This is a genomic window from Polyangiaceae bacterium (genome assembly GCA_020633205.1).
Taxonomy (GTDB): Bacteria; Myxococcota_A; Polyangia; order Polyangiales; family Polyangiaceae; genus JAHBVY01.
In genome coordinates this window covers 229,279-286,061 of sequence record JACKEB010000018.1, presented here as the reverse complement: position 1 = coordinate 286,061, position 56,783 = coordinate 229,279, and the positions used below count along the sequence as shown (strand labels likewise).

53 protein-coding genes and 1 pseudogene (2 of these 54 only partly in view) are annotated in these 56,783 nt (G+C 64.8%); 26 read left to right on the top strand and 28 right to left on the bottom strand.

From position 1 onward, the window contains the following. Positions 1–917 carry the 3' portion of a metal-dependent hydrolase gene (locus H6718_29495; GenBank protein ID MCB9589585.1) on the top strand. The gene continues 247 nt to the left of window position 1, outside the view, so the window shows 917 of its 1,164 coding nt (coding positions 248–1,164); the start codon falls outside the window, past its left edge; its stop codon occupies positions 915–917. Between the two features lie 18 nt (positions 918–935). Here H6718_29495 and H6718_29490 read toward each other — a convergent pair whose 3' ends face one another. Further along, the gene (locus tag H6718_29490; protein MCB9589584.1) at positions 936–1,757 is read right to left on the bottom strand and encodes a hypothetical protein; all 822 of its coding nucleotides are present in this window, start codon (positions 1,755–1,757) and stop codon (positions 936–938) included. Between the two features lie 517 nt (positions 1,758–2,274). On the opposite strand from H6718_29490, the gene H6718_29485 reads away from it, so the two are divergent. Together H6718_29485 and H6718_29480 are read left to right on the top strand one after the other, a co-directional pair. Continuing rightward, a complete protein-coding gene (locus H6718_29485) occupies positions 2,275–3,261 on the top strand; it encodes a hypothetical protein (protein MCB9589583.1) in 987 nt (328 codons plus the stop codon). A 27-nt stretch (positions 3,262–3,288) separates the two neighbouring features. Continuing rightward, positions 3,289–3,933, top strand: coding sequence for a hypothetical protein (locus tag H6718_29480; GenBank protein MCB9589582.1), 645 nt, complete (start codon positions 3,289–3,291; stop codon positions 3,931–3,933). Here the strand turns inward: H6718_29480 and H6718_29475 are convergent. Continuing rightward, positions 3,882–4,697, bottom strand: a complete 816-nt coding sequence (locus H6718_29475; protein MCB9589581.1) for an ion transporter — start codon at positions 4,695–4,697, stop codon at positions 3,882–3,884. The two genes, H6718_29480 and H6718_29475, sit on opposite strands and share 52 nt — an antisense overlap. Before the next feature lie 263 nt (positions 4,698–4,960). On the opposite strand from H6718_29475, the gene H6718_29470 reads away from it, so the two are divergent. After that, on the top strand, positions 4,961–5,893 hold the full coding sequence (locus H6718_29470) for a hypothetical protein (protein ID MCB9589580.1): 933 nt from the start codon (positions 4,961–4,963) through the stop codon (positions 5,891–5,893). Between the two features lie 44 nt (positions 5,894–5,937). On the opposite strand, the gene H6718_29465 is transcribed toward H6718_29470, so the two are convergent. The 3 genes from H6718_29465 to H6718_29455 all read right to left on the bottom strand — a co-directional run bounded on the left by H6718_29465 (position 5,938) and on the right by H6718_29455 (position 8,964). After that, positions 5,938–7,161: a hypothetical protein gene (locus H6718_29465; GenBank protein MCB9589579.1), complete on the bottom strand. Its 1,224-nt coding sequence runs from the start codon at positions 7,159–7,161 to the stop codon at positions 5,938–5,940. A gap of 285 nt (positions 7,162–7,446) precedes the next feature. Next, complete coding sequence (gene gpmA / locus H6718_29460) at positions 7,447–8,190, bottom strand: 2,3-diphosphoglycerate-dependent phosphoglycerate mutase (protein MCB9589578.1); 744 nt, start codon at positions 8,188–8,190, stop codon at positions 7,447–7,449. A 99-nt stretch (positions 8,191–8,289) separates the two neighbouring features. Beyond that, positions 8,290–8,964: an outer membrane beta-barrel domain-containing protein gene (locus H6718_29455; protein ID MCB9589577.1), complete on the bottom strand. Its 675-nt coding sequence runs from the start codon at positions 8,962–8,964 to the stop codon at positions 8,290–8,292. Between the two features lie 215 nt (positions 8,965–9,179). Here H6718_29455 and H6718_29450 point away from each other — a divergent pair, with 215 nt between their 5' ends. Both H6718_29450 and H6718_29445 read left to right on the top strand, forming a co-directional pair. After that, positions 9,180–10,523: a hypothetical protein gene (locus tag H6718_29450; GenBank protein ID MCB9589576.1), complete on the top strand. Its 1,344-nt coding sequence runs from the start codon at positions 9,180–9,182 to the stop codon at positions 10,521–10,523. After that, positions 10,520–11,821 carry a hypothetical protein gene (locus H6718_29445; protein ID MCB9589575.1) on the top strand — a complete coding sequence of 434 codons (1,302 nt, stop codon included), beginning with the start codon at positions 10,520–10,522 and terminating at the stop codon, positions 11,819–11,821. The genes H6718_29450 and H6718_29445 overlap by 4 nt, the downstream gene beginning before the upstream one ends. Before the next feature lie 3 nt (positions 11,822–11,824). Here the strand turns inward: H6718_29445 and H6718_29440 are convergent, their stop codons facing one another. The 12 genes from H6718_29440 to folK form a co-directional block, all read right to left on the bottom strand. Then, positions 11,825–12,244 (bottom strand): hypothetical protein, encoded by a 420-nt coding sequence (locus tag H6718_29440; protein ID MCB9589574.1) that lies wholly within the window; start codon positions 12,242–12,244, stop codon positions 11,825–11,827. Positions 12,245–12,353: 109 nt separating this feature from the next. After that, positions 12,354–13,349: a diguanylate cyclase gene (locus tag H6718_29435; GenBank protein MCB9589573.1), complete on the bottom strand. Its 996-nt coding sequence runs from the start codon at positions 13,347–13,349 to the stop codon at positions 12,354–12,356. A gap of 58 nt (positions 13,350–13,407) precedes the next feature. Then, positions 13,408–14,175 (bottom strand): 3-hydroxyacyl-CoA dehydrogenase, encoded by a 768-nt coding sequence (locus tag H6718_29430; GenBank protein MCB9589572.1) that lies wholly within the window; start codon positions 14,173–14,175, stop codon positions 13,408–13,410. A 215-nt stretch (positions 14,176–14,390) separates the two neighbouring features. Next, a complete protein-coding gene (locus tag H6718_29425) occupies positions 14,391–15,158 on the bottom strand; it encodes a hypothetical protein (protein MCB9589571.1) in 768 nt (255 codons plus the stop codon). 93 nt (positions 15,159–15,251) lie between these two features. Further along, the gene (gene glmS / locus H6718_29420) at positions 15,252–17,084 is read right to left on the bottom strand and encodes a glutamine--fructose-6-phosphate transaminase (isomerizing) (GenBank protein ID MCB9589570.1); all 1,833 of its coding nucleotides are present in this window, start codon (positions 17,082–17,084) and stop codon (positions 15,252–15,254) included. Between the two features lie 145 nt (positions 17,085–17,229). Then, positions 17,230–17,928 (bottom strand): hypothetical protein, encoded by a 699-nt coding sequence (locus tag H6718_29415; GenBank protein MCB9589569.1) that lies wholly within the window; start codon positions 17,926–17,928, stop codon positions 17,230–17,232. A gap of 5 nt (positions 17,929–17,933) precedes the next feature. Continuing rightward, entirely contained in the window at positions 17,934–18,821 is an 888-nt protein-coding gene (gene atpG, locus H6718_29410) for an ATP synthase F1 subunit gamma (GenBank protein MCB9589568.1), read from the bottom strand. Positions 18,822–18,825: 4 nt separating this feature from the next. Further along, complete coding sequence (locus tag H6718_29405) at positions 18,826–20,505, bottom strand: F0F1 ATP synthase subunit alpha (protein MCB9589567.1); 1,680 nt, start codon at positions 20,503–20,505, stop codon at positions 18,826–18,828. 146 nt (positions 20,506–20,651) lie between these two features. Further along, positions 20,652–21,194: an ATP synthase F1 subunit delta gene (atpH, locus tag H6718_29400; GenBank protein MCB9589566.1), complete on the bottom strand. Its 543-nt coding sequence runs from the start codon at positions 21,192–21,194 to the stop codon at positions 20,652–20,654. After that, positions 21,191–21,889 carry an ATP synthase F0 subunit B gene (locus tag H6718_29395; GenBank protein MCB9589565.1) on the bottom strand — a complete coding sequence of 233 codons (699 nt, stop codon included), beginning with the start codon at positions 21,887–21,889 and terminating at the stop codon, positions 21,191–21,193. Before H6718_29395 ends, atpH begins: the two co-directional genes overlap by 4 nt. Then, a complete protein-coding gene (locus H6718_29390) occupies positions 21,889–22,329 on the bottom strand; it encodes an ATP synthase F0 subunit B (GenBank protein MCB9589564.1) in 441 nt (146 codons plus the stop codon). The genes H6718_29395 and H6718_29390 overlap by 1 nt, the downstream gene beginning before the upstream one ends. Before the next feature lie 239 nt (positions 22,330–22,568). Then, complete coding sequence (gene folK / locus H6718_29385) at positions 22,569–23,141, bottom strand: 2-amino-4-hydroxy-6-hydroxymethyldihydropteridine diphosphokinase (GenBank protein MCB9589563.1); 573 nt, start codon at positions 23,139–23,141, stop codon at positions 22,569–22,571. A gap of 70 nt (positions 23,142–23,211) precedes the next feature. On the opposite strand from folK, the gene H6718_29380 reads away from it, so the two are divergent. The 6 genes from H6718_29380 (at position 23,212) to H6718_29355 (ending at position 31,833) form a co-directional block, all read left to right on the top strand. Then, a complete protein-coding gene (locus H6718_29380; GenBank protein MCB9589562.1) occupies positions 23,212–23,349 on the top strand; it encodes a hypothetical protein in 138 nt (45 codons plus the stop codon). Positions 23,350–23,502: 153 nt separating this feature from the next. Beyond that, on the top strand, positions 23,503–26,376 hold the full coding sequence (locus tag H6718_29375; GenBank protein ID MCB9589561.1) for a hypothetical protein: 2,874 nt from the start codon (positions 23,503–23,505) through the stop codon (positions 26,374–26,376). 369 nt (positions 26,377–26,745) lie between these two features. Then, positions 26,746–28,227 (top strand): choice-of-anchor D domain-containing protein, encoded by a 1,482-nt coding sequence (locus H6718_29370; protein MCB9589560.1) that lies wholly within the window; start codon positions 26,746–26,748, stop codon positions 28,225–28,227. 55 nt (positions 28,228–28,282) lie between these two features. After that, entirely contained in the window at positions 28,283–29,821 is a 1,539-nt protein-coding gene (locus H6718_29365) for a choice-of-anchor D domain-containing protein (GenBank protein MCB9589559.1), read from the top strand. Between the two features lie 146 nt (positions 29,822–29,967). Next, on the top strand, positions 29,968–30,921 hold the full coding sequence (locus tag H6718_29360; GenBank protein ID MCB9589558.1) for a hypothetical protein: 954 nt from the start codon (positions 29,968–29,970) through the stop codon (positions 30,919–30,921). Between the two features lie 123 nt (positions 30,922–31,044). Beyond that, a complete protein-coding gene (locus H6718_29355) occupies positions 31,045–31,833 on the top strand; it encodes a hypothetical protein (protein MCB9589557.1) in 789 nt (262 codons plus the stop codon). Between the two features lie 24 nt (positions 31,834–31,857). On the opposite strand, the gene H6718_29350 is transcribed toward H6718_29355, so the two are convergent. Together H6718_29350 and H6718_29345 are read right to left on the bottom strand one after the other, a co-directional pair. Then, the gene (locus H6718_29350; GenBank protein ID MCB9589556.1) at positions 31,858–32,052 is read right to left on the bottom strand and encodes a hypothetical protein; all 195 of its coding nucleotides are present in this window, start codon (positions 32,050–32,052) and stop codon (positions 31,858–31,860) included. Positions 32,053–32,183: 131 nt separating this feature from the next. After that, a pseudogene (locus tag H6718_29345) lies at positions 32,184–32,299 on the bottom strand (peptidase C1). 546 nt (positions 32,300–32,845) lie between these two features. Between H6718_29345 and H6718_29340 the strand changes: the two are divergent. Next, positions 32,846–33,847: a hypothetical protein gene (locus tag H6718_29340; protein MCB9589555.1), complete on the top strand. Its 1,002-nt coding sequence runs from the start codon at positions 32,846–32,848 to the stop codon at positions 33,845–33,847. An 8-nt stretch (positions 33,848–33,855) separates the two neighbouring features. On the opposite strand, the gene H6718_29335 is transcribed toward H6718_29340, so the two are convergent. Continuing rightward, positions 33,856–36,441 (bottom strand): ATP-dependent Clp protease ATP-binding subunit, encoded by a 2,586-nt coding sequence (locus tag H6718_29335; protein ID MCB9589554.1) that lies wholly within the window; start codon positions 36,439–36,441, stop codon positions 33,856–33,858. A 205-nt stretch (positions 36,442–36,646) separates the two neighbouring features. Between H6718_29335 and H6718_29330 the strand changes: the two genes are divergently transcribed. Beyond that, positions 36,647–38,404, top strand: a complete 1,758-nt coding sequence (locus tag H6718_29330; GenBank protein MCB9589553.1) for a L,D-transpeptidase — start codon at positions 36,647–36,649, stop codon at positions 38,402–38,404. Between the two features lie 38 nt (positions 38,405–38,442). On the opposite strand, the gene H6718_29325 is transcribed toward H6718_29330, so the two are convergent. Both H6718_29325 and H6718_29320 read right to left on the bottom strand, forming a co-directional pair. After that, complete coding sequence (locus H6718_29325; protein ID MCB9589552.1) at positions 38,443–39,015, bottom strand: NAD(P)H-dependent oxidoreductase; 573 nt, start codon at positions 39,013–39,015, stop codon at positions 38,443–38,445. Next, positions 39,003–39,734: a pirin family protein gene (locus tag H6718_29320; GenBank protein MCB9589551.1), complete on the bottom strand. Its 732-nt coding sequence runs from the start codon at positions 39,732–39,734 to the stop codon at positions 39,003–39,005. Before H6718_29320 ends, H6718_29325 begins: the two co-directional genes overlap by 13 nt. 123 nt (positions 39,735–39,857) lie before the next feature. Here H6718_29320 and H6718_29315 point away from each other — a divergent pair, with 123 nt between their 5' ends. Further along, the gene (locus H6718_29315; GenBank protein MCB9589550.1) at positions 39,858–40,775 is read left to right on the top strand and encodes a LysR family transcriptional regulator; all 918 of its coding nucleotides are present in this window, start codon (positions 39,858–39,860) and stop codon (positions 40,773–40,775) included. On the opposite strand, the gene H6718_29310 is transcribed toward H6718_29315, so the two are convergent. Next, positions 40,745–41,932 carry a hypothetical protein gene (locus H6718_29310; GenBank protein ID MCB9589549.1) on the bottom strand — a complete coding sequence of 396 codons (1,188 nt, stop codon included), beginning with the start codon at positions 41,930–41,932 and terminating at the stop codon, positions 40,745–40,747. The genes H6718_29315 and H6718_29310 overlap by 31 nt on opposite strands. Positions 41,933–42,087: 155 nt before the next feature. On the opposite strand from H6718_29310, the gene H6718_29305 reads away from it, so the two are divergent. Further along, positions 42,088–42,555: a hypothetical protein gene (locus tag H6718_29305; protein ID MCB9589548.1), complete on the top strand. Its 468-nt coding sequence runs from the start codon at positions 42,088–42,090 to the stop codon at positions 42,553–42,555. Here the strand turns inward: H6718_29305 and H6718_29300 are convergent. The 4 genes from H6718_29300 to H6718_29285 form a co-directional block, all read right to left on the bottom strand. Continuing rightward, positions 42,552–43,811 (bottom strand): formylglycine-generating enzyme family protein, encoded by a 1,260-nt coding sequence (locus H6718_29300; protein MCB9589547.1) that lies wholly within the window; start codon positions 43,809–43,811, stop codon positions 42,552–42,554. The two genes, H6718_29305 and H6718_29300, sit on opposite strands and share 4 nt — an antisense overlap. After that, positions 43,786–45,228, bottom strand: coding sequence for a sigma-54-dependent Fis family transcriptional regulator (locus H6718_29295; protein ID MCB9589546.1), 1,443 nt, complete (start codon positions 45,226–45,228; stop codon positions 43,786–43,788). Before H6718_29295 ends, H6718_29300 begins: the two co-directional genes overlap by 26 nt. 83 nt (positions 45,229–45,311) lie before the next feature. After that, positions 45,312–46,718: an FG-GAP repeat protein gene (locus tag H6718_29290; protein ID MCB9589545.1), complete on the bottom strand. Its 1,407-nt coding sequence runs from the start codon at positions 46,716–46,718 to the stop codon at positions 45,312–45,314. Further along, a complete protein-coding gene (locus H6718_29285; GenBank protein ID MCB9589544.1) occupies positions 46,718–48,391 on the bottom strand; it encodes a PEGA domain-containing protein in 1,674 nt (557 codons plus the stop codon). The genes H6718_29290 and H6718_29285 overlap by 1 nt, the downstream gene beginning before the upstream one ends. A gap of 460 nt (positions 48,392–48,851) precedes the next feature. On the opposite strand from H6718_29285, the gene H6718_29280 reads away from it, so the two are divergent. After that, on the top strand, positions 48,852–49,733 hold the full coding sequence (locus H6718_29280; GenBank protein MCB9589543.1) for a hypothetical protein: 882 nt from the start codon (positions 48,852–48,854) through the stop codon (positions 49,731–49,733). 67 nt (positions 49,734–49,800) lie between these two features. Here the strand turns inward: H6718_29280 and H6718_29275 are convergent, their stop codons facing one another. Then, positions 49,801–50,145, bottom strand: coding sequence for a hypothetical protein (locus H6718_29275; protein MCB9589542.1), 345 nt, complete (start codon positions 50,143–50,145; stop codon positions 49,801–49,803). Positions 50,146–50,530: 385 nt separating this feature from the next. Between H6718_29275 and H6718_29270 the strand changes: the two genes are divergently transcribed. The 9 genes from H6718_29270 to H6718_29230 form a co-directional block, all read left to right on the top strand. Further along, positions 50,531–51,070: a hypothetical protein gene (locus H6718_29270; GenBank protein MCB9589541.1), complete on the top strand. Its 540-nt coding sequence runs from the start codon at positions 50,531–50,533 to the stop codon at positions 51,068–51,070. Beyond that, positions 51,071–51,607, top strand: a complete 537-nt coding sequence (locus tag H6718_29265; GenBank protein MCB9589540.1) for a hypothetical protein — start codon at positions 51,071–51,073, stop codon at positions 51,605–51,607. A gap of 163 nt (positions 51,608–51,770) precedes the next feature. Beyond that, entirely contained in the window at positions 51,771–52,370 is a 600-nt protein-coding gene (ruvA, locus tag H6718_29260; protein ID MCB9589539.1) for a Holliday junction branch migration protein RuvA, read from the top strand. 331 nt (positions 52,371–52,701) lie between these two features. After that, on the top strand, positions 52,702–53,805 hold the full coding sequence (locus H6718_29255; protein ID MCB9589538.1) for an FHA domain-containing protein: 1,104 nt from the start codon (positions 52,702–52,704) through the stop codon (positions 53,803–53,805). A gap of 95 nt (positions 53,806–53,900) precedes the next feature. Further along, a complete protein-coding gene (locus H6718_29250) occupies positions 53,901–54,299 on the top strand; it encodes a (deoxy)nucleoside triphosphate pyrophosphohydrolase (protein ID MCB9589537.1) in 399 nt (132 codons plus the stop codon). 45 nt (positions 54,300–54,344) lie between these two features. Further along, positions 54,345–54,752, top strand: a complete 408-nt coding sequence (locus H6718_29245) for a hypothetical protein (protein MCB9589536.1) — start codon at positions 54,345–54,347, stop codon at positions 54,750–54,752. After that, on the top strand, positions 54,742–55,329 hold the full coding sequence (locus tag H6718_29240; protein ID MCB9589535.1) for a GNAT family N-acetyltransferase: 588 nt from the start codon (positions 54,742–54,744) through the stop codon (positions 55,327–55,329). The genes H6718_29245 and H6718_29240 overlap by 11 nt, the downstream gene beginning before the upstream one ends. A 214-nt stretch (positions 55,330–55,543) precedes the next feature. Beyond that, complete coding sequence (locus H6718_29235) at positions 55,544–56,197, top strand: ComF family protein (GenBank protein MCB9589534.1); 654 nt, start codon at positions 55,544–55,546, stop codon at positions 56,195–56,197. Between the two features lie 142 nt (positions 56,198–56,339). Next, positions 56,340–56,783, top strand: the beginning of a protein-coding gene (locus H6718_29230) for a DUF4339 domain-containing protein (protein ID MCB9589533.1). The gene runs 1,728 nt beyond the window's last position; only the first 444 of its 2,172 coding nucleotides appear in the window; its start codon is at positions 56,340–56,342; its stop codon lies beyond the right edge, outside the window.

The window sequence follows — 56,783 nt, the reverse complement described above, 5'->3', positions numbered from 1 at the left end:
GCTGGAGAGCGCGCCGACGCCACCCAGACTTGCCTCTTGACGCGCCAGTTCCCGGTCAGCCTGAAGGCGTGAACTGGACCGACGCGGGGGCGAAGCGGGCGTGGATGTGGCTCTTCGTGCTGTCGATCATCACCCACCCGATGCTCGACGTGTTCACCACCTACGGCACGCAGCTGTTCGCCCCCTTCTGGCGCGAACGCTTCGCCTTCGACGCCGTGGGTATCGTAGACCTAGCGTACAGCTTGCCGTTGGTCCTTGCGTTGGCGATTGGCAGCGCGAAGAAGCAGCGCCCAAAGAGCGCTAGCAAGGTCGCGCGCTGGGTCTTGGCGATAACCACCGGCTACCTGTTTTGGGGTTTGGGCATGACGTTCAGGGTTCAGCAGCAAGCCCGCGCTGAGCTGGCCGCCTCAGGTTTCCCCGTGGATACCGTTCACAGCTACACCTTTGTCATGCAGAACGGCCTCAAGCGCGTCGTGGCCCACAGCGGAAACCACGTGTTCGTGGGCTACGCCTCCGGCTGGGTGCGACGTCCCATCGCCTGGCAAACCTTCGAGCTCACGCCAAACAGCGACGTGAAGCGCGTGCTGGAGACACCGGAAGGCGAGCTATTCCGCTGGTTTTCCAAGGGTGAGTTGGCGTGGCAGGTGCACCCGCTGAAAGACGGCAAGCGCCGCGTGGAGCTGGACGACTTGCGCTACGGCATGCCAAGCGAACCCCGACGCGGCTTCTGGGGCATCGACGCCATCGTCGCCGCAGATGGTCGGGTCGAGAGCGTCCATCGCAGCAGGCGTAAGCGTGGCGCGAGCCGCACACGCAACGTTGGAGATATTTTCCGCGCGGCATTCGGCTACGACCCTAGAACCTACAAGGTCGGGGTCGGTGCGCAGCTTGAACCTGCCCCACCCGCGACGCCGTAGCAATCCAATCGGGAGAAGCTATGGGAAGAGGAAACACGCCTCAGGACGTGGGTCCAGGCAGAGGCCTTCACACACCCCAAAGCACTCCTCATCCACTTCGCAGATGCTGCCTGCTGGCTTCTTCGTGGCACACACTCCCTCGACGCACCCCATGCCGTCACCGCACGTGTACGGCTCGCAGGCCTCGCCCAGTGCACCGGGGATAACGCAGACATCAGCCGACTGCAGCCGAACACAGTTCAATCCCGCCGCGCACTCGAAAGAGTCGTTGCAGCTCTCCCCAGCGCCCGGCAGCGGGGCACACTCGGCACTCCCGCTCGAGTCGTCGCACCAGAGTCCAGCGGCGCAGCTCCCGAACTCACACGACTCACCAAGCTGCGGTTTGCCAGCGTCCCCGCACAAGGCGACGCAGGTGCCGCCAGCACAACGGAGTCCCGGACCGCAATCGTCCAGCGTATCCGATGGGGTGCAGCTCTCACCGACCCGCTTGGGGCCGTAGTACACCCTGCAGCAGGTCGGTTGCGCCGACTCGCCGAAACCGCGGCAGGAGTTCAGCGCGTCGTAGTAGGCGACCACTTTCCCCGCACACTGCGCATCGTAGGAGAGCGCCTCTCCCCCTTCTGGACGCCCAAAGAACCTGGCAATGTTGGTTTCGCAAGACGCCGGCACGTCGCAGCTGCATTTCCTCCCGGCACGGCAAGCGGCGTCTGCGATGCGTGAGGGGAGGTCCGCCTCGGCGACGCTCGAGACACCGGAGTCGTCACTACTGCAGCCGACGGCAGAGAGGAGCGCTAGAGGACCGGTGACGACGAGGGCAAACAGCAGCGGCCTGTGGTTCATGCTCACGCTGCTAGCAAGCGCGTCTCGAAAAGTACAAGCTAAACGCGAGATGCGAAGGGTCTTCGCGACCGCGCGGCTTCACCGATGCGAAGAGAGCCGACTTCGGGTCCGCGATACCGCCCGAATCGAAGCTCGCCAGTAGCCCGGGCCAACCTTGAGTCGCAGCATTGGAGCGCCGATCAAGTGCACCTCATCGAGGTGGTAGCGCGACGAAGACGAACGCTAGAATGAGTGTAAGGCACACACACCACCGCAGCGAACCGCACGTCCGCCGATGCTCGCCGCGCAGCCCCGATCGTCAAGCGTGGCATGACCCCAGCCGCGAGGTGCGAGCCGCTGAATCGCGACCGGAGGATCATACCGCAACTGTGCCAAAGCTTGCCGCGTGGCTCGGCGGCCGCTTTTCGTGCTGTGCGGCGCTGACGTTGGGTTGAATTATCCATGCGGTTTGCCTCCCCCCCAACCCAGGCTTGGGATTCACCCGCGGACTGGTACACGGCTTGCTATCCTGATGCCCATGACGCGGCGGCTGAGGTTTGGGTGGTTGTGTGGGGTTCTCAGTGTGCTGGCCGTCGGCTGCTCAGACGAGGCCCCGAGCGAGAAGAACCTGGAGAACGTCACGCTGCCCGATCCCGGCCCCGACGGCTGGCAGATCACCACGGGGACGTTCGAAGTCGCGCAGGGCAAGGAAGTGCAGAATTGCTACTTCTTCGAGGTCCCCGGGGACAAGCCGTTCTTCGTCAAGCGCATGACCGTCGCGCAGAACGAGGGCTCTCACCATATGAATGTTTTCCGTGTGAAAACAATTCAGAACCTGGATGGTGCGCCTGGTGAGGTGGTGGAAGACGGCGAATGCTGGAAGAGCCCGAACTGGGCTGACTGGCCGCTGATCATGAACACGCAGCAAGGCGGACTCACCGACTTCGAGCTGCCGGACGGTGTCGTGGAGCGCTTCGAGCCCGGTGAGAAGATCATGATCCAGACTCACTTCGTGAACGCGACCACGCAGCAGACGCCGCTGGGTGGCAAAGTGGTGATGAACTTCGAGCGCGCGCCTGAAGGCGGCACCTACGACGAGCTCGGCACCATCTTCGCAACCAACCAGAGCATCCGCGTGTGCCCTGGCGACAACAAGAAGAAGTACGAAGCGACCTGTCGCTTCGGCCTCGATCACGAGGTGACAATCATCGGTGCGAACGGTCACTTCCACAGCCGTGGCGATCGCTTCACCATCAGCCCCTTCGATCAATTCGATGGCGCGGGGGATCCGTTCTACGTCAGCAACACCTGGGATGACCCGCCGATGGAGCGCGATCTCAACGTGAAGATCCCCGCCGGGGGCGGCATCTCCTACAGCTGTGAGTTCTCCGCACCACCCGATGACTGCGGAGACCCCAACGAAGACTGCTGCTACACCTTTGGCGGGTTTGTCGAGTTCCAAGAGCACTGCAACGCCTTCGCGTACTTCTATCCGCGCGGAGACACCGACGTAAACTGCTTCTGAGTTTTTCTCGGGGGAGAGGGTACCAAGTTGAGCCGATTCTCGGTTGCGTCACTGTGCCTGGCGCTGAGCATCACCGCGTGCGGCCCCAGCCAAGGCCCCGAGTCCACGGGCGGCGCTGGGGGAGGCGGCACCACGGGTGAGGCCCTCGAGGTGATCCCGATGATGTACAGGCCCATCGATCAGCCCGCTTTGGTGCTCGAGGAAGACGGAGCCGAGTTCGAGCTGTGGCGTGCGCCTCAAGGCGGACACGTATTGGTCGTCGGCGCGCGCATCCGGGGTCTCGATAGCGACACCATCGAGTTGCGCGCGCGGCTGCGCGACGAAGAGACTGGCGCCATCATCCAGGAGGAAGCCCGCACGGTCGTCACCGCCGAGGTACCCAACCACCCTGGTTGGGTCGAGACCGACCGTCGCACCGAGAGCCAAAGCACTCACATTCCGGTGTGCCCGGACTACGACAAGAACGACGACATCGAAGGGCGCTCGTACCTGCTCGAAGTCGAAGTGCGCGAGCTGTACGCCGACGAAAGCGAAGGCAAAGCGAGCCTGCACATCGTGCCGACCTGCATGCAGACCGACCCCACGGAGCTGGCGCTCTGCCACTGCGAGTGTCAGGCGGGCTACAAGCTCGGAGACTGCGGCTCGAGCGTGGAGCCGCAGCGCCGGCAATAGCGCGCATCCGCACGGGATTCCGCTGCTCCGCACGCGTCACACTGGATGGCTTCCTGCTGGGTGGCGCGGCTCATCTCTGCGGAAACGATGCCTGTAGGGACGGCGATGATCGCATACCCGAGGATCATCAAGGTCGACGCGAGCACTTGCCCTGTCGCGGTCTGCGGCGCGATGTCCCCGTAGCCCACGGTCGTCAGCGTGACGATGGCCCAGTACATGCTCCGAGGGATGTTCGTGAACCCGTGTTTCGGTCCCTCGATGACGTACATCGCGGAGCCCACGATCACGACGATGCTCAGCACAGCTCCCAGAAACACCACGATCTTCGGGCCGCTCGCCCGGAGCGCACGCAAGAGCGCGTCCCCTTCGCCGTGGAAACTCGCGAGCTTAAGCACGCGAAACACGCGAAGCAGGCGCAACACGCGGACGACGACCAGCGACAACGCGCCAGGCGCCAGTAACGCGACGAACGTCGGTGTGACGGCGAGGAAGTCCACCAGACCGAAGAAAGACAGAGCGTATCCAAATCGATTCCTCGCGGAATAAATCCGCAGCAGGTACTCGATGCTGAATACAACGGTGAAGAACCACTCGACGCCCCGGAGCACCGGCCCGTACCCCTCGCGAACGCCGTCCACACTCTCTGCGATGACCACAACGACCGAGAGCAGCACCCCCCAGAGCAAGGCTAGGTCGAATGCCTTTCCGGCGCGGGTGTCGTGCTCGAAGATGACTACGTAGAGCTTCTCCCTCAGCGAATGCATGAAATGAACCTAACGGGAAGCCGTCTGGGAGCCCAACCTCGCAACGATCCGGCATGGAAGTAGCGCGAACTCGCGCCAGCGAGGGTTGCCTGACCAGACCAGCGGCGGGCAGTGACGCGCGGGGCGAGTCCCTTGAAGCTGCCAGCGCCAAGCGATGCGCGCCCAGCTTTGAACGAGCGCAGAGCGATCCCCGGCAAGTCGTTGCCGTGCGGTCACCCCATCTCACTGATTGACAGCGTGGCTGAGTCTGGTAGCTGCGCGCTATGACCCTCAAACCCCTCGCAGCACTAGTTGCTGTGCTTGCGCTCGGCGGAGCCGCTTGTGTGAAGAAGCAAGGCACCTTCGACGCTCAAGGCTACACGAACCACCTTTACGACTACCACGTCCGCTCCTCGGGCGGTGGTGAGCTGATGAGCGACGCGTGGTTGCTCGACAACTACTACGGCGACAACCATAAGGCGAAGCGCGCCCCCGACTACGTCACCGAGTACCAGCTAGACACCAGCGGGAACGGCAAGGTCGACACGACGCCGGAGGAGCTCCGCTACGACCTACGCTACGAGAATCGCTTCGACTCCGGCGTGATTTGGCTACGCACGCTGCCGCTCTCGACGACGCGCAAAGACACGGAGCCTCGCGTCCTCATGCGTGAGTACGTCGATGCCCTCGCGAGCTCTGGGTACACTGCCGTCACCCTGACCCCTGGCAAGCTCTTCATCGAGAGTGAGCACCTCACCGCGCGCGTGCTGGACGCCCGCGAGAGCCGCGTAGGTGGAGCCACAGCGTTCGAGGCGATCGTCGAGATCGCGGACGTCGATGCGCTCCAGCTAGACCCCAACGCGCGCCGCAAGTTGGCTAAGATCGTCGTGGTACGGCCGAACTTCGTCTACAACAAAGGCCGCGTCGACTTCCCGGTGCTAATGGTGGCCGGCTACGTCAATTTCCCGGAGGATTTTACCAAATCACTTCCGGATTTCGATTCGATGCTCTCGCGAATCGACTTGGGTAGCGGCCCTGGGTACCAACCGCAGGCGCAACTCTTGCTGACGCCACCCGTGCCGCCAGCGGCGGGACCGCCGATGGGAGGCGGTGCGCCGCCCGCAGTAGCGCCGCCTCCGGTGGTCGCGCCGCCGCCTCCGGTGGTCGCACCGCCGCAGCCAGAGGCGCCAGCCGCCCCCTCTGAGCCAGTCGAGTAGCCCAGAGGGAATACGTCAAGCGTGCGCTGACTGATTCGCCGAGCTCAGCGCACGACGGTGTCGCAACCGATGACGACGTCGACAACCACGCTGTCGCTGAACTCGACGATGTCACAGGAAGCGGGGCAGAGCAGGATCTGAGTCGGGTTGCTGGGGTTGTCGTAGTACCACCCTGGCTGCCCAACGCACGCCCCAGGGCCGCTTACCTGCGGAACCACTTCCTGTTCTCCGCCGTCCTGGGTGATGCCGACGTTGACCTTGTCTGGATTCGGATCACCCTCGGTAGGCGTCGGGATCTTGTACTGGCACTTCACGGCGCCACGGATCTCGTTCATGGCGTCGAGGAAGCCTTGGCCGGCATTGCCGCTCGATACGATGTAGGCTGAGTTGGTCCCGCCTTGTTGCGCGATCTGATTGAGCACGCCCAGGTCGCCGATGCCGATCACGAAGGTCTTGACCGACGGGTTCGCGGCCAGCCCGGCGGCGGCATACCCCGCGGAAGTGCTCACGCTGTTGTCCGTGCAGTTGTTGGGCTCACCGTCCGTCGCCAACACCACCACGACTTGGCGATCCGTGTGCGCCTCTGCCCAGACCTTTGCGTAGTCATGCACGCCCTTGAGCGCGGGAGCGATGGGCGTGGTGTCTCCCCCCGGGTTCTCGGAGGCCATGGCCTGTTGGATCTGCGACGCTGCGCCGGGCAGTGCGGTGATTGGCACGCGCGGCTGGGTGTAGTCGACGGAGACGCACGAGTCCTGGATGCCGAGGAGTCCACCGTTGCACTTCGCGAGGCCGGGCAGACAGGGACCGTACGCCCCGCAGTCCGCGTTTGAAGCACAGGACGCCGGCAGATTCGGGTTCGTGGACCACTTCACGGGGAAGAACGTGATCCCCACGCCAACGCCATCTCCCGTCACGCTGGTCAGGAACGAGTTGATCGAACTCGTAACCGCACCCCACTTGCCCGACTCATCCATCGACCCTGAACGGTCCAGTAGAATCAAGATGTCGAGGGGCACTGGCTCGCCGTCGTAGCGATCTCCAGCGCAGCCGTTGGGCAAACCGCCACCGCTGCCTCCGTTTGCGTCGATCCCCGTGGTACCGCCGAACGAGTCGCCAGCCGTCCCGCCGTTGTTCCCCGAGCCACCGTTACCCCCGGAGCTCACTTTGCTGCCGTCCGAGGACGCGCTGCACGAGATTGCGGAGATGGGCAGCGAGCAAACCGCGGCTGCCAAGGCCAGACGAAGTCCAAGTCGGGTGTTGCGTTTCACGTCGATACTCCAAGCCCGCGGTGGTTCTGCCCCGACGCCTCAACTCAGCGAAAAAGCGACACAAGGGGCAACCGCGCGAACACCAGTTTAGCGGCAAACGGTCGTTTGGACTAGAAGGACTTCGGGCCGGCCAGTCGGTTCACACACTGACTTCAAAGTTGCGGAGCGCCGCGACAACCCACCCGTCAAACGCGCAGCATACTTCAGGTCTAAAGTATCGAGCGGCGCTTTAGACCCAAACTACTTGGAGCAAGCAGGTCAGAGGCCCGCGTCCAGTGGCTCAGCCTACTGCTTGGCTTGGTTGGCGACGGCGGCCGCGGCGGCCGCGGCGGCTTCGGCATCACCTAGATAGCGGCTCGAGATGGGCTTCAAATCCGCGTCCAGCTGGTACACGCGCGGGATCCCGGTTGGAATGTTCAGCTCCACGATTTCGTCGTCGCTGATCCCCTCGAGGTGCTTCACCAGTGCCCGCAACGAATTGCCGTGCGCAGCGATCAACACGCGCTTTCCCGCACGGATTTGTGGGGCGATGGTGCTCTCCCAATACGGCAGGAAGCGCTCGACGGTGTCCTTGAGGCACTCCGTCGCTGGGATCTCCTTGGGATCGACTTCGGCGTAACGCGGGTCCTTCCCCGGCCAATTCGCATCGCTCTGCTCCATGGCCGGAGGCGGCGTGTCGTAGCTGCGCCGCCACACCTTCACTTGTTCGGCCCCATGACGCTCGGCAGTCTCGGCCTTGTTCAAGCCTTGGAGGGCGCCGTACATCCGCTCATTGATGCGCCAGCTGCGGTGCACAGGGATCCACATCTGGTCGAGCTCCTCGAGCGCCAACCACAGTGTCTTGATCGCGCGCTTGAGCACAGAGGTGTAGGCAACGTCGAAGCGTAGACCTTCAGCCTTGAGCAGCTCGCCCGCACGCTTGGCCTCGCCGACTCCCTTTTCGCTCAGGGGCACATCCACCCAACCGGTGAAGCGGTTCTCTTTGTTCCATTGGCTCTCGCCGTGTCGCAGCAATACCAGCGTGTACATGGGGTCCTCGCACTTGCAGATGACACCGTCCGGCGCGCCGAGCGTCGGCCAAGCGACCGCGCCGAGCACCCGCCTGACGGCGGAGAGAGCCGAGATAGCTCAGCTCGAGAAGGGAATGAACAGGCTGAGGCCGCCGAGCGCAGCGATGTCGTTGACGACCTTGTCTTCGCCGAGTGGAGCGCGCTGAGCGTGCACCAGGTCGCGCACGTCGAGACGCAGTGCCATCCACTCGGTGAGGAAGAACTTCAGTCCGAAGCCACCCGAACCCGTGACACCCACGCTGCCCGGAGTGTCCGTCGCGCCGGCGCCCAGGGAGACGTAGAAGTCGAAGCGACTGATGCCGCCTCCCATCCAGCGCACCTTGCCGTAGGCGAGGGACCACACGAGGTGCCCCATGAACAAGTTCACGGGCGCCTCCTCTTCCCTCACGAAGTCGACCAAGCTGGGGTTGCTTTGAGAGATCGAGTCGAGAAACTCGAAGCTGCGCTTGGTGCGGAAGTACGAGGCCTCGAGTCCGAGTTCCTCACTGAAGTGGAAGGTGTACGCGCCGCCGTACATGGGAGCACCGTCTGACAGGTCCCCCGCGTACCAGCCACCCATTGGAGATAGCTCGTGACGCAACGCTTTGCGAAACAAGCGGGGGACGACGCCGCGATACGCGCGCCGCCCAACGAGCTGTTGCTTCAACGCTTCGTCTACGCACTGCGCACGGGCGGGTGTCGTGCTCATCAGCCCAAAGCCGAGCACCGTGACGATCAACAACCAACGGACCACGAAGCGAACGTGCTGCGTCAAACCAAGAGCTGGGATAACACAGGATGACGCAAGCTCGGGGTCCATTATCCTTCCGGGTGGTGGACTGGCGTAGAAACAGGCGTACCCAAGCGCGGAACTGGACCCTTGACGCCCCAAGTTTTTTTGGGGGTGGAGCGTTTTCCGTCCGCGAAAGCAGCCATGGACTTCCGAGGCTCAGCGCGCTGGCGCTGCTCGTGGCAGCCACGATGATGAGCCCGCCGGCGTCATCCCAGCCCGCTGCCGAGGCCCCGGTGAAGAGCGATGAAGGGGGAGCACCTCTTCGGGCCTGCTCCGCGAACCTCAGCGCGTTGAGCGGGATCGCGTGCGAGTTACAAGCCCAGCTAGGCGACGCGCTGGGCAAGCCAGACTCCGGCGCGCTCGTGATCTCCGGCCCCCTCGATAGCGATACGCCGCTCGAGCGGAGCAGCGAGCTCGTCCAACGCATCACGCGTGTCGTCGCCGGTAAAGTCGGAGGCAAAGCCCATGAGACACAGACGACTCGTGGAGCCGCCCAACTCGCCGCGCGCTCGCGGGCCTTCCTGTACTTGGAGGTGCGGATCGCCCACGGCAGGCTCGAGGTCACGGCTGACGTCTACCGTCCGGTGAAGGGCTTCTGGGCGCGGGTGCGGAACCCCACGCCTGAGCCCTTGAAGCACGCGTTCGCCAGCCGTGCGTTGGACGCCGAGGTCAGGAGCTTTTTCCCTACGGTTCCGCTGGTGGCCGGGAAGGTGTTGAAGGTCAAGGCGCCGGAGGCCCAAGTGCTTGCCCTGGGTTGCGGGGACATAGATGGAGATTCGGCGCTGGAACTCGTGCTGGTGGGGCGAGGCGCCGTTCATGTCGGGCGCATTCGCGGAGGAAAATTCGTGGCTTCGGCGCGGCGCAACTGGAGTGGCCTCTCCCCGGTCGCACCAGTACCTCTACGTGAGCCCATCGCGAGCGTGAGTATCGGTCCCGGTCACGTCGACGTTGGACTCACCGACCGAGCCAAAGGCTTCCGCTTCGACGTCACCCTCGATCCTATCGGCACCCTCGCCGCTCCGATCCCTTGGCCCGGAAACGGATGCATCGAAACCTACCAAACCCTGCTCGGCCGCAAGGAACGCCCATGCCGTGACAAGGATGCTCCATCCACGGCGCCGGGCTACGAGCACCGCGGTGACGCCGTGGCGGGCACCTCCTTGATCGATACCTCCGGGAAACGCCACCAGTATCGCGCCCTGCGCGCTGCCAAGGAGCAACGCGTGGACCTGCGGAGCGACCGCGGCGGCCGTGCCTCCCTGGCGAACCTAGGAGCTCAACTCGCGATGGGCGACCTGGACGGTGACGGCGCGCCGGAGCTCGTCGCATCGACCCCCACGATGCAACCCGCAGATGACGCACTGATCGTCTACTCCTGGAAGGAGCCCGCGGCGCCCGCGGAGCGCCTACGCATCGCGGCTCCGGGCGGCGTGAGCGCCATCACCACTTGCCCCGCGGAAGATGCGGCGCGTTCCTATCTCGTCGCTGCCGTCGCGGACGAACTGTGGCTGATTCGATGAGCCGGCTCGGCCGCAGAGACTGGCTGCTCGGCACCGGACTGAGTGTGCTGCTCAGCAGCCAGCGCGCCACGGCGATGGGGCGCACGCCTCTCGGCGGGCACCTGAGGTTCGACTTGCCGTGGCCAGTGAGCAAGCTGGATCCTCACGAACTCGACGATGCCTGCGCAGCTTTCTTCAGCGGCGCGATCTGCGATCCACTGTTCGACGTCGACCAGGCAGGGCGAAGCTACCCCGCCCTCGCCGACGGCCCCGCCGTCGCGAACGGCAAGGGCTGGCTCGTGAAGCTGCGCCCTGGGCTCGTCACCGGTCTCGGGCGCGCGATCGGGCCCGCTGACGTTCACTGGTCCCTGGTGCGCGCGAAGGCGCGCGCCGCTCGCGGTCTATTGGCGGAGTTTGGAGCAATCCGCGCGACAACGGATGGCGTGCTGTTCGAGCGGGGGAGCTCCGCCAACCTGACGCGCGCCCTCGCGAGCAGTTGCTGCGCCATATTACCTCGGGGATTCGACGCAAGGCGGCCGGACGGCACCGGCGCGTTTACTGCCAAGGCATCTGGCGGAGGCCTGGTGCTGCGCCGCAACCCGCGCGCGGCGCGGGGCGCCGCGTATCTGGAACAGATCACGCTCAAGCCAGCTGGGTCGATCGCCGACGCGCTGCGGGCATTCGAGACCGGAGAGGTGGACATTGGCTGGCTGGGTGACGGACTGCATCGCCGGCGTCCAGGCGCCCTGCCCTTCAAGGGACCGCAAGTGGGCTGGATTGTGCTGCGCACCGGCAGTCAGGCGGGCGCCTGGGCGGCGCCTGGTGTCGCCCAGAGCTTGGTCGATGGTTTGCCGCGCGGAAGCTTGACGCGTTTCGGCCTGAGCCCGACGGGCGGCGGCTCTACACGCTGGGGAGGCGGCGACGCGGAGCTCTCCGTCGACACCTCGGCGCCCTTCTTGGTGGAGGTGGCGGAGGCCATCGCCAGCACGCTGAGCCACAGCGGGAGCCAGATCCGCGTGGCGCGAGTCAGCGCTCAAGAGATCCAGCGGCGACGCCGCGCTGGAGCCTTTGCGCTGATGCTCGATGTCGTGAGGAACTTCGGTCTCGACACGGGCTTGAACAACTTGGCGCTGCTCACCGCTGCGAACCCCGCGTTGGCGAACCGCCCCCCGAAGCTCAGCGGCAGCACACCGGCCCAGCTAGCCCGTTCATTGCCGCTCGGAATCGTCGGTGAGCTACGCCCTGAGGGCTACGTAGCAGGGACCTGGCGGGCGCTGACGGCGTGGGACTTCGGTCGCGTCTACGTTCCGCGCAGCTGAGGCTCAGCGATCGGGCTCCACCAAGACGATGCTCGAGCCACCCGCAGGGCGGGTGTGAACGACGCGTGCGCCATGGGCACGTGCGATCACCTGCAAGGCGTCATAGGGCGTGACCCGCTTGAGCTCTGCGGTGACTTCGCCCGAGACACCTTCACCGATCACCAGGTTGAATCCACCTGCATGCGCCAGGAAGCGCAACGCCTCCTGCAGGTCGGCGCGGCGGAGCTTGACGTCGATGCGGCGCCGAGTGCCGGCGTGGGGCGCTGGGGCCTCCGCGGTGACGATACGCGTGATAGCAAAACGATCCGCGGCAGGTGCTGGCTCACGCAGCGTGCGACTGCTCGCGCCGGACACGCCGCTCGAGTCGGTTGCTTCGTCGCTCCCCGACTCGGGTGCTCCATAGCCCGCCAGTGCCTGGTCCATCTCAGCAGGGCTGGGAGCGCTCGAGGGCGCTGCGGCGGACTCCGACTGAGCTGCGGCGCACCCTCCCCCCAAAGAAGCCAGGAGGAGCAGCCAGCGACTCAACCGCCGCTCATTCCCGCGAGGAAACATCCGGGAGATCCTCCTGCAGGATACGGTCGCGCCCGCCGCGCTTCGCAGCGTAGAGGGCCTGATCGGCGCGCTCCACGAGCTCGCGAGTGACGAAATCCGTTTCGAGATCGGCGGACGCCACGCCACCGCTAAAGGTGATGGTGCGCTCATCTCCGGTGTTGAAGACCGCGGGTTGAGCCCTGAGCGCCTCCTGGATGCGTCGGCCGGCTGCGAGCGCAGCGGCGGCGTCGGTTCCGCGGAGCAACACGGCAAACTCTTCTCCGCCCAGGCGATAGGCATGGTCCGATCGACGCAGCGTCGCTTGAATGCAGTCGGACACCAGCATCAACACCCGATCGCCCTCGGCGTGTCCAAACAAGTCGTTGACGGATTTGAAGTGATCGATGTCGATCAAGAGTAAGCTCAGAGGCTCACGATGGCGCTCAGCAAACGCCGTCTCGCGGCTGAGCGCACGCTCGAAGTCGCGACGATTGGACAAGCCGGTGAGCGGGTCCGTCGTCGCTTGCTGTTCCGCGCGGCGAAGCCGCATGTTGACGTTGAACTCGCGGTGGCGCTTCTCTACCTTCGCCTTCACGCGGGCGACCAACACAGGGCCGCGGTAAGGCTTGGCGAGGTGATCGTAGGCGCCATGCTGGATGCCTCGAATCACATCCTCTTCGTCGTTCGCGTGGGCAGTGAGCAGCACGACAGGGATCCCCGAGGTCTCGGGATCGGAGCTCAGGCGAGCAAGCACCTCGTAGCCGTCCATGACGGGCATCATCACGTCGAGCACGATCACGGAAATGTTCCCAGGCGACTCGCGCACTGCGTCCAACGCCTGCTGGCCATCCTCCGCTTCGACGATGCGCATGCCGGCGCGAGACAGCCAGCGCGACGTCAGCAGGCGGGTTGCTGCATCGTCGTCCACCACCAGCACGGTATCGGGCGGTGGAGGCAGCGAGAGACTGCTGGGCGGCGGTGTGTCGTGGCGGGTCATGTCGGGCGCCGCAGCCGGAGCTAGAGCCCCGGCCGCGAACTAAACCCGGAGTATACAATCAGCGGGGCTGCATCCGCAGCGCCGCATCCAAACGGATGCATTCTCCGTTCAACATGCTGTTTTGCACGATGTGGAGGGCGAGATCCGCGTACTCCGCTGGATTTCCCAGGCGGGGCGGGAACGGCACGTTGGCGGCGAGGGCGGCGCGCGCCTCCTCCGGCAGACCAGCCAGCATGGGCGTGTCGAAGAGCCCCGGCGCGATGGAAACGAGGCGGATCCCCGAGCGCGCGAGTTCACGAGCGATGGGCAGCGTCATGCCGACGACACCGGCTTTCGATGCGCTGTACGCGGCCTGACCGATTTGGCCATCGAAGGCCGCGATGGATGCGGTGGTGACAATCACTCCACGCTCGCCACCAGCGTCGGCTTCGCCCTCGGTCATCGTCTGAGCGCACAGGCGGATCATGTTGAACATGCCCACCAAGTTCACGTTGACCGTCAGCGCGAACAAGTCGAGGGGGAACGGGCCGTGCTTGCCCAGCGTGCGCATGGCGGTGCCGATGCCAGCGCAGCCGACTGCGATGTGCAGCCCGCCAAGCTCCTTGGCGACAGCGATCGCTGCCTGCATCTGCGGCTCGGAAGTGACGTCGGTCTCGACGAAGCGAACCTTGTCACCAAGCTCCTTCGCCAGCGCCTCGCCGACGTCCTTCGCCTTGTCTGCGATCACGACGCCCTTCGCGCCGGCCGCCAAGAGGGCGCGCACCGTCGCCGCGCCGAGTCCTGAAGCACCACCCGTAACCAGAGCAACCTTGTCCTGAACTTTCACACTAACCTCCAACGCGAGGGTCCCTCGCTCGTACTTTCTTAGGCGGCCACCGGTCGTTAGCCGGATGGCGCAAATGCGTTTCCGCGGTGAATCGGCTCCGGCGGGACCGCGGTCGTTGCCGGACCTCAGCTATTGCGCTCGATAGGCGCGCAGCACCTCTTTTTTTTTTGGGGGGGGAGGCGCGATGTTCGCACGCCGTCACAGCGTGAGCGCACTTATTCGGGCAGCTCCTCCGGCATACCCACGTCACCACCATTCTTGACGAACTCGATGATCGCGGTGGCGAGCGCGGCGTCGGCCTTCTCGCACTTCTTGCTCACGGTGCCCATGCTGGCGCCTTTGCACTCCTGGCGGCGCTTTTGATACGCGGCGTCGATCTTCGCGTCGTCGCGCAAGGAGTCCCGCATCTTGCCGCCTAGGTGCTTCCAGTTGAGGGTCGGGTACTTTGCCACCGGAGGCAGCTTGGTGGTCAGCTCCTCGGGAGCGAGCGTGACGCACGAGCCATCCCAGCGCAGGGCGTCGTAGCCGCCCATCCCACTGACTTGCATGCCACCCTTGGGGGGCGTGCGCTTGGCCAGGATGATGACCTCTTCGTCGAACACCAGGTAGTCATCGGAAGCGCTTGCACCGCCCGACGCGTTCCAGGCCTTCGTCTTGCGGGTGAGGTATCCGCGGGTAAACGGCGTTCCCTTGCGGAACAAATTGAGCGCTACCCCCATGTACGTCCCTTTGCACAGGCGCTCGACGAAGCCTTTGGGCGGTACGCAGACTTCAGCCTTGGCATCGGCGCACGCTTTCGGGATCCCGGCAGGTGCCTCCTCTACCTCGGGCTCTGCGGCGGCCTCCGGCTCGGGCGCCGGCTCGGCGTGCTTGGCCTCGGCGACGGGAGCCGGCTCGGGCGGCGGCGCAGGCTCCGGGGCGGACCCGCCGCAACCCGATGCGATCAACGAAAGCGACACGAGACAGGCGAATGTAGTGCGCATCGCCAAAACCAAACCGGATCGCAAGGTGGCGTCAACCGCGAGCCCACGGGCTCCCGGTGACGGGGCTGTATCGATTGGCGGATGCCCGCGAGATCACTCGACCGTGACGGTCTTTGCGAGGTTCCGGGGCTGATCCACGTCGGTGCCCTTGAGGTCGGCGACGTAGTAGGAGAGCAGCTGGAGCGGGAGCACAGTGAGGAGCGGGAGCACCGCCTCGGGCGCGGCGGGGATTGGCAGACAGTAGTCAGCGAGCTCCGCAGCTTCCTCGTGCCCCTCGGTCACGACCGCGATCACCTGGCCGAGGCGCGCCTTCACTTCTTGCACGTTGGAGGCCGTCTTCTCGTACTGGTTGTCCTTCGGCATCACGACCACGACGGGCATGTTCTCGTCGATCAGCGCGATGGGGCCGTGCTTCATCTCGCCGGCCGCGTAGCCCTCGGCGTGGGCGTAGGAGATTTCCTTGAGCTTGAGCGCGCCTTCGAGCGCGATCGGGAAGCCGAGGCCACGGCCGAGGAACAGCATGTGCTCCGCGTGCATGAACTTGCGGGCGACGTCTTGCACCGTGTCCGCATGCTCGAGCACCTGGCGCATGCGCTCGGGGGTCTCCACGAGCGCTTGAATCAACGCGTCGGCGCGGTCTTGAGCGAGCTTTCCGCGCGTCCGCCCGATGTAGATCGCGAGCATGAGCAGGGCGACCAGCTGGGTGGTGAAGCACTTGGTGGACGCGACGCCAATCTCGGGACCGGCGTGGGTGTAGAGCGCGCCGTGGCTCTCGCGCGGAATGGCGCTGTCGAGCACGTTGGCGATGGCCAAGACATGCGCGCCGGCTTCCTTGGCTGTGCGCACCGCGGCGAGCGTATCCGCCGTCTCTCCTGATTGGCTCACGGCGATGACGAGATCGCGGTCTGTGAAGACCGGCTCACGATAGCGCACCTCGCTGGCGAGCTCCGTTTGCGCGGGGATACGCCCGAGAGCTTCGATCCAGTAACGCCCGTTGAGACATGCATGGTAGCTGGTGCCGCAGGCGAGCAGGTACACGCGGTCGACCTTCTGGAGGGTCTCCGGATCGAGGCCGAGCTCCGCAGCGACGAAGGTGCCTTCTTCGCGGATCACACGGCCACGCAGCGTGTCCTCGACAGCGCGAGGCTGCTCGTAGATCTCCTTCAGCATGAAGTGCTTGAAGCCGCCCTTCTCCGCCTGGACCGGGCTCCAGTCGATGCGCTTCGGCTTGCGCTCCACGGGTTTGCCTTCGACGGTTTCAATGCGGTAACCGCCCGCTTTGAGCTCGGCCATCTCGCCGTCTTCCAGAAACAGCATGTGCCGGGTGTGCTCGAGCAGCGCCGGAATGTCCGAGCCGCACAGCATCTCTCCCTCACCCACTCCGATCACCAGCGGCGACGCGCTCTTCGCAACCACCAGCACATCTGGAGACTGCTTCGAGACGACGGCGAGGGCGTATGCACCACGCACACGGCCGAGCGCCTCCCGAACCGCGTCGAAGAGCGACTGCTTGCCTCCTGCAAACGCCTTGTTGACCAGATGCGCTGCAATCTCGGTATCGGTGTCGGAGGAGAACTTCACGCCTTCCGCCTCGAGCTCGCGCTTCAGCTCGACGTGGTTCTCGATGATGCCGTTGTGGACTACGGCAACGTCGCCCGCTTGATGGGGATGCGCGTTGGGCTCGCTGGGGCGCCCGTGCGTCGCCCAGCGGGTGTGCCCGAGGCCCGTTGCACCTTGAAGCGGCCGCGAGTCGAGGGCGCGCGCCAGGTTGTTCAGTTTCCCCACGGCACGAACGATGTGGATGTCGTCGCCGTCGTGCACAGCAAGTCCGGCGGAGTCGTAGCCGCGATACTCCAGCTTACGCAGCCCATCGATCAGAATGGGAGCAGCCTGTTGCGTGCCGACGTAGCCAACGATTCCACACATGCCTTGCCTCTTTCCTTGCGCTCTCGAGCCTGGGGACGCTCGCGCACCTCAGCTCTTGAGGCGCCGCTGCGTAAGCCAAGGTGGTGATACGAACCACCCAGCATGCCGTGTGGTAGCGTCCCGCGCTGGCTGCGGCAATCGGCGATCAGTACGGATTGTCGCCAGACGGCGGCTGCGGCTGAGCAGGTGGCTGCGGCTGAGCTGGCGCAGCTGGAGGCTTTGGCGCAGGGAACGCAGCGGTTGGCTTTGCCGCGGGCTCTGCAGGGGCGGGCGCGGGGGCGGCGGCTGTCGGTTTGGCGGCCGGCTTGCTCGCAGGTTTCGGGGCTGTGACAGCGGGCGCGGTCACCGTGGGCGGAATCACACTCGGCGCTGTCGGCTCTTCAACCTTCGGCTCCTCAACCGGAGCCGACATCTCCTCCGAACCAGCGGTAGCCGCGGGTTCCGCCGCGGAAACTCCGTCGTCTGGCGCGGCAGGTCGGTCGGGCGGAGTCTCAATCGACTGACCAGCGCTTGCGCTGGGCTCCGGCGCCACGCCGGACGTGTGATCGCCCATGAACTTGGTGACGATCACAAACGCAAGGAGCCCTACAGCCGCAACCAGTCCGAGCTTGGCGATGGGCGGCAGGCCCGCCTTCTTCTTCGCGCTGGCCGTTCCGGGAGCGGAGTCACGATCGTCGTCGTCGTCCTCGGACGAAGCCTTCGACTTCGAGCTGACTTGGGGCGCGGCCGCCTTCTTCTTCGGGGCCTCAGGGACCTCGCGGGTGGGCAAGCCGTGCGCCTTGGCGCGCTCGCTCTTGGCCCGCTGCTGCTTGCGCTGTTTCCGCGAGGTTTTCTTTGCTGCCATTTCGCTCAGCCGTTGAGCGCTTCGGCGCCGCCGATGATTTCCATCAGCTCGGTGGTGATGGCCGCCTGACGCGCGCGGTTGTACTGCAACGTCAGCGAGCCGATCATGTCACCGGCGTTCTTCGTCGCCGAGTCCATCGCGGTCATACGGGCGCCGAGCTCCGAAGCCATCGACTCGTAGAGCGCGCGCAGGATGCTGATCTCGATGTACATCGGCACCAAACGGTCCATCAGCGCGGCCTTGTCGGGCTCGAAGATGAACTCGACGTCGTCGGTCTCGTTAGGGATCTCCGACTCCTCGACGCTCGGCAAGCCGAGGGGGAACAACGGCTCCGCCTTGACGATCTGGGTCATGGCGCTCTTGAACTCGTTGTACACGATGTAGATCGCGTCGACCTTTCCCTCGAGGTACGGGCGCAGCAGCGTGCGCGCGATGCCTTGAGCGGCGTCGAGGTTGAGGTTGTCCCAGGTGCCTTCGAAGACGTGGAACAGCGGCGCGCCGCGGCGCTTGAAGTAGTCGCGCCCCTTACGGCCAACGGTCGCGATCTGGACCTCTTGGCCTTCGGCGGTACGGCGCTTCCACTCGCGCTCGGCGAACTTGTTGAGGCTCGAGTTGAATGAGCCGCAGAGACCGCGATCGCTCGTTACCACGAGGAAGAGTACGTTCTTCTCTTCACGCGGCTTGAGCAGCGGATGGTCGAGGCCGGCCTCGCCCGCCGCGGACACCACTTCGCGCAACACGTGGCCCGTGCGCACGGCGTAGGGACGCATCGCAGTGATGCGCTGCTGCGCGCGATTCAAGCGGGCACCCGCGACCATCTTCATGGCGCGGGTGATCTTCTGCGTGGATTTTACGCTCGAGATGCGCTTGCGGATTTCCTTGAGGTTAGCCAAGGCTTCAACCCTTCTTGGAGGCCACGAAGCCCTTGACGAACTTCTTGATCACCTTGTCGAGCTTCTTGGTCAGGTCGTCATCGAGCTTCTTCTTCTCGGTGATGTCCTTCCAGATGCTCGCGTGCTTCTCGTCGATGTGCAGGAACAGCTCCTGCTCGAACGCCTTGAGCGACTCGACGGGCAGGTTGTCCAAGAAGCCCTTGGTACCCGCGTAGATGATCACGATCTGACGCTCGACCTGCTGAGGCACGTACTGACCCTGCTTGAGGATCTCCGTGAGGCGCTTGCCACGCTCGAGCTGAGCGCGGGTCGCGGCGTCGAGGTCGCTCGCGAACTGGCTGAACGCCGCCATCTCGCGGTACTGCGCGAGGTCGAGACGCAGGGTACCGGCGATGCTCTTCATCGCCTTGATCTGCGCGTTGCCACCGACGCGGCTAACGGAGATACCGACGTTGATGGCAGGGCGAACGCCCGAGTAGAACAAGTCGCTCTCGAGGAAGATCTGCCCGTCGGTGATCGAGATCACGTTGGTGGGGATGTACGCCGAGACGTCACCTGCCTGGGTCTCGATGATGGGCAGCGCCGTCAACGAACCGCCAGAGTGCGGGTCACGCTTGATCTCGAGGTCTGCGCTGTTGGCCATGCCCTTCAGGGACTCCTTGGCCGCGTGCTCGCCTTCCTCACCGATGTGAGCCTTGCCGTCTTCCCCGCGGAAATCCCAGTCGCCCGCGGGCACTTCGGTGCCCTTCTTCACGACGAAGTAGCGCTCGCCCATCTTGGCGGCGCGCTCGAGTAGGCGGGAGTGAACGTAGAACACGTCACCGGGGTAAGCTTCACGGCCCGGCGGGCGGCGCAGCAAGAGCGACATCTGACGGTAAGCAACAGCCTGCTTCGACAAGTCGTCGTAGATGCAGAGCGCGTGACGCCCGGTGTCGCGGAAGAACTCGCCGATGGTCACACCGGTGTACGGCGCCAGGAACTGCAACGGCGCGGCCTCGGTCGCAGAAGCGACGACGACGGTCGTGTACTCCATCGCGCCGAACTTCGAGAGGCGGTCCACAACCTGGGCAACCGTCGAAGCCTTCTGGCCGATGGCGACGTACACGCACTGCACGCCCTTGCCCTTTTGGTTGATGATGGTGTCGAGGGCGATCGCCGTCTTGCCCGTCTGACGGTCGCCGATGATCAGCTCACGCTGACCACGGCCGACAGGGATCATCGAGTCGATGGCCTTGAGACCCGTCTGCAGGGGCTCCTTGACGGGCTGACGACCAATGATGCCGGGCGCCTTGAGCTCGATGCGGCGACGATCCTTGGACTCGATGGGGCCCTTGCCGTCGATGGGCTGACCGAGCGCGTTCACCACGCGACCGAGCAGAGCTTCACCGACGGGTACGTCAGCGATACGCCCGGTGCGCTTGACGGTGTCGCCCTCGCGGACCGAGGTCGCGTTGCCAAGGACGGCTACACCGACCGAGTCTTGCTCGAGGTTCAGCACCAGGCCGTACACCTCGCCCGGGAACTCGACCAGCTCACCCGCCATCGCGCCTTCGAGGCCGTAGAGACGCGCGATACCATCGCCCGTGGTGAGAACCGTGCCGGTCTCCATGACCAGGGCTTTGCGGTCGAAGTTTTGGATTTGCTTCTTGATGATCTGGGAGATCTCGTCGGCGCTGAGCTGCATGGTTTTTTTCCGTGAGCGAATGCTCTGGTTGGAGGCTGGGGTCTGGCGTTCAGACGGCTGGTTAGTTGTTTGCCCTGTCAGCCGCGACTGGCGACATCAGGCTTGAGGTTTGGATGTGTGACTCGCGCTAGAGAGCGCGTGCGCCCTCAGGCGTTGAGCAGCTGGCGCTCGAGGTCGTTCAAGCGACCACGCAAGCTGCCATCGATGGTGTTGTCGCCGATACGCGTGATCACGCCAGCGATGAGCGAAGCGTCTTGCTCCTTGGTGATCTGCACCTTCTTGCCGGTGGACTTCTCGAGCTGCGCCTTCAGCTTGCTGTAGTACGCCTCGCCGAGCGGACCGGCGCTGATCACCGTGGCGCGAATGACTCCGGCCTTCTCGTCAGAGAGCGTGGCCAAGCGACGCGCGATGTCCGGCAGTGCGACCAAACGACGCCGCTGCGCGATGTAGCGCACGCTGTTCACCGCGAGCTGGTTCAGGCCGAGCTTGGAAGCGACGTCCTTGAGGATCGACTCGCGCTTCTCTTCCGTGACCAGCGGGTTGTCCAAAACGGCGCGCAGCTCCTGGCTCTCGCTGTAGACGGTCGCGAGCTTGGTTAGCTGGTCGGCGACCTGCGTGAGCTGTCCGGCTTCGTCGGCCAGCTCGTAGATGGCCTTCGCGTAGCGCTCTGCAATGGCTCCGGCGCTCATGCCTGGCCTCCCTTTGCGTTGACTGCCTGCTCCAGGCTGGTCAGGTATTCATCGGCGATGCGCTGCTGATCGCTGCTGGAGAGTTGCTTGGTCAGGAGCTCGCCGGCGGTGCTCACCGCGGCGCGCACCGTCTCGCGCATCAGATCTTCACGCGCTGCCTTGATCTCTTGCTCGATCAAGAGCTTGGCCTCGCGCTCCATGCGGTCACGACGCTCCTTCGCTTCCCGGAGGATTTGCTCGCGTTCGGCGTGGGCTGCTTCGCGCATCTCGCGGCGGACGCGGTCAATTTCCTCGTCCAGGTGCTTGAGCTTGTCTTCGTACTGCTTCAGGGAGGCGGCCGCTTCCTTCTTCATCTTCGCGGCGTCGTCCATGCCCTTCATGATGTCCTGCTTGCGCTTCTTCAGGCCTTCCTTGATGCTCGGGCCGAGCAGCTTGAAGAGGATGAAGTAGAGCAGGATGCTGTTCAGCACGAGCGCCGAAACCGGCGGTGCCATGCCCTTGGGGCGTGCGATCAACGTCGGGTGGTCGATCTCATCGGACTCGTAGACGTTGCCGTAGAACCAGTTGATGCCGTGGTGCTCGCCACCGTGGGCGGCGCCATGGCCACCTTCTTCGTGGCCACCCTCAGCCGCTAACGCCGCGGCGGGAGCCAGGAGCAGCAGCGCAAGCTGTAGGATTGCGAAAAAGCGCTTCATCAGACCTGCCTCCCCAAGACCTTGGTGGCGATCTCGCCGGCCAGCGCGTTGGACGCCTTGCCGAGCTCGAACTGGATCTCCTTGCTCTCCTCTTCGAGGCGCTGGCGTCCGTGCTCGACGATCTTCGTCACAGCGGCCCGTGCTTCAGCGAGGATCTCAGCCTCGAGCTTCGCCGTTTCCGTGCGTACCTTCTCGCGCTCCTCGGCGGCGACGCGGTTCACGCGATCGAGCTCTGCCTCGTACTTGCGCAGTAGCTCACCGGCCTCTTCCTGCATCTTGCGGGCTTCGGCGCGAGCGCCATCCGTGCGCTTCTCTCGCTCTTCAAAGACCTTCAACACGCGGTCGAAGAGCAGGTTCTTCAACAGCACCGCCAAGGAGGCGAAGATCACCATCTGGGGGATGAAGGTGATGAGCAGGTCGACTTCAATACTCGCCAACATGCGCGGACCGGGCAGCAGCGAACTCAAATCGCTGATTCCGGGTAGGGCGGTGGCGGTGATTCCGAGGGAGGGCATCCTAATGAAAACCTTCGACTTTCGGGATTGGCAGGTGGGGTGCCGTTCAAAGCTGGGCTAGGCGGCTCGACACGTCGCAAATGACGTGGCTCCGGGCCCTTGTAGGCGCGCGGCTCCTACCACCTCAGGCCCGGGGAGTCTAGGCGGTGCGACGCCTCGCGTAATCACTGCGTCAATTCGCCACCAAGCGCCTCCGCAGCGTCCTCGAGGGGTTGTGCGAGGGAGTCGGGGTCGTGAAGCTGCCATTCAGGTGTGACTGCAACGCTCCTCACCCCCAACCGATCCAGTCGCTGCAGCTGCGCCTCGAACCGAGGCTTCTCGGGATGAGACGGAAACACATCGAGCAGGGGCATTAGAGCGAACGCCCGCTCCAGTACTCGAGGATGGGGCAACGTGAGCTGAGGGAGTTCGAGCGCCGGTCCGTCACTCCACAAGAGATCGAGATCCAAGGTGCGGGGCCCCCAGCGTTCTCGACGCTCGCGACCGTGGTTGCGCTCAATCTGCAGCGTATTTTCCAGCAATGCCGGCGCGCTTAGGGAGCTCTCGAGGAGCACGGCGGCGTTCAGGAAGTCGGGTTGAGCAGGCCCGATGGGTGCTGTCTCGTACACCCCGGAGCTTGCGACGACGCGTCCCAACACCCCAAGCGCCTCGCGAGCGCTGCGCAGCGTCGCCAGACGATCGCCGAGATTGGTTCCGAGTCCGACGACGAACAGCACGCGCCTCTCATGCGCGCTCATGGCCGGGAGCTCAAGTCAAACATCGGCGGAATGGGCGGTACGGCGCGCATCGCTGTGTTATCGAATCGCCATGTCCTGGCTTGGCCTCACTCACGGGGAGGCGTTCGTCGTCGTGTTCGTGCTGGTCGTCGTGGTTGCCGCTCCGTGGTTCCCGAAGGCCGGTGCCTGGATCGCGGATCGCCTCATGGGCAGCGACCCCGACAAATAGTGCACGAAGCCGACTCGCCTTCGGAAAGGACCGAGGCGTTCCAGGGTGATCGGGGGGTGAGAGCCGCTGCTGCTCCACCCGCGCTGATCCGCGCTGATCCATGTGGCGATTGAGTGGCAACGGGCGCCAGGCCGTGAGTAGTATGCTGCCGTGGTGCGGGAAGAATCGGGAAACGGCGGCCCGCCATCCGAGCCTCCGATGTCCGATCCTCGGGCCTCGTCCGGACCTCCGCTGATCTTCGTCAGCGATGCGTCAGCCGAGGCAGAGCGGCTGACCAAGGCGTTACGCGAGCGCGGCTACCTGGTCGTCGATGTGCCGCTCTCCATGCTGGTCAACCGCGTCGCGGTCCAGCGACCTGCGTTGATCTTGTGCGACGTCGACGCGGACGCGGCGCTCGAAACCACACACCGCTTGCGCGACGTGCCGGGCGGCAGCGGCGTCGATTTGATCTTCTTGGGTGAGTCGGGGCGCACGTTGAACGAGATGGCCGACGCCGTGATCCACGAGTCGAGCGGCATCTTCATTCGCCCAGTCGACACCTATGCGCTGCTCCGCAAGGTCGAGGCGCTGATCGGTCCGCCGCCGGTGCAGATCATCTCCAGTCACCCGCCAGGCAGCCGCAGCGAGACGCCCTCTTCGCCTCCCCTCAGCGCGCCCCCGCTGAGCCCGCCGCACTCGCACCGTCCGCTGATCACGCCAAGCGCACCTCCGCCAAGCACCCCCGAGGTGCTACTCGATCGCCGTTCTTTCGTGCCGCGCGGAAGCAATCCCCCGCTGTCGGAGCGCGACCCCCGTGGCTTCAATCAGGGAGACGTAGCGCTGGTTGAGCCGACCTACGCCGTTCCGAGCTCGAGGCCACCCGCGTCGAGCCAGCACCCGGACTTGGCGATGCCGAGCCTGCCTCCGCCGGTCCCTCTTGGCGTCAGTCTAGACGCCGAGTCCCTTGATAGCTCCGAGCCCGCGATCGCCCACGCTGGGATGAGCCCGGACCTCGAGAGCCTCCTCGCGCGGGCAGAGCAGCGAGTTTCCCAGACGAACAACGGCTCCGCCGGCAGCACGAGCTCACCTCCCCCGCGGCTGTCGCCGGAGGAGGAAGTCGACGCCGTGCTCCCACCCGATGTGCTCGCGGCGCTGGACGACCCTCTCGACGAGGAGGGTGATCTGGATGATGAGTCGTCCGCCGGCTCGCGAGTGTCCCACGGCACGCGCACGGGTTCCGAAGGCGGGCGCGATGGCACCAGCGCCAAAGAAGGCACTGGCGCGCGCGAAGGCAACAACGCCAAAGAACCGAGCACCAATCGCTTTTCCGCAGGGCAACCATCCGGCGAGGAACCCGCTGATTCGAGCGACGCCGCCACTGGAGCGCAGCTCGGCGCGCGTGGGAGTGATCGCCCCGGGCTCTTCGGCGACGCTCCCCGCACCGGCATCACGGGGATGCAGGCCCCGAACTCCACGACCGGAGTTGGGGATGTCACCGGCGCCAGGGGCGTGACCACGACCGGGTTCGTGCCTCCGCCGCCCGTTTCCCCACGGCATAATCCTTACCCAGACGACTCGGCGCGCCGAGCGACCACGCCTCCACCTCCCCGCCCCAAGGACTCCGCCCCGCCGGAAAAGACCGGCCTGGGGCAGCCCCCTGAGCGGGATTTCGAGCGAGCGCTGGACACCGGGCGCGGAGCGCCTGGACTGGCGCCGCCACGTGTCCCCTGGGACGGGCACATCGAAGCGCCCGCCGTCTCTGAAGGCGAGCGCAGCCCCGCGACCACCGCCGAACCCCGATGGTCCCCGCTCAGCGCAGACCAAGCGCCAACCGTACCGCCGCCGGCGATGAGCGATGCAGAGCCCGAGTCGCGGTTGCCGACGCCCCCGCCGCTCCCTGTGATGCCGGTAACACTGGGAGAGCGGCCCCCGGCGACGACGAGGATGGCACGGCCCCTCGAGCGAGAGCGCGCGCCAACCCCACCTCCAGCGGCACCCCCCGCTGCGCTCGAAGTGCCAGAGGTACTTCGGGAGGGCGACGCGGTCCGCGTGCTTTCGCGCGCGGTAAGGGCCCGTTTCAGCGGCGCGCTAGCATTCGAGAACGACGCGGGGATTCGGCGCGTCGTTTTGCGCGACGGCGACTTCGTGACTGCCGCGTCAAGCATCCACGCGGAAACATTGCTGGCTTTTCTGGTAAAGCGCGGAAGCATTTCCCAGGACGTGGCGACCCAGCTGGGGCGTCGCTTGCCACCTTTCGGTCGCCACGCAGGCGCCGCGCTGATCGCCCACGGCCACCTGCGTCAGGACGACCTGTGGCCCGTGTTGAGATCTCACGCGGAGTGGGTGCTCACCCACACCGCGTCCATGACTCAAGGCGGCGCGGAGGTAGAAGAAGACATCCCCGGTCGACTTGAAGCAGAGCCAGCCGTGTTCGGCGGCGCAACCGGCGCTGAAGTCTTGGTGGAGGTGGTCCGCCGCGCCGTCTCCCCCTACGAGGCAGTACGTCGCCTGGGCGGGAACAATGCGCGCCTGGCTCCTGGGAGCCACCCAGAGCTGCTCGGGGAGTGCGCCCTCGATGAGCGCGAGGTGCAGCTGATCAACCGCGCGCAAAGCAACACGGTGCGCGAGGTCTTGGACAGCGCGGGCAACGATCATTTTGCGCCAGTGCTCTACGCCCTGCTCGAGCTCGGTGTGTTGGAGAGCCTTGGCCCAGCGCGCCACTCGGAGCACCCTGAAGCCGTCGAGGTGGATCGCCTCGACGATGAAGCAGTGCGTGAGCGAGTGGTCGCGAGACGCCGACTGGTGGACGAGGCGGACTACTTCACCTTGCTAGGGCTTGCTCGAGACGCCACCGCCTACGACATCCGCCGAGCTTATTTGGAGCTGCGCCGCGAGTTCGAGCCGAACCGCATGCTGACCGCTCGAGTTGCGGATCTGGCGGACGACGTCCACCTGATCGTCGAGGTGCTCGACGAAGCCTACGATGTGCTGCGGGACGACGTGCGACGGGAACGTTACCGACGCGCCATCCAGGCCACCCCCTACTGACACCTGCGTCGGCAACCTTCGAAACCCGCAGCAAACAAACCGCGGGTATCACCTGATGGTCGCAAAGGGCAGCACCAGCAGTCGACCAGCAGCGGCGCCCACCAACGGCAGCATGCGGAACCGCTAGCGGCTGTGCGCGCACAACCCACATGGAAAGACTCTCCTCCTGACCGCTGAGTCTGGCTGCTCTGAACGGATTCCGCGTTGGCGAAACAGCTCGAAGGGCTCGTCCGAAAAAGACAGCGCTGTGGTAATCTTCACGCTGTCAGAGTTCCGATAGAGGCGCTCTGAGCTGCTTGGTTCCCACCGCATCGTGCCGTCACAGGTCGGTGCGGCGTCTCGAAACCCTTCCCGGAAGATACTCCAGACATGAAGCATCTTGCTTGCACGCTGGCCACCAGCGGCCTGCTCTTGTTCTCTAGTCAAGCGTTTGCTCAAGACGGCGGCATGCCCGATGGCTCCGCTGACGGCGGGCCCCAACTCGATCCGGGCGAAGTGCTCGCGATGTACTGCGAAGACGTCGAGCTCGACTGCACGACGGCGCCGCTGCACTACGACAAGACCATCGATCTCCCGTTCGCGTTCGACTGGGACACGGGCTGGATCCCGAACGGCTCGGACTTGCAGGTCCGCTTCTTCGTCAAAGTCCCCGCGGAAACGCGAGTCGCTCTAGACGGCAACTTACAGACGGAGTGGCCGCCGGCGCTGCGTCACCTGACGCCGGGGCTACGCAATGGCGGTTACCTGTCCTTCGACTACGGGCTCGAAGTGGGTGCCGAGGCGAAGTTCGACGTGAGCGTGCTGGGAGTACACGTCAAATGGCAGGGCGACATCCCGTTCATTCCTCAGGTGGACTTCCACCTGCAGCGCCAGAAGACCTTCGACTCTTGGGCCTTCGATGGCAGCCCCCCCGCGCAAGCATTCACTGACGAGTTCCGCTTGCTCGAGGTGAACCTGGCAGGGCTCGCCGGGATCCCGAGCCAGCTCGGCAAGGGCGGCGTCGCGCTGGACGTCTACGGTGAGCTGTCAGCCGTCTACACCACCGAGCGCATCGTGGTGGAGCCCGCGAACAAGGACATCGAGGACAAGGGCGACTCAACAAACAGCGACTTCCTCGGCGGCGCATTCGCCGAGTTCGACGTCTGGCCCGAAGGCAACGTCAGCTACACCGGCGCGATTCACCTGGTGCCGACGTTCTTCATCGAAGTCCTGGGCTTCGACTTCGACATCCCGATCATCGACTACCCGATCGACTTCCCCCTCGGCGATCAGAAGTTCGTCTTCGACCCGGTGCGGGTCCACGTTCCGCTGCCCGACATCCCGACGCCAGCGAACAACGTGATCGATTTCGGCAGCGTGACCGTGGGCGACCGCGCGGCGCAGACGCTGACGCTCGAGAACAACGGCGAGGCCAAGGCGCGCGTCACTGGTTTCCTCGGGGCAACGAACGCGGAACACTTCACGCTCCTATCCGCCAACGAGTACATCGAGTCGATGCAGACGGGAGACCTGAACCTGCGCTTCAACCCGAAGAAGGCGGGCAGCTTCAGCACCGAGGTGACGCTGGTCACCAACGACCCAGACAATCGCTTCATCACCTACACCCTCAAGGGCACGGGCGTTGGCCAGGACTTGCCGGAGTATCCGGGAGGTACTGGCGGCGGAGCGAATGGTGGCGGGAGCGCCGGCCCCGGCGCCCAGGACGCCTCGGGCTGCGGCTGCCGTACCGTTGGCAGCAGCGCGACTGGTTCTTCACCCCTCAACTCCTCGAACTCCGCCGGGCTGCTCGTTGGCCTCGGCTTCGCTTTCTTGATCGGTCGCCGGCGGCGTTTCCCCAAGGCAAACGCCTAACTCCCCCAACTTAGCCGCCCCAGACCCTCTTCGTTTCCGTATAGAAAGGCCTAGCATGTTGCACCTTCGTCGTTCCGCCCTCAGCCTCAGCTCCCTTGGCGCCGCTGCTTTCCTAGCGTCGCTGGTCTACAGCCCCAACGCATCCGCCCAAGCCTGCGACCCGAGCACGCTCTTGTGCTCCGTGGATACGATTCAGCCCCATGTCGAGGGGAATGAGCGCTTGCCGAATCCCTTCGATACAGGCTGGCTACCGAAGTGCAACCCAGCGACACCCGACGGTCACTGCGATGCCGAGGATCTGCAAATCACCGCGCGAATGGCTTTCGACCCCATCGGCGGCGGAGAAAGTGCGACCCCACTCTTCAAGGTCGAGATGCCGAAGGAAGCGACCCTCCAAGCAGAGTGGCCAACCACGGACTACTTCGAGATCAGCCTGAAGCCCGCCACAACGGCCGCCGGAAAGTTCACCGTCACACATACCATCACCCCTGAGTTTGGGCTCTTCATGAACCTGAGCGTTATCGGGCTGGGAAAGACGGAGGTGGTGATCGATGCCACAGATCTCGTCAACCTCCTGCCCGGCGCTAAGTTCAACTACACGGCGAGCGGGACCACCAGCTTCAAGCCGTGGGCGTTTGACCCGGTCATGGTCAACGTTGCGGGAAAGGATTTGGCCAATAGCCAACTATTCGCCATCACGTTTCAGCAACTCGGAGAACTGGTTGGCTCGGGGAGCTTTCAGGACGTGATCACTGGAAGCTTCAGCTTCAACGCGACCACTGACACCGACTTCGTCTACCAGACCACACTGATCGACGTGATCGGCGGTCTCGACGTGATCGACTCGGAGACCGCGACCACCCGCATTCCGATGGTCGATGCCAACTACCTCGAGTTTACCGTAGTTCCCCAGGGAACATTGACCTATACCGGCACCCTCGGGATGAAGCCGGTCATCAACGTAAGTTCTGTCGCTGGCATCCCCATTTCTTTGCACTTCCCGATCAACGTCGGGCTCGATTTTCCGTACCAGTCCGACCCGCTCAAGGTCACGTTCCCAACTGAGATCGTCCATATTCCTCTGCCCAACGTCTTCGTGCCATCGAGCTTCGTGGACTTCGGCGCGGTGGACACCGGCAACAAGACAGACAAGAAGATCGTCATCGACAACACGGGCGAGTTGGGAGCGACGCTGGAGTTTTCGAGTTCTGATCCCCAATTCACCACTGGCGGTGTCACCTCCACGCAAGTCGGCCCAGAACAAACCTACGACCTGAGCGTCTCCTTCCGCCCAACGAAGCCCGGGCAGCAGAAGGCGACCATCACCGTGAAGAGCAACGACCCGGACAGCCCGGAGCAGACCTTCGAGGTGATTGGCTACGGTCAGGGTGACCCGCTGCCCGAAGATCCGGGCAACAGCGGCGGTGCCGGCGGTGGTGGCGGCTTCACGCCTACCGGCGGCAACACGACGGAGGACAGCGGCTGTGGCTGCCGGATTCCCCAGGGAACCAATGGCAGCTCGGCGGCGGGCCTACTCGCGATGGCCGGTCTCGCCATGCTGCGCCGGCGCCGCAAGCAGAGCAAGCGCGCCTGAGCCAGAGGGCCGAACAGCTTCGAGAGGCGGCGCGCAAGCGCCGCCTCTCGGCGTTTTGTGGCGATGGCATCACGCGGAGACCTCGCGGATCCAGAAGCCACAACACTTGGTGTGCCGAGCGCGCAAACTCCCGCTAAGATGCCGATATGGCCAGGGCTTGGGGAGCGTGGGCGGTCGCGGCGTTGCTCGTGGGATGCGGCACGGAGGAGAGCCAACCGGCCCCGCAACACGCAGCGGGCACTGGCGGCGGTGGCGGCAGTTCGGGCTCAGGGGGTACCGTCGCGGGTGCTCCTAGCACGGGAGGAAGTGCCCAAGGCGGTGCAGGCGGCGTCGCAGGGAACGCCGCGGGCGGGACCGCTGGAGTTGGCGGAGCCGCTGGCACGGCTGGTACGAGTAGTGCGTGCGACGAGACGCTCGTCGGGAGTATCGATGGCACACCGGTGTCTGCAGGCGGGCCCTCCCTGTCCCTGTATAGCACGGTGAACAGTCACGAATGGAGCGTGATCCACTTCGGCGGGTATCACGCATTCGCATGGGGACCGGACCAAGTTCCGTTGCCGCACGGTATTGGACATGTGAGCGGCCCTGGAGGACGCCAGTATTGCGCTGACGCGACAAGCCTATCGGCAGACTTGCAGTTCGCCCCTGGCTTCACCGCGGATATCCACTACGCGGGGTTCACCTCCCTCGGCTCGTGCGATGACCTCAACGGACAGACCTACACAGTGGACATCTGCACGACTGACCTGGGTGGCGCACCGACTGCTAGCTGCCCTTCAGGTCAGTTCGCAATCCAAGGTCAGGTTGGGCAACTCCCGATTGATGTGCGTGCCTTTGAGGGCGCGTCCTACTGGGAGTACAACGGTCCGACGTGGCAATCGACGGCCATGATCCTCGACGGCTACGGCATCGTCGACGCAACGTCGAACAGCGGTGTGCTACGCCTCGACTTCCCGTTCGACTCTGTCTACTGCGTGGCCTCCGCAACGGATCTTAGCTCCGCCCAAGTGCGTCACCTTAAACTAGAGGTTCGTAAGCTCGGACAGTGCCCGGCAGACACCTCGGTAGCGGGAGACTTGGACGGCTGCGTTACCTTCTAGATCTATCTCCGCGCGGTATCAGGCTGACCCAGCCTGCACCTGGCGCACCTCCCCCCCAACCTTGGCGGAAGCTCCGGCTCGTCTTCGGGGGAGCCCACGGCGGGCTGGAGCGTACTACGTGAAATGACGCGCTTGTGCTGCCTCGGGGCGGCGGTGTTGCTCTTGGCGTGCTCGAGCGGTTCCTCAGGTGGAGGGACGGGCACTGGTGGCGCTGCCGGCAGCGGTGGCACGGCCGAAGAGCCGCCCATCGACTGCGAAGCAAACCTGGGACTGGCCGAGGGCACGGTAGAGCAGACCAGCTTCTCGCATGTGGACCACGCGAACTACAGTTTTGGCATTGGGAACGCGGCTTACGCCATCGACTCACGCCTCGATGCGGGCCAAGTGTGGGCTTGGAGCTCCGCGATAGAGACCCCCGGCACCGCCCTCGTGCAGACCTCTGAGGCGCTGTACTGCGCGACCTCGAGCTGGCCAGGCTACAGTCAGACGATTCCACGCGCCGTGCTCGTGCTCTCAGACTTCAGCCGCCTGGGCAGCTGCGACATCCAGGCGGGCACGCCGGACACCCTCGAGCTCTGCTACGCGCGCAGCAAATACTACGACGGCGATGGCTGCACAGCCGAGGGCGAGGTGAAGCTGTGGGGGAGCGTGGACGGTCAAGCCGTCGACGAGACCTACGGCACGGTGGGCACGCTGCTTGGGGACGGCGCGCCGGACGGCCTTGCGGTTCCCACCAACGAGCTCCTCGCCGCGCGCATCGCCGGGGAATGGCAGGTGTTTTGCGTAGGCGAAATCACCGATCATCCCGAGGTGATCGGTGGGGAGCGCACGACCTTCAAGGTGAAGAAGCTCGGCACTTGCGGCGCCAACCCGGTGTCCGGCGAGTTGGCCGCCTGCATCTTACCCCAATAGACGGCGTTGCCCTACGGCAATGCTTCAGTCCTCGTCGTCTTCCTCCTCGCCCTCATCGTCGTCTTCGTCTTCGTCCTCGTCTTCGTCCTCGTCTGCGTAGTCGTCGTCTTCGTCGCTCTCGTCGGCGTACTCGTCCTCGTCCTCGTCTGCATCCCCGCCGTCACTCAGCTGCCAGGCAGTCACGAGATCGAAGATCGCGCCTTCTTCCTCGCTGCTCATCCCGTCAGCTGAAGCGACCGCCATCGCCTCGTTCGCGATCGACGCGAGCGCCTCCGCCGGTAGGAATTGGCCAAGCAGCTCAATCGACTCGACGACGGCGTCCTCGCTCAGTTCGTCGAGCGCGTTGCGCAGTCGTAGGGCATGTAGCAGTAGCCCTCGTCACCCCAGTCCTCGCCCAGGAGTTGCGCACGATGAAGACCTTGTCGGGGTCCGAGTACCCGACGCACAGCATCGCGTGCCCGCCGTGTTCCGCGCGCTGCTTCTCGACCGCCTGCCGATGGAAGGGGACGAGCTCCTCGCCCTCTATCCGCGAGGCAACGAGGTAGAGATCCGGGGAGCTCTCGAACTCGAAGAACTCTTGGCGAAACGCGTGACTGGTGAAGTCGAGTTGAAACGCGCCGTCAGCGCCGACGGTGCCGAACGCCAGCAGGTCGTCGACCAAGGCGTCATCATCGACCACTGCGACGACCACGCCTTCCACACTTCCAGACTTCGCCCGCAGGCACCCCTCCACCCGGAACATGCCTCGACGGTATGTCGACCGCGGGAAATCCCGGAGCGAAATGTGTTTGACCGAAATGCTGAGTCGCCCGCTCGCAGAAACCAGCCTGATCCCAACGACGCGCGGGCCTCCAGTCGGGCACACGCAACCCCGCGCTCCCCTGGGAGCTCGCGCCCGCAGGCGCGATGCACAGCGGAGCGAGGGAATGCCAAGTAGGAAAAACCAGTGGCTTTTGCTACCGCAAGGTAACGCGAGCTGACACTCTTGACGCCTCGAGAGTAGCCTGAGGTCATGCGCTCGCTCAGCTCACCGCTTGGTCGCCTCGCTGGCCTACTGTGTTTCGCGACCGGCTGTGGAAACGTCGTCAGTGACCCCGCCGCCGCTGGGGGTAGCAGCGCCGTGGCAGGGAACGGGCCAGGCGGCTCGAGCATTGGTGGCTCGACTGGCAGCGGCTCGACTGGCGGCGGCTCAAGCGCTGGCGGTCCGAGCGGAGGCGGCGCGCAGCCGAGCGGAGGCACCGGCGCAGGGACCGCGGGCGGCACCACCGGGAGCGGCGGTCACCCAGGCCCTGAAGACTGTCTGGATTCCAACGTGTCCGGCCAGCTCGCTGGAGAAGCGTTTGAAACCCCCGCAGGCGAAGTGTGGTCCTTCACCTACCCGGGCGACCCCGCTTGGACCTCGTTTGCCGTCGGCAAGGAGTACTCGACCTTTGCTTGGGGTGAGGGCAACACACCATTGCCCCACGGCAATGGACATGTAGTGGGTCCAGGCGGAGCGCAGTTCTGCGCGACGGCGTCAGCAGATCGTCCAGTCACCACGAGCTTCGTTGGCAAGATCCACTACGACGCCCTCAGCTATGTCGGCGCTTGCGATGGCGTGAGCGGTCCGGAGTACAAGCTCTCGCTTTGCATGTCTGACGCGCTAGGAGACGATTGCCCCTCCAACGCCTTCCGCCTTCGCGGCGCACTCGCCGCCGGACCGATCGACACCGTGCTGGAGCCAGGCGCTACGCTGTTCTACGTAGACGGCGACAACTTCACCCAGCTCACCACCGTTTTGCCGGGCATGGGCTACATCGACGCTCGCGCTCCAGGGCTAACCGGAGAGCCTGGTTCAGGTGGTCCTGGCAGCGCGCGTTTGCTGCTGAACGGCGTCGACCTGGCGTACTGCGTCACGAGCGCGGGACTCGAGCGGAGCGGTGACGTGTGGCACGCGACCATGACCCTGGTCGAGTTGGGGACCTGTCCGGGCGTGGCTGCGAGCGGCTACGCCGATACTTGCACGGAGCTCTGAACGACGCCTCAAGCGCTCTCGCGCTGCATCACCTCAAAGCGTATCCCCGCGGTATCAGTATCCGGGTCGGCCAGCAGCATCAGCGTGTCGCCTTCGTTCAGAGCGCCCTCGAGCAAGAGCTCAGCCAGGGGCGCCTCGATCAGCCGTGCGATGGAGCGCCGCATGGGTCGAGCGCCGAGGGTCGGGTCGAAGCCACCTGCGTCGAGCAAGACGTCCAGCGCCTCCTCTTCCATTTCGAGCTTGAGACCGCGCTCGGTCAAGAGGTGCGTGCCGAGCTGCATCAAGAGACGCCGGGCGATTTCTCGCACGTCATCGCGCTCCAGGGCGCGGAAGGCCAGCACCTCGTCAAAGCGATTGAAGAGCTCCGGTGCCAGGGCAGCACGTGCGGCGCTGATCACCGCCTGCTCTTGCGCGTCGACGGCGTCGCTCTTCTCTTTCCGCGCGGCACCAAACCCGACGCGGCGCTTGGGCCCGGCGGCGATGGCTGAGGCGCCGAGGTTCGACGTGACGAGGATCACCGTGTTCGTGAAATCTACGGTGCGCCCTTTGCTGTCCGTGAGGCGCCCTTCGTCGAACACCTGAAGGAAGGTCTCGAGCACCTCGGGGTGTGCCTTCTCGACTTCGTCGAGCAGCACGACCTGATACGGGCGGCGACGCACCGCCTCCGTGAGCTGTCCCCCAGCGTCGTGACCGATATACCCGGGCGGCGCACCGACCAAGCGAGCAACGGCGTGGGCTTCGCTGTACTCGGACATGTCGATCCGCGTCATGGCCTTTTCCGAGTAGAAAAGCACCTCGGCGATGGCCTTGGCCGTCTCTGTCTTGCCAACACCCGTTGGGCCGAGCAGCAAGAAGGTGCCGATCGGGCGCTTTCCGCTGAGGCCCGCGGAGTTCCTGCGGATGATACGCGCCATGCGCCGGATCTGGCTCTGGTGGCCAACGACGCGCTCGGCCAGCAAGTCTTCGAGCTTGAGCATGCGCTCGCGATCGGTCTCGAGCAGTCGCTCGAGGGGCACGTCTGCTAGCTCACTCACCACCTCGGCGATCGCTTCGGAGTCCACTTCCACGCCGCCGCGCCGGCGCACTCGGGCGCCTGCCAGGTCGATGATGGATACCGCCTTGTCTGGCAGCATCTGCGAAGGCATGTAGCGCACACTCCAACCGACGCTCAACGCCAACGCCTCTTCGCTGTAGCTGACCTTGTGGTGCGCCTCGAGCCCGCGCGCTTGGGACTCGAGCACGAGGAAAGCGTCCTCACGACTCGGCTCTTCTACCTCCACCAAGCTGAAGCGTCGGGCGAGGGCCGGATCTGCGCCGATGGAGCGCCGATATTCTTCGTGCGTGGTCGCGCCGATACAAGGCAGCTCACCACGCGCCAGCGCGAGCTTCAGCTCCCCACTCAGCTCTTCGGCGACTTCGCCGACGAACAGCTGGTGCACCTCGTCGAAGAAAACGACGACGCGCCCTTTCGCCTCGAGCGCTTCCTTCTTCAGTTGCGCCATGCGTTGGGCCAGCGCGCCGCGCACTCCGGTGCCCGCGATCAACTCACCGACGGGGATCTCGACGATGATGCGCGAGTCCAGTTCGTGGTCTTCCTGATCGTCACCGACGCCAGCAAACTGCTCGGCGATGTGTAGAGCGACGGCGCGCACGACACTGGTCTTGCCGACACCCGAAGGTCCAACGAGGCAGGGGTTATTGCCCTGACGTTTGGCCAAGACATCGAGCAGTTGTTCGACCTCAGCCTCTCGCCCCACCACCGGATCGAGCTCGCCACGAACGGCGGCCAGCGTGAGGTTCTTGCCGAGGGAAGACAAAGCGGGCTGGCGCTTCGGGTCGAGCATGAAGCGCCCCTCGTCCGCCGTCGACTTGCGCACACGGGTGTTCGCCTTGGGTTTGCGCTTTTTTCCTCGCGGCAATTCATTTTGAGGTTCGGGGAGCGCGACGGTTGCTGCCCTCACCGGCGCTTCGGCCGCTGCGGGAGCCGGCTCTTCCGCCACCGGGGTGCTCGACGGTGCCGCTTGGCTCGAAGGCGCCGGCGGAGTTGGCGTGGGCCGTGGCAACGGGAGCGCCTCAGCCTTGGGCTTCGGGATCGGCGGGAACAGCGGGATGGCAACGCCGCGCGGGGCGCGCTCCCCGGCGCTCTTCACCTCGAGCTCCGACTTGCGCGTCACGATGCGCCGCCGACCGACCAGCCCGAGGCCGACGTTCATCGCTGCGATGCGCAGCCGCGACACATCGATCCCGCACTGCTCGAGCGCCTTGTGTGCTGCGCCCTTGCGCTCGTTCAGGAGCGCCACCAGCAGGTGAGTCGCGCCCGGCTCACGCGCGCCCATGCGACTTGCCACATCTCGGGCGTTGGAGAGCGCCCGTCTGAGCGGATGCTCGATCTCGTCCGTACTCGAACGCGCTGCACGCAAGAGCCGCTCACCAGTCAGCCCGCGTTCGTGCAACAGCTCCGCCGCAGGTCCTTCTCGAAGCGCAATGGCTGCGAGCAGGTGCGCGCTGGTGACACGCTCTTTGCGAGTAGCGGCTTGTGACTCGGCGAGTTTACGTAAGTCGAAGAGCTCGGTGTCGGCGGAGCGGGCCAGCATGCGTTTCCTTGGGGTGTCGCCTGCTCGTACCGCCAAAACAGCACGAGCCATGCACGCCGCGAAGGGCGCGCACCAAACAAACCTGGGTGAGCTGCGATAAATGACGTGATCTGCCCCGCTTGGGCCAAACTTTAAGCAGCATTCCAAGCGCCCGATCTGGCCAGCATTCTTGGCCAATCCTCGCTTCGCGGACGAAGCAGAGGCCATGTGGCCGAAAGTCCGCTCCTTGATGTGGCTGTGCCTGATGCCGGTCGGTGTTTGCGGCTGTCAGACGCCAGACGACGCCGCTCCCTCACCCCCAAACCCGCAACGTCAGGCGACGGCGCCCAAGACCCACGCTCCCAAGGCAAAGACTGCGGCCGCCAAGACGTCGAAGGCCAAAGCCAGATCGAAGCGAGCGACCCAGGAGCTAGCTTCAGAGCGAGAGACCGCGAAGCCCCGCATCTACGCCCTCGACCTGCGCGTGTACATCCGTGAGCGCCCCAGCGAGACCAGCCCGGAGGTTGGCGCGCTGCGCATCGGACAAGGCGTCACCCTGAAGAGCGAGCAGGCGCTGAAGGGCGCGGGCTGCGAAAACCCGGGCAAGGAAACACCATCCAAAGCCGGTTGGTTCCCGGTAGAGCCCGAAGGCTATGTGTGCCTCGACCGCACGACGACCCTGGACCCGAAGCACCCACTCTTGCTCGCCAAGGCCGGACACCAAGCGGACTTCAGTAAGGACGCTCCTGTGCGTTGGGGCGAGTCCCTCGAAGCACCCGTCTACCGCCGTTACCCCACGGCAAAAGAACAAAAGCGCAGCGAGTACCAACTCGACAAACACCTCGAGCGCGTCAAAGCAGTCCGCGAAGCTCGATCAGGGGGTGAGGATCCACCGCCCCGCGCCCTAGCCCGCCTGCGAGGCGCCGACCCAAGCTTGGTCAAAGCGCCACTGCCGCCGTACCTTGAAGAGCAGCAAGAGTCCCCTTGGGCGAGCGCGATTTGGCCCGGCAATGTTCCGCCGCGCATGAGTTTCGTGCCACCGCGCTCCAGCATCTCGTGGATTGACGAGTTCCAGGCCGACGGACGCAGCTGGCTCGTGACTCCGGAGCTCACGGTAGTGCCGAAGGATCGCATCCTGGAGCTCGAACCCGCGAAGTTCCACGGCGTCTTCATCGGCAAAGACGCGGAGCTGCCCCTCGCCTACATGCGCTTCGACGACCGCGCGAAATGGCGCCTCGAGACCAAGAAAGAGGCCCGCACCGCGCAAGAGTCAGAGCTCATCCCGGTCGTCGCCAGTGAGGACGAAGAGGACGAAGCGGCAGACCAGAGCCCCTGGAAGCTGGATCCTCCGGGAAGCGAAGGCAAGCTCGTCAAGACCGACCAAGTGTGGAAGCGCCTGAGCCACGTGGAGCTCACCGGGCGCGCGCGCTACCAGCACGGCAAGCGCTTCCTGGAGACCAAGGAGCCCGGCATGTGGGTGCTGCAGAAAGACGCCGCGGTGATCCGCGCGTGGGCACCGGTGGGCATTCCCCTCGAAAAGGACGAGAAGTGGCTCGACGTGTCGATCTATCAAGGCACCCTGGTCGCCTACCGGGGAACTCGACCCGTGTTTGCGACGCTGATTTCCCCGGGGCTCAACGGCTACCGCAGCAAGAGCGGCCCGGTGAAGAAGAACACCACGCCGAGCGGCACCTTCCGCATCGAGTGGAAGCACCTCGCGACCACCATGAGCCCTGATCCAGAGAAGAAGCGCTATTACCTCACGGATGTGCCGTTCACGCAGTTCTTCCACATGCCTTTTGCGCTCCACGCCGCGTACTGGCACGACCGCTTCGGCGAGCCGAAGAGCGGCGGCTGTGTGAACCTCTCCGTGCGTGACGCCCGCTGGCTGTTCGGTTTCACCGAACCGCAGCTGCCCGAGGGCTGGCAGAGCGTCCGCTCCGGCGGTGACCGCGGCGAAGGCACCTGGGTGCGCGTGCGCTAAGCGGTTGCGACCGCTTGTTCAACGCCGATACCGCGCGGCTACTGAAGCTTGACGCGGTCGACCCACTGAGTGAACGCCAGCAAGTACTTGTCTAGGAACTCGAGGCTCGCCGCGTCGGTCAGCTCGCCGTTTTGGATGCGCTGGCCGGCGCCCCCCAGATTGAACTCCGGGTAGGGGAACACTTGGCTCGCCATGCCGAGCAGTACTTGCTTGAGCTGTCCCTGAGCACGCGCCGTACCGATCGCTCCGCCGGAAGCGCCCACGATACCCACGGGCCGCTGGTAGAAGGCTGACTTGTACGCGGGACGCGAAGCCCAATCGAGGGCGTTCTTGAGCACGCCCGGGATGCCGTAGTTGTACTCGGGAGTGGCGAGGATCACACCGTCGGCCCCTCGCAGAGCAGCATCCAGCTGCTCCACGCTAGCTGGGCGTCCGAGGTCATCGTCATAGAACGGTACCTCGCGGTAATCGATGATGGTCAGCTCGGCATCCACGGGCGCGCCCAGTAGCGAGCCCCCGGCGAGGCGCTGTTGCACCGTGTGTAGCAGCGCCGTGTTGTGCGAGGCCTTGCGCAAGCTGCCGCTCAGGCCGACTAGCTTCAATTTTGCCATGGGTTAGGTCCCTTTCCGCGCAGATCGAACCACAGATACTCCGCGCCCTGCTCAGCATTGAGTTTCACCTCACCGGCGTGATCGAAGGCGACACCATCGCCTTCAGCCAGTTCGACTTCCGTGCCGTCAAGCTCGAGCCGCACGCTCCCGTTGACGACCTGCAACCAAGCATAGCGTCCGTCGCCAACGTGCTGGGAGTGGGGAGTTGCCTCACTGAACCGAGCTCGGTAGATGCGCGCGTCTTGATCGATGCGCAGTGAGCCATCGGCGCCGTCCGGCGACACCACGAGCTTCACGGGCTGGTTCGGATCGAAGTCGAAGTGACGCTCTTCGTAGCGCGGTTCGGTCCCGGCATGACTTGGCTGAATCCAGATCTGCAGGAAGCGCAGCTGAGAGTCGCCGGAGTTGTACTCGCTGTGCGCGATGCCCCGCCCCGCTCCCATGAGCTGGACGTCGCCCGGACGGATCGTCGAGCCATTGCCCAGGGTGTCCTTGTGACTCAGCTCCCCAGCAACGACGTAGCTCACGATCTCCATATCGCGGTGGGGGTGCCTCGGGAAACCGGCGCCGCCCGTCACGCGGTCGTCGTTGATCACGAGCAAGTCCGAGAAGCCGCGGAAGCGCGGGTCGAAGTATTGCCCGAAGGAAAAGCTGTGGTGGCTATCGAGCCAGCCGAAGTCTGCGCGACCGCGCTCTCCGCTGCGTCTGATGTGGGTCATGTTTGCTCCTTTGATGAGCTCAGGATGCGCCCTGCGGTGACGCACGACAATGGCGCGATTTTGCAATACACTTGTGCGCACACGCACAGCCCACCACGGCCTAAGTAGCGGAAATTGCTAGCTATGAGCGCGCCCCTCTCCCCCACCCCCCTCGTCGAACAGAACTGGGACGACTTGCGCGTCTTCCTCGCGTTGGCCCGCGCTGGGTCGCTGTCTGGCGCCGCGCGGGAGCTTGGACTGCACCACACTACGGCGTATCGACGCCTACTCGCGATGGAACGAGCGAGCGGCGTCGTGCTGTTCGAGCGCATGCCGTCGGGCTACGCCCTCACCCAGGCAGGAGAGACGCTGTTTGCGCACGCCAAGCGGGTGGAGGAAGAGCTGTACGCGGCTTCACGCTCACTCGTGGGGCACGATCAGAATCCGAGCGGAACCATTCGGGTGACCACCGTGTATTCGCTGCTCGACGTGCTGCTGCCATGTATCGCGAGCCTCCAGGTCGCTTGCCCTGCTCTGCGGGTAGACTTGGACGTGAGTCCGCTGGCTCGAGATCTCGAACGGCGTGAGGCCGATGTGGCGCTACGACCAACTGATGGGCCGCCGGGCAGTGTCGTGGGTCGTCGGGTGGCCAAGGTTGCTTGGGCTTTGTTCCGCAAGGCAAGGCTAGGGCGGAAGGCCATCGAGGGTTTACAAGCGATTGAGTACTCTTCCGAGCTGACCCATCTATCGGTGATCGATGCGTTCAAGAAGCTGAAGCTCGAGCCCGCACGACTAGCGGTCAGTTCCGTCCCCGCGATGCGCGAGGCGATCCTGGGCGGGCACGGCTTTGGAGCGTTGCCTTGTTACTATGCCGACTCGCACCCTGGTCTCACGCAGCACGCGCTCGGTGCAGACTGCGAGAGCGCGCTGCTCCCTACCAAGTCGGAGCTCTGGCTGTTGATCCATGGGGATCTACGAACGAGCGCGAGGATTCGCGCGTTCATCGACCATGTAGCGCCGCGCCTGGTGGCTCAACGCGCGCTATTCGAAGGCGCGGGCTGAGCAGACGCGGTGTCTGGCGGCGCCGCGAGCGGCTTGTCGTTGAAGTGCTGAGCCTTGCCGCTCTTCAAATCCCAAAGCGTGATGCGGTTGGGGCCTCCGACCGCGACCAAGGGCGGCGAGTCAGCCAAGGCGAGATCGAAGTTCTTCGTCACCTGCTCCACCCAATCGTCGTAGGCCTTGCCGTCGTCGAACGGATCGGGGGGGAGGTCCTCCTCCAAGATGCGCTTGCCAGCCAGGTCGTTGACGATCAGCTTCCACGAGCGCTTGTCCTTCTCGCCCTTGACCAGCAGGCGCGCGATGTAGCGACCGCTGGAGAGCGTGTCGAAGGGCTTGTGGGGCTGGCTCGCGGCAGCACCGTCTTCTGGCTTGGCTTCCGGGCTCGAGAGCGTACTGCTGACGCGTAAATGATCTGCGAGATTGACCCGCACCGCCTTACCGGTCTCGTCCATCACCCAGGCTTGGTCGATGCGCTGGGTGGGCAGGATGCGCCAGACCTTTGCGCCGAGTTCGGAAAGGTCTCCTAGCTTCTTTGCGTCTCCCCCGGGGTATATCTGATAGAGCTGCTTCCCCACGGAGTAGACGAACGAACCATTGGCTAGACCCGCGAAGGCTCCGTGATCGTAGTCCTTGAGTTCTACGACCTCTTTCATTGGCAAGAGGACGCTGGATGATGGTGCAACTTCGTAACGGTAAAGTGAGGAGTCGAACGGGTGATGCACCCAAATATCGCGCTCTTCGCGTCGGTCGGCGAACAGCTGAGAGCCGGGGAACACCGACACACGCGGAGTGCGCAGCTGCATCGCGTCGTCGCGCTTGTCGTCTGGATTGGGCAACAACAAGAGCTCTCGGGTGCCGAGACCCACGAACGCACCATCCTTCAAGGCGAGACCGAAGCGCGCGCCCAACAACGGCTCGCTAGATTGGCGTTCAAGGGGCGAGATGCCAAATGCCTCGACTTCGTCCTTGGCGACCCGCAGCACGCGCTTGCCGCTGATCACCAGGCTGCGTGGTCCCGCGGGACGTCTCGGAAGCTCGAGGCCCCAGGAGGTGGCGTATGCCCGCTTCGCAGACGCGGTCGTGGAGGGACTTGGCAACGGGATCACCGACCCGGCAGACGAAGGACCTGGCAATTCAGGGTGGTCGTCGCAGGCGCTCACGGCAACGCCTAGCCAACAGGCGAAGAACCAATGCGGGAGCCGAGAGGATGGGCTGGACACCCCGCAACTCTGGAGAGTCGAACCCGTGGTGTAAAGTCGCTGCGGGCGTTTCTCTCCGTTGCGCGGCGGCTGGGTGGCCGCTAGCGTCCCCCGACGTGTTCTCCCCCGTTGGCAATATTCTCCGCTGCTGCGCTGCTCTGCTTACGAGCGGCGCGCTGCTAATGAGCACCGGTTGCGGCGTGGGTGAGCGCGCGAATCAGTGCAACGCCCTCGCGCGCCAGGTGAACCAGGCGCTGAAGCCAGTGAAAGAGTTCACCGATGAGCACCCCGAGCTTTCGCGCGGAAGCGGCGCTCCTGCAGACTACGGGGAACTAGGTAAGCGCTACACGCAGGTCTCCGAAGCGGCGAAGGCGATGGAGCTACAAGACGATCGGATCATCGACCTGCGGGACGACTACGCGAAGCTCTATGAAGAGACCGCAACCACATGCGGTAGCCTGCAGAAGGCTCGCGAAGCAAATGATGCTGCGGCGCGGGTGCGCGCAACCCACGAACTCAAGCGTCTCGAGCGGCGCGAGGACAGCTTGCTCAAGCGGGCGAACGCGCTCTGCGAGCCGCGCTAGCGCTTCTTCTTCTTTTTCTTCTTCTTCTTGTCGTCGTCATCTTTCGGAAGATTCCGCTCGATGAGTCCGATGCTCACGCGACCCCAAACGTAGCCAATCAGGCGCTTGAATTGCCCCGCCTTGTCGCCACCGAAGAGCCAAAGGTCACGGGGGTCGACGTCGGTTTGCACGTTGGGGGCCCAGTGTCCGCTGCCAGCCCAGCCAAGGAACTTGGGCTCATCCAGCACCATGCGCGCGACGATCACACCACACCTCGGCTCCGATGCGAGTCCAACGCAACCGCCAGCCACGAGGAGTTCTTCGTTTCCGATGGGTCGCCAGGTCCACATCCGCTGAAGCTTGAAACCCTTGCGCGTGCCCAGGTCCTTCTCTGCCGCCTCTGGCAACAGGGCCTCGAGCTTTTTGGAGAGCTCCTTCTCGAGCTTCGCGTGGGCCGTGAGCGGTGCGCCTCGCTTCACCCGGAGCACGACTTCGGCTGGATTCGTGTCGCCTGCGCAACAGCGAAAGCCGACGGTACCAGCCCGCCTATCGACAGGTGATGAGGCCACGTTGGCGCAGCGACCAACCAGCTCTCCAGCAGTGGAGTTGCCGCCTCTAAGACTCCCCAGCTCTTTCTCCGAGGAAACGCCACGCCCGTAGTGGCTGCTCGTCCACTCCCAGACGCCGCCATGCAAATCGCGAACTCCGAAGTCGCTTCGGCAGCCGTACAGCATGCCGCTCGGCAACATACGAGGTGGAGCACCGGTGTTGCAGCGCTCGGACTTGTAGGCGTCGCCGTATTCGTAGACGTTGTTCTTCGGCCCCTTGCAGGCACGCTCCCACTCGAGTTCGGTGCAGAGGCGTTTGCCTTGCTCTTCACAGTGGGTCTTCGCTTCTGCCTGAGAGACGTTCGTCAGCGGGATCGCACCCTGCTCGTTGGGATAGGGGAAGACGTCGATGTAAAATCCGCGCAGAATAACCTGCTCGCCGGGCATCTCGGAGTCAGCGACGCGAGGGTAGGCAGTTGGGGCAGTCCCCGCGACGAGCGCGCCCGGCTCTATCCACAACATGCCTTTGCGCTCCGACGGCGCCTTCGGCCCGATCTCCAAAGACGCGTCCACCAACGGCTCCTCGGGCTCTGGCTTCGGCTTCTCCTTGGAGCAGCCTAGAGGCACGAGCAGCGCAGCCAGCAGCGCGAGGCGCGCACCCCTGCGTGCCCCGCAAGCGTGGCACCGGAGCCGCCAGGGGCTCTCAGCCGTCCCGTTCGTCCCGCTCACGGAGCCCCAGCTCCTTCATCTTGAGCTGCAAACCTTTGCGAGAAATCTTCAACAGACGCGCGGTGTGCGTCACGTTTCCTCCGGTTTGCTCGAGCGCCTTGGAGATCAGCGCTCGCTCGATTTGCGCGGTTGCAGCCTTGACCTGCTCCTTTAGTCCGTCACTCGAACCGGGCTCGAGATCGACGGAGCTCGGTGACTCCTCTCGAGGTCCGGCGTGCTGCATTTCCACAGGCAAATCACCAAGGGTGATGCGCTCCCCATCGCAGAACAGCACCGCACGCTCGATGACGTTCTCGAGCTCTCGAATGTTGCCCGGCCAAGGGTAGTCGAGCAGGAGCTGCTCCGCGGAAGCGTCCACACCGCGCACCTGCTTCTTGAGTCGTAGATTCGATTTCTCGATGAAGTGCTGGCACAGGAGCAGGATGTCGTCTCGACGCTCCCTCAACGGAGGCAAGTTGATTGGGACGACGTTGAGGCGATAGAACAAATCGTCTCGAAAGGTGCCGTCCGCAATCTGGCGCTTCAGGTCCGCGTTGGTGGCTGCGATCAACCGCACATCGACACGCAGCGTCTTGACGCCGCCCACGCGCTCGAATTCGCCCTCTTGCAGCGCGCGCAACAACTTCACCTGCATTTCCACAGGGATTGTCCCGATCTCATCGAGAAACAGCGTGCCACCGCTCGCGAGCTCGAAGCGCCCCGGCTTTGAGGCGACGGCGCCAGTGAACGCGCCGCGCTCGTAGCCGAACAGCTCGCTCTCCACCAAGTCCCTGGGAATCGCCGCGCAGTTCACCTTGATGAACGGCTTGTCCCGACGCGAAGAAGCATCGAACAGCGCGCGCGCTACCAGTTCCTTGCCAGTGCCGCTCTCACCGGTGATGAGCACCGTCGTCGGGGCGTCGGCAACCTTGTCCAGGACGTCGCACAGCTCGCGAATCGCCGCGCTCTGTCCAATGATGCCGTAACGCGTGCCACCCACTGCAGCAGGCACGTCCCCATTGGGTGGTGTCAGCGGCGCGCGCGTCGCGTGGGCCTGAGATAGATCCCGTGTGCGCAACGCCTTGGCGACGATGGCGCGCACTTCGCTCTGATCAAATGGCTTGGTGATGTAGTCGAAAGCGCCGGTCTTCAGCGCCTCAACCGCATTGTCCACGGTGCCATGAGCGGTGATCATGACGATGGGAAGCTCGGGCTCGAGTTCCAGCGCTCGCCGCAGGAGCTCCATCCCATCCACCTTCGGCATCTTCAGATCGGTGATCACCAGGTCGATGTGGTGATCGGCCAGCATCGCGAGTCCTTGCTCACCGTCTTCTGCGGCCAACACCTCGTAGCCATCTCGCGCGAGCTGCGCGCTCAAGACGCGACGCAAGTTCGGCTCATCGTCGACCACCAGGATCTGCTTGCGTTCTTCGAGCATATGACTTCCGTCGAAGCCCGCTCCGCTCACGACGCGGGCCACTCAAGCCTGCACGTCGCCTTGGGCGCGGGCACTCCAATACCTTAGTCGCAGCGGGGGCCGAGGCCCGTCGAGAACTTCGAGCAGAACATCATTGCGGTCTTCTCGTTCCCGGGAGCGCCAGCGATCACGAACTCCTGACCCCCAGTGCGCCCAACGGCCAAGCTCGAGCCCAAGCGATCGCCCTCTTCAGCCGAAGACAGGAAGAGCACGTCGCTGAGCAAGAACGGCCGCTCCCCCTCAGCGTCGTACACGAGCACCGCTCCGGCGGAGTTCTGCTCGCGCACCGTCATGCGAGGCGCACCGACGATCACCTCACCATCGCCATCGGCATCCAGGTCTGCCACCTCGAGCGCGGCTCCGAAATCAGACTGCTCACAGCCGGTGACGCTCGCGTCGGAACCACAGCCGAAGGAAGCGAGCAACGTCGCCTCGGGGAGACTGGCAAGAGAACAGCTAGGCGTGGCGACCGCGGGCAACCCCGCCAGTTTGCTGCCGTCGAACACATGCACGTTGACGGCATCAGCGACCACCAGCTCGTCGGTCTCATCGCCAGCGTTGACACGACCGGAGGCCAGGGCGCGACCGAAGTTCTCTGGACCACCCAGGCAGCCGACCAGACGCGCTTCAGTTTCGCCCGTCTTCCAGTGGAACAGATAAACGTGATTTTCCTCCGGCGCCCCGACGGCAAGCACGCGCCCATCAGGCACCCGAAGGGAGGCCACGGCGCTGCCATAGCTGGGATCGTTCGCCGACGGCAGCAGCTCGATCGGCGCCATCGAGTCCGGTGCGTAGAACCAAGCGAGAGGCGGAGTTTGCCCAGGGGCCCCGGCGATGACGGACGCCTGAGAGTCCTTGTCCGCCGCCAAGAAGAGCGGCTGGCCTTCACCGGTTTGCAGCACGGGATTGACGAGCGCGTTGAACACCCCCGTCGGTACGCCCAGCGCATACTCCGTCTGGTCAAGACAGCGCACCAACAGGCCAGCGTCGTTCGCCGCTTGGCCGACACCCATCACGAAACACAGGTCGAGGATCGTGCCCGACGCACCTTCGGGGGCACGGGCAAGCCCGATGCCCGCCACCTGGTTCGCCATGTAACAGAGGTTGCTATCGGCACCGGCATCGCAGAACCCTGTGTCGCTCGCGTCGACCTTGGCGTCTTGATTCCCGACGACCGTGAAGGCCGCGCCGCGAGAGAGGTAAGGCGCACCCACGACCAGCACGCGTGAGCCGGCATCGCTCGACGCGAACGCGAGGCTGATACCGAAGCCGTTCTTCAGCTTCTCGGGCTTCTTGAGCAAGAGAACGGGCGCGTTGTCCTGAAGGTCGTCGTAGCGACTCCATGAGCAGGCACCGACCCCCATACCACCCAGCACGCTGAGCGCGACGAGCCCTGATAAGAGTCGCCGCGGACGGCCAGCGCTGGACCTCGAGTAGTTCGAAACTGACATCAGAAGCTACCTCCGATCATGAGGAAACCGGAGTTGTCGGAGATGGACGGTGTGATGTGGAATCGCGCAGCCGCTGTGTCTCGATCGCGCTTGCGGTCACGCCAAACGACGCGGCTCGGGAAAAGCGCACGCGCGGTCGGGCGGGCCTTCTTTGGATCTCTGAACTCCACCGCTTTGTCCTGCTTGATGTCGGACTCCGGTAGCGGATCCTTGATGAAGTTGTAGACGGAGAGCACGCCTAGCACTCCGCCAACGACGAAGCCGGCGTCGGCGCTGATTGCGAAGATACGCCCACGGGTGATGCGTTCGTCACCTTCCTCCAGCACGCCGGCTTTGCGGTCCGCCTCGAGGTCATCGTAGAGCTTGTTGGACTCATTGCCGACGTAGATCGCGGCCCCGATCACGACGGCGCCAATCACCGCCTGGGTCCACGCAGCGCCGCGCGGATACTTCGGGATCAAATTCGCATGGACCGGCAAGATCTGCCCCTTGGGGACGTTGATCAGGCCCTCGAACGTCTTGCGCCCGTCGGACTCGACGGTGAGCTTGTGCTTGCCCGACGCAGCCTGAACCTCCAGCGGCTCTTCACCGCTACGCCATACGCCCACAGGCTTCTCGTCGATGGCAACGCGGATATCGGGGGCGTTCGCGTCGATGCGCACGTAGCCGTAGTCGACCCGCTTCAGGGTTACCTCGAGCTCCTTCTGCTCGCCATGGTTGACCCGCACCTTCGTGAACAACGGCTGGAAGCCGGGCGCCTCCACCAACACTTCGTGGTCCCCTGCGGAAACGAGTTCGCCGTACGGAGTAGTGCCCCACTCGGGCTTAGCCTTCTTCTTGTCGTCCAGGTAGATGTAGGCACCGCGCACATTCGCGCTGAGACGCAGGAACGCCATGAACGCGCCCTGGCTCAGGTTGGCTTTGAAGTGATGTACGTGTCCGGGAGACACGTCGATCGCGGTCTGGCTGATGTTGAAGTCTCGGAACTTCTCGATCACGATGTGATAGCGGCCAACAGCGAGCGCGACTTCGGCTGGAGCCCGACCGTTGAACACCTCTTGCCAGCCGGGATTGGCCTCGCCGACCTTGAACTCCGGCGCGGTGTCTTGGGTGCGGGCATAGAGCTTGACCGGCGCGCCGCTCGGCTCCGTCTCAACGACCACCAAGGAGCGCATCGCGTCTTGGTCGTCCACCGGGACCGCTGTAGGCGGCGTGGGCGCCCCCGCCTCGGCGGGTACTCCAGCGTCACCAGCATCAGCGTCGCCGGCGTCCTCGACGCCGGCATCGCTTACGGGCGGGGGCGCTTGCCCCATCGCGGCCTCGAGTGCCGCGATTCGCTCCCTCACCTTGTCAGCGTCAGGTGCGCTGGGGTCCACGCTCAGGTACTGCTTGAACTTCTCCAGTGCCTTCGGCTTGTCGTCGAGCTTCTGGTAGCAAACACCCGCGTTGAACAAGAACGCGGAGTACGGATGCTTCGTGTAGCCAGCCTCGAACTGCTTGGCAGCCGCGGCGTAGTCACCAGCCACGTACTTGCCCTGCCCCTGTTCCATGTAGCGCCGAATCGACTCGAGCTTCTGTGTCGTCGTCATCCCTGCCGCGTTCGCGGAGTCGTTCGGGATCAACCACACCAAAGCCAGAGCGAGTAGCCCTGCAACAATCCACCAGCGTCTCACTGAGTCCAGTCTCCCTGCTTGCCCCCGAAGATGCCCTCGATTGGACTCCGCGCACAACCCGAAGCGCAGCGAAAGCTGTCCCGCCAAGCGTGGAAACATCGCCGAACCGGCGCGGCTACGGCCGATTGGCCGCAACTGGGTCGCCGGACGCGCCGAAGCCCTCGGCACCCAGGGGCGACGAGATACCCCGAGGCCGCGCGCCGAGGCCAAGCCGCAGCGGAGCCTCGGAATCCGCCGGCTCAGGGACTTTCTGAGCGCGAATTTGAGCTGAGGGGGCCGGACCTTCTATGCTATCGCCGGGGGATCGGTAGGGAAGATCCCTCACCAGAACGATTGTTACTTGGGTCGCGCCCCCCTAGGCGCGACAGTTGTTCCTCGGCTTCGCACCTCGCAAAGCCAACTCCGCACCTCGGTGCGGGCGCCGCTCGGGGTCCCCGGCGGCCTTTGGAGATGTCACGGCATGCTTAAGCTGACTCAGTCACCCGCACGTAGGCTCAGCCACCTCGCGTCTGGTGCAGCACTCGTCGCAGGCCTCCTCGTCGCAGCCCCGGCCCTTGCGGAGGAGGATCCCCCGCCCTACCCCACCTGTGATCGCGGACCTACCGAAGGGGACATCGCGGCGGCGAAGGGTGCATTTCAAGCCGGACAGGCGGCCTTCAACGAAGCGGACTACCCGCGGGCAATCACCTACTGGGAAGACGCCTATCGCAGGGATTGCACGGCGGACAAGCTGCTGGTGAACCTGGCGCGCGCCTACGAACTCAACGGTCAGCTCAAGCTAGCGGTGCGTGCGCTGGAGACCTACAACGAGCGAGTTCCTGGCAACCCAGAAATGGCGCAGAACCAGACGCGCATCCAGCGCTTCAAGGACAAGATCGCCAAAGACGAGGCTCAGGCCGCGACTCCCGTGCCACCGGGAACGACGGATCCTCAGGGAACCGATCCGAAGGATGGCGACGGCACCCAAGACCCCGGCGCCAAGGTCGAGCCGCCACCGCCAGGAGGGAGTAAGCCGATCCTACCGCTGATCATCGCGGGCGGCGGCCTCGCCGTGGGCATCGTCGGGGCCGTTATCTATTTCCCCGCGAAAAGCGACCTCAGCGACTATGAGCAGCAGTGTGGTGGCAGCTCGCGCACGTGCCCCAACTCCATTGTCGACGACGCGAACGCAGCGCGCAGCAAGGCCAACCTGGGCGGCATCATCACCGGTGTCGGCGCGGCAGCGCTGATCGGCGGCGTGGTGTGGTACCTGTTGGCCCCCGAGGAGCCGGCGACGGCTAGTCGCGTCACTCCCCTGGTTGGCAAGGGCTTCACTGGGCTTGGTTGGTCCGGGGCGTTCTAAACGCCGTCCTCTCCCCCCCAAACTCCAGGCCCGATCGAACGACTGATCCAGGCGAACCCTTGGGCGATCACTCTCCCGGGTCGTCGTCGAAGAACGGATCGTTGTCGATGTCGTCGGTGTCGCCCAAACCGCCAGGCGACGACTTCGGCTCCGTTGCCGGCTCCGCCTTGGACTTGGAGGGCGGCGTGGCCTCCGGCGCCTTGGGTTTCGGCGCCTTGGCGGGCTGCTCTTCGTCGTCCAGGTCTGCATCTGGATCTTCAAGATCCGTCCTGCCTGCTTTGAGGGGTAGCGGCTCGGGCACGACCTTGCGCCGGCTGCCCCAGGTGCTCACTGGCTCGGGCTCTTCACGGGGTTCGACGACCTCATCTCCCTCGGGCTCGCGGGGAGTCCACTCGGTCCCCGCATGCGCCATACGGGGATGCCCCTTCGCTTCGGCCCTCAGTCGCTCGAAGTCGGGTTCGACGGGCCAAGGCGTCTCGCTCGATGAAGCCGCGCATCCCCCGAGCAGGAGAGCAAGGCTCGCAGCGGAAATGGCGAGACTGGCTCGAGTGGCACTGCAGCGTGGCGCTGACACCGTAGCGTGCGCGCCTCGTCGGGTGATGGCTCCAGAGGTTCGATGCATCCGCCGGGGTTCTGCCACAGCTCAGGGGCGCAGCAAACCGCTGAAAGCGATACGCCACGGCATCCGCATCACTCTGCCGCGCTCATGGCCTGGCTGGGTACAAATTCTGCTAAGTTTCCTCGCGCGGTGTCAGCCGTGTGGGTGCGAGTGCAAACCGGGGGGTTTCGAGGAGACAATGAAACGAATCGCTTTGGCCACCGGCCTTCTACTCAGCTTGTCCGTCTTCGTAGGCTGCAGCAGCGACGATCCTGCAGAGGAGTCGGGAACCTGCCGCATCAAGAGCGTGAGCGCAGACCCCTCGTTCCGCGCGGACATTCTGCCGATCTTCCAGGGTTCCTGCACGTTCAGCGACACCTGTCACGGTGATACGAAGCGCTCTCAGCAGAACCTCTACCTTGGCGCTCCATTGCCGAATGAAGCCAAGGGCATCCCGGAAATGACCAACCAAGAAATCAGCGACATGCTCGCGGGATTCATCGGGCGCGCGTCGGAGACCGCACCAGCAGTGAATCTGGTGACGGCGAGCGACGCCAACGCGAGCTTCCTGATGTACAAGGTGGACGGCACGCAAAACGACCAAGGGTTCCAGTGCGTGAATGACGACGGTGACCCCGACTGCGGCGAGAGCATGCCCGACACACTCGGCTCGTTGCTATGTGACAACGAACGCGAGACCATCCGTAACTGGATCAACATGGGCGCCAAGGACAACTGAGTGAAGCCGCGGAGGGGATGGATCACGTGCTCGCTGGCAGCGGCGCTCATGATGCTGAGTTGCGACAGCGATCCTGATCCGTTTCCTCCAGACGCGGTGTGCCCCGAGTTTGACTACACGAGCTTCGACGGCCAAACGCCGACCGTCAGTTTCTCTGCGGATATTCAACCGATATTCGCGCAGAATTGCACAGAAGCGGGCTGCCACGGTAACCCGTCGACTCCCGCGAGCGGCTTGTTCCTGAGTCCGGCCCCTGACGATCCCAGCTTCCCCGCAGACGCCACGACGCGAGCGCAAATCGTGGACACCTATTTGGTCGCCCCGGCTCGCACCACCCCGGACAAAGCGCGGGTCGCGCCGGGGGAGCCTGCGCGCAGCTTCTTGATGGACAAGCTAGATGGTAGTCACGCGTGCATCGACGTGAGCTGTCCTGGCAACAACTGCGGTCAGCGCATGCCTCGGGGACACGACCAGCTTCCGGCGGAACAGCGCGACACGATTCGACGCTGGATCGCCCAAGGCGCCCTGGCTGACTGACTGCGCCTTCAACTGACTGCGCCTTCAACTGACTGCGCCTTCAACTGACTGCGCCTTCAACTGACTGCGCCTTCGACAGTGACCCCGCGTTCGAAGCAGCCGCTTCGAGCTTTGCGCGGCCTTGTGAGGCGCCTATCCCGTCGCGGCCTGCTATACGGGCGGCATGATTGGCAGGCTGTGCGGGAAGCTGGTGGCCGAAGAGCTGGATGGCCACGTGATCGTCGACGTGGGCGGCGTGGGCTACGAAGTACTGCTGCCTCTTGGTACTGCGGGCCGTGTGCGCGCCGCAGGCGAGGCCGTGGTACTCCACATCCACACTCACGTTCGTGAAGAGGCGCTCGACCTCTACGGCTTCGCAAGCGCTTTGGAGCGTGAGGTGTTTCGGCTGTTGATCGGTGTCCCCAACGTAGGCCCGAAGACGGCGCTCTCCGTGCTGAGCGAGCTTCCGCCACCGGACCTGGTGCGCGCCGTATCCCAAGGTGACGTCGCGCGGCTCAACAAGATCAGCGGCATCGGAAAGAAGACCGCAGAGCGGTTGGTACTGGAGTTGAAGGAGAAGCTCCCGCGAGTCGCGGAGGTGGAGTTGCCTAGCGCAGCCCAGTCACCGAGCAGCAGCAACCGAGAACGGCTGTATGGTGCGTTGACCAACATGGGTTACCGTCCGGCGGAGGCCGAACGCGCGGTGGACTCACTTGGAGATAGCCTCGCCGACACGCCTCTCGCGAGCGCCCTCAAGTCCGCTCTCGCCTTCTTAGCCCGCTGAACGCGGCCCAAAAGATCCAGCGCTGCAGACTTATCGAAGTGGGCTCTCGATGACGCGGGCGGCGCTGCTTTCTCCCTTGCCCAGGCGGAACACTGCTTGGAGCGCAATGCGCGTGCAACGGCTGAACCGCCACGCCGGGGCGCTCCTGACCGGTTCTTGACTGGAGGCCACCGCGGCAACGGCGCCAGAGGGAAAGCTGGGTGATTTCAGTAAGGAGGGCTCGTCATTCGTCAGCAATTGGGGTGGCAGCAAGATTCAGAACCGGGTTATCGTTCGCAGGGGTTTGGCCCTGAGTCGGGCCAACAATGACAGCTTCCGGAGGCAATCTGCTGTGATCACGTGTCCCAAGTGCGGCAAGGACAACCAGGACCATTACAAGTTCTGCCTGGGTTGCGGTGCGGAGTTGCCGCGCGATGAAGCCCCGAAACCGTTCTCTCCTCAGACGCCTCCACACGGCGTTCCGGCGGCAGCCGCTGCACCTGCGGCAGCACCCGCGCCCGCAGTGGCCCCGGCGCCCGCAGTGGCCCCGGCACCCGCAGCACCGGCTCCAGCCGCTGCGCCCGCGCCGGCAGCCGAGCCAGCTCCCGCTGCTCCAGCTCCCGCTGCTGCGCCGGCTCCAGCAGGGCCACCGCGCCCAGACGCTGGTGCGGCACCTGCGGCAGGCGCCGTCGCGTGTCCGCAGTGCGGGCATCAGAACAAGCCAGGGAACAAGTTCTGCGCTTCGTGCGGGTACAACCTCGGTGCCCTGCAGAGCCAGCCTCCAGCAGCACCCACGCCAGCAGCAACTGGCGGCAGCGTTGCTTCGGTGTTGCTCACTGCGCTGCGTGCTGACGGCAGCGAAGCCGGCACCTTCCCGCTTCCCGATGGCCAAGCCGTCACGGTGGGACGCGACACCGGCTCCATCTTCGCTGGCGACAGCTACCTTTCCCCGCGGCACTCCACCTTCACCCGCCGAGGCAACCAGCTCTTCATCAAAGACGAGAGCTCGCTCAACGGTGTCTACCTGAAGCTGAAGCCGAACATGCCGTGGCGTCTGGCCTTCGGCGACGTGTTCCGTATCGGACAAGAGATCATCCGCTTCGAAGAGCTCATCGGACAGGGCAACTCGCCCGACGGCGTGAAGCGTCTAGGTAGCCCGGCGAAGGGCTACATCGGCCGCCTCGCGCTGGTCATTGGCCGAGACACGACGGGCAACGCCTTCCCGATCCCGGAGAGCGGTGTGCACTGTGGTCGTGAGCGAGGCGACATCCTGTTCAGCGAAGACGGCTACGTCTCTGGTCTCCACTGCCGCATCGCTCGCGGCGACGACGGTGACGTCTACCTCACCGACGTCGGTAGCTCGAACGGCACCTTCGGTCGCCTGAAGCAAGAGCATCCGCTCGTTGCGGGGGACATCTTGCTGATGGGGCAACAGCTCTTCCGCGTTGACTTCTAAGTGTCCCGCCCGTTGCTGGACCGTCTTCAGAGGCACTGCCACGTGAGTTCGCGAGATGTTGCGCGGACTCACGAAGGTGAGCCAGGAAGCGCCGGATGACGATGCCACGCACAGTGCGTGTCGTTGCCGCTGTCATTGCGCAGGACGGTAAGTACCTGATCACGCAGCGGCGCCCTGCCGCGGTGTTGCCACTGCTCTGGGAGTTTCCCGGAGGAAAAGTCGAAGACGGGGAGTCCGACAGCGACGCGCTGAAGCGAGAGGTGATGCACCGGCTCGGCGTCGAGGTCGCGCCTGGTAGCATGATCAGCTTCGTGAGCCACCCGTACGAGCGCTACACCATCGACCTCTACCTCTACGAGTGCGTGATCACCTCCGGTGAGCCCCAGGAGCTGAACGTCGAATCGTTCCGCTGGGTGACGAGCTCAGAGTTCGATCAGTATCCGTTCACGCCGGCTGACGAAGCTTCGATGAACGCCCTGCTGGGCCTCGGCTGACGCATGGCCCTGGTGGGCCCGACCCGGCGAGCTATGCTTGGGACCGTGCTCGCGATGCGTCACGTGACCCTTGGGTTACTCGGTCTCGCTGCGCTGTCCGCCGCCAGCAGTTGCGCGACGGATCCGCCGAACCGAGGCTGTCAGCGCTTGGTGGATTTCAGCTGTGGGTGCTTCCCCGAGTGTCGAGAGCAAGACACGAAGGTGATCAACGACCAAGACCGTGACGCCTGCGAGCAGCGCCTCGAGGAGCATTTTCAGAGCTGGCGGCACTGCGAGTTCGATTGTCGCGGCGACTGCCAATACGGTTGGGGCACGTGCGCCTTCGAACTCTATCGCAGCGTCGGCCTCGACCCTCAGGGGATCTGCGACGGGCGGGACGCCGGCGCGGATGCGGCCAGCGATGCAAGCAGCGACGCAGCGACCGACGCGATGGAAGCTGGAAATGGCGGATAGGATCCCCAGCCTCGCTACACGGCTCGTGGGAGAACGCATCGTGCTCCGACCCCCGAAGGAGAACGACGCTGTGCGCCTGTCTCGGGTGCTCGAGCAGAACGCCTCCCACCTGCGTCCCTGGAGCCCGGCTCCTCCGCGCGGAACCAATCCGGCAGCACCGGTTGAACTCACGCGCAGCATCGCGAATCAGCGCAAGCAGTGGCGTCAGGGGCGCGGTTTTACCTTCTTGATCACGGGTCGCGAGCAAACAGCGCCGATCCTGGGGCGCATCGCGCTGAGTGAGATCGTGAGGGGTGTGTTTCAGAACGCCTACGTTGGTTACTGGACGGTGCGCGAGCGGGGCGGTCAGGGTCTAGCTAGCGAAGCGCTGGAGCTCCTCATCCGCTTCGCGTTTCAGGACGCCGAGCTTCACCGCTTGCAGGCTGCCGTGATGTCATCGAATCGCCCAAGCCGGCGTGTGTTGGACAAGGCGCGTTTCCGCTTGGAAGGGACGTCTGAGCGGTACCTGCAGATCAACGGGCGCTGGGAAGATCACCTGATCTACGCGCTCACCAGCGAAGAGCGCCCGCGACTCTGAGTCCCCTCGCAGCTTTTCTTGGGGGGGAGGTGCAGCGCAAAGACGCCGCGCTCTACCCAGTGGATCTGTTCAGCGCGCAACTGCATCAATCGCTGACCGACTGTGCGGGATGCAGCTGGACCTGAGGACGTCCCCCCCATGGCCTTTCCTTCAGGCGCTGGCGCTTGGCCAGCGCACGGCCACGACTCGCCTCGCGCGCAGAGCGGTTGAGCGTGTGACGCGCGGGTTGGCTGCGCTGGCGGGTGCCCCGCGTTGCGTTGCGTGCGGAGCAACACTCGAGTGGGCGGAGTCGGCGTTTTGCGGCGGGTGCGTCGCACCCTCACCCCCCATCCTGCGTGAAGCATCAGGGCTGTGGGTATTGGCTGGAGGGCGCTTCGAGGCGCCCCTGCGCGAGGCGATCCACCGGCTGAAGTATTCTGGGCAGGCGGAGGTCGTCGGTGGCCTGGCAACCTGGTGGCTGAGCCAGCTGGGTGATGCCCTGCAAGGGACGACAATTCCACATGCAAATTCTAGTCGGATCGCGTTTGACTTGGTGCCAATACCCCTGCACCCGACGCGCCTGGTCGAGCGGGGCTACAACCAGTCGGCGCTGCTGGCGGCCAAGCTCGCTCCGCGACTTGCGGTGCGGGTCAGGCACCAGCTGAAGCGAGAGAAGTCCACGCGCCCCCAGGCTGGTCTTGGCAGAGCCGAGCGTCAGCAGAACATTCAAGCGGCGTTTCGTGCCGCGCCGGGGCGCGAGAGCCCTCCAGCGATCCTGGTAGACGATGTAGCGACCACCGGCGCCACGCTGGCGGCTGCGGCCGCGGCCCTGCGCGCTCAGGGAGTTCAGTGTCTGGGTGCGGTCGTGCTCGCGACCAGCGGCGAGTAGCGCACTTATTCAAGTGTCCCCGGTGACTTGCGCGAACGGTCGCCGCGCCGTGACAATGTCCATTGGCGCCCGCGGTACGACGTGGGAGCAGACTGACGAAGGGGGCGCCGGAGCCTCTAGGGGACTTGGAGATCCGCACTGAATGCCCAGCGCTGACGATCCGCAACAGACCAAATGGCAGTGGGCCGATGTCGATGGCAGCCGTCACAGCGCCAGCCTCGCCGAACTGACTCAACTGTTCGAAAGCGGCGCGCTCCCCGCGTACACCTTGGTGTGGCAGGCAGGCTGGGCGGAGTGGCTCGAGGGACGCGAGTGCGAACTGTTCGCCGATTGCATCCCCGCGGCACAGCGCAAGCCCACGCGTGAGGCCCAGACAGACGCGGAGTACGCGGAGTTACCTCCGGAGCCGCCGCTCGATCGTTACGCCTCCGAACAGAAGCAGAGCGCCCTGCGAGCGCTGCTGGGCACCGCGGCCGCGCCCCCTCCCCCACCTCCGAGCAGCCCGCTACCAAGCAGCGCCAGCGGAAGCGCGGCGGCACTCGTCGGCAGGGCGGCGAGCAGCAGCCAGGCACCGCCGCCACCTCCA

Excerpts from the sequence above, each read along its gene's own strand:
- glmS (MCB9589570.1), bottom strand. The coding sequence starts at position 17,084 with ATGTGTGGAATCGTTGGCTACGTCGGCACGCAACAGGCTGCTCCCATT.
- H6718_29335 (MCB9589554.1), bottom strand. The coding sequence starts at position 36,441 with ATGCTGGCCCGCTCCGCCGACACCGAGCTCTTCGACTTACGTAAACTC.
- H6718_29490 (MCB9589584.1), bottom strand. The coding sequence starts at position 1,757 with ATGAACCACAGGCCGCTGCTGTTTGCCCTCGTCGTCACCGGTCCTCTA.
- H6718_29325 (MCB9589552.1), bottom strand. The coding sequence starts at position 39,015 with ATGGCAAAATTGAAGCTAGTCGGCCTGAGCGGCAGCTTGCGCAAGGCC.
- atpH (MCB9589566.1), bottom strand. The coding sequence starts at position 21,194 with ATGAGCGCCGGAGCCATTGCAGAGCGCTACGCGAAGGCCATCTACGAG.
- H6718_29240 (MCB9589535.1), top strand. The coding sequence starts at position 54,742 with ATGGCGGATAGGATCCCCAGCCTCGCTACACGGCTCGTGGGAGAACGC.
- H6718_29440 (MCB9589574.1), bottom strand. The coding sequence starts at position 12,244 with ATGGACCAGGCACTGGCGGGCTATGGAGCACCCGAGTCGGGGAGCGAC.
- H6718_29250 (MCB9589537.1), top strand. The coding sequence starts at position 53,901 with ATGACGATGCCACGCACAGTGCGTGTCGTTGCCGCTGTCATTGCGCAG.
- H6718_29280 (MCB9589543.1), top strand. The coding sequence starts at position 48,852 with ATGCTTAAGCTGACTCAGTCACCCGCACGTAGGCTCAGCCACCTCGCG.
- H6718_29405 (MCB9589567.1), bottom strand. The coding sequence starts at position 20,505 with ATGCAGCTCAGCGCCGACGAGATCTCCCAGATCATCAAGAAGCAAATC.
- H6718_29290 (MCB9589545.1), bottom strand. The coding sequence starts at position 46,718 with ATGTCAGTTTCGAACTACTCGAGGTCCAGCGCTGGCCGTCCGCGGCGA.
- H6718_29395 (MCB9589565.1), bottom strand. The coding sequence starts at position 21,889 with ATGAAGCGCTTTTTCGCAATCCTACAGCTTGCGCTGCTGCTCCTGGCT.
- H6718_29370 (MCB9589560.1), top strand. The coding sequence starts at position 26,746 with ATGAAGCATCTTGCTTGCACGCTGGCCACCAGCGGCCTGCTCTTGTTC.
- H6718_29470 (MCB9589580.1), top strand. The coding sequence starts at position 4,961 with ATGACCCTCAAACCCCTCGCAGCACTAGTTGCTGTGCTTGCGCTCGGC.
- H6718_29390 (MCB9589564.1), bottom strand. The coding sequence starts at position 22,329 with ATGTTGGCGAGTATTGAAGTCGACCTGCTCATCACCTTCATCCCCCAG.
- H6718_29475 (MCB9589581.1), bottom strand. The coding sequence starts at position 4,697 with ATGCATTCGCTGAGGGAGAAGCTCTACGTAGTCATCTTCGAGCACGAC.
- H6718_29380 (MCB9589562.1), top strand. The coding sequence starts at position 23,212 with ATGTCCTGGCTTGGCCTCACTCACGGGGAGGCGTTCGTCGTCGTGTTC.
- H6718_29415 (MCB9589569.1), bottom strand. The coding sequence starts at position 17,928 with ATGGCAGCAAAGAAAACCTCGCGGAAACAGCGCAAGCAGCAGCGGGCC.
- H6718_29295 (MCB9589546.1), bottom strand. The coding sequence starts at position 45,228 with ATGCTCGAAGAACGCAAGCAGATCCTGGTGGTCGACGATGAGCCGAAC.
- H6718_29275 (MCB9589542.1), bottom strand. The coding sequence starts at position 50,145 with ATGGCGCATGCGGGGACCGAGTGGACTCCCCGCGAGCCCGAGGGAGAT.
- H6718_29350 (MCB9589556.1), bottom strand. The coding sequence starts at position 32,052 with ATGAGCAGCGAGGAAGAAGGCGCGATCTTCGATCTCGTGACTGCCTGG.
- H6718_29330 (MCB9589553.1), top strand. The coding sequence starts at position 36,647 with ATGTGGCCGAAAGTCCGCTCCTTGATGTGGCTGTGCCTGATGCCGGTC.
- H6718_29485 (MCB9589583.1), top strand. The coding sequence starts at position 2,275 with ATGACGCGGCGGCTGAGGTTTGGGTGGTTGTGTGGGGTTCTCAGTGTG.
- H6718_29365 (MCB9589559.1), top strand. The coding sequence starts at position 28,283 with ATGTTGCACCTTCGTCGTTCCGCCCTCAGCCTCAGCTCCCTTGGCGCC.
- H6718_29270 (MCB9589541.1), top strand. The coding sequence starts at position 50,531 with ATGAAACGAATCGCTTTGGCCACCGGCCTTCTACTCAGCTTGTCCGTC.
- H6718_29355 (MCB9589557.1), top strand. The coding sequence starts at position 31,045 with ATGACGCGCTTGTGCTGCCTCGGGGCGGCGGTGTTGCTCTTGGCGTGC.
- H6718_29425 (MCB9589571.1), bottom strand. The coding sequence starts at position 15,158 with ATGCGCACTACATTCGCCTGTCTCGTGTCGCTTTCGTTGATCGCATCG.
- ruvA (MCB9589539.1), top strand. The coding sequence starts at position 51,771 with ATGATTGGCAGGCTGTGCGGGAAGCTGGTGGCCGAAGAGCTGGATGGC.
- H6718_29360 (MCB9589558.1), top strand. The coding sequence starts at position 29,968 with ATGGCCAGGGCTTGGGGAGCGTGGGCGGTCGCGGCGTTGCTCGTGGGA.
- folK (MCB9589563.1), bottom strand. The coding sequence starts at position 23,141 with ATGAGCGCGCATGAGAGGCGCGTGCTGTTCGTCGTCGGACTCGGAACC.
- H6718_29340 (MCB9589555.1), top strand. The coding sequence starts at position 32,846 with ATGCGCTCGCTCAGCTCACCGCTTGGTCGCCTCGCTGGCCTACTGTGT.
- H6718_29320 (MCB9589551.1), bottom strand. The coding sequence starts at position 39,734 with ATGACCCACATCAGACGCAGCGGAGAGCGCGGTCGCGCAGACTTCGGC.
- gpmA (MCB9589578.1), bottom strand. The coding sequence starts at position 8,190 with ATGTACACGCTGGTATTGCTGCGACACGGCGAGAGCCAATGGAACAAA.
- H6718_29315 (MCB9589550.1), top strand. The coding sequence starts at position 39,858 with ATGAGCGCGCCCCTCTCCCCCACCCCCCTCGTCGAACAGAACTGGGAC.
- H6718_29435 (MCB9589573.1), bottom strand. The coding sequence starts at position 13,349 with ATGACCCGCCACGACACACCGCCGCCCAGCAGTCTCTCGCTGCCTCCA.
- H6718_29445 (MCB9589575.1), top strand. The coding sequence starts at position 10,520 with ATGAGCCGGCTCGGCCGCAGAGACTGGCTGCTCGGCACCGGACTGAGT.